This is a genomic window from Streptomyces sp. NPDC008092 (assembly GCF_042957285.1).
Lineage (GTDB): Bacteria > Actinomycetota > Actinomycetes > Streptomycetales > Streptomycetaceae > Streptomyces.
Map to the genome: position 1 here is coordinate 81,155 of NZ_JBIBHY010000016.1, position 57,671 is coordinate 138,825.

The following is a 57,671-nucleotide window of genomic DNA, read 5'->3' on the forward strand; positions in this document are numbered from 1 at the left end:
TCACCTCCCGGCTGACCGGCACCGGCATCGCCATGGGCACCCCGCACTACATGTCCCCGGAGCAGATCGGCGGCACCGAGGTCGACCGGCGCAGCGACCTGTACTCACTGGGCTGCGTGCTCTACGAGATCGCCACCGGGGCACCGCCGTTCGACCTCGACGACGCCTGGGCGATCCTCGTCGGCCACCGCGACACCCCGCCCGCCCCGCCGCGCAGCCACCGCCCCGAACTGCCCGGCTGGTTCGAGAAGGTCGTCCTCGACCTGCTGGCCAAACGACCGGACCAACGACCCTACGACGCCCGGGAACTGGGCCGCCGGATCACCTCCGGACGGACGACACCCACGTACGTCCCCACCGTCGTCACCGCGCAGCCCCCGCTCCGGCCCCCGGAACCGGCCGCCCGCGAGCCCCGGCTGCCGTCCTGGACCCGGGGCATGACCACCGGCCACAAGGCGACCGGCGCCGCCCTGCGCACCACCCCGCCCGACCCCGGTGCCGGACTCACCGGCGAGTGGATCGCCCGCCCGGCCACCGGCGTCGCGGAACCGCTCCCGGCGGTCCCCGTCCCCGTCCCCGTCCCCGCCCCCGCCCCGGAAGCCCTGGCCGCCCTCGCCGGCCGGCACAACGCCGGGCTCAGCCTGGGACGGCTCGGCCGCTGGGCCGAGGCCGGCGAGGTGCACCGCGCCGTCGCCGCCGAACGCACCCGCCTCCTCGGCCCCGACCACCCCGACACCCTCGCCAGCCGCTACGAGATCGCCTTCACCCTCAGCCGCACCGGCCGCGCCGCCGACGCGCTGCGCGAGTACACCGAGGTCGCCGCGGCCCGGGAGCACGCCCTGGGCGCCGACCATCCCGACACCCTCGCCGCCCGTCAGGAAACGGCCTACGTGCTGGGCCAGTTGGGCCGCCACTTCGACGCCCACCAGGTGTACACGGCCGTCCTCGCCGCCCGGCAGCGGCTGACCGGCCCCGACCATCCGGACACCCTGCGCTGCCGCCACAACCTCGCCTTCAACCTCAGCAGGCTGGGCCGCCTGGAGGACTCGTACCGGATGGCCCACGACGTGGCCGCGGCCCGCGCCCGGGTACTCGGCCCGCAGCACCCCGACACCCTGGTCACCCGCTACGAAGTCGCCTACGCATTAGGTCAGTTGGGGCGTTGGGAGGAGGCCCTGCAGACCTACCGCGAGGTCGCCGACGCGCGCGCCCGCGCCCTCGGCCCCGACCACCCCGACACCCTCGCCGCCCGCTACGAGGTCGGCATCAGCCTCGGCCGCCTGGGCCGCAGCGCCGACGCGCTCACCCTCTACCGCGCCCTGATCGACGACCGCACCCGCGTCCAGGGCCCCGCCCACCCCGAGACCCTGCGGGCCCGCCACGGCCTCGGCGTCAACCTCGGCCGCCTCGGCCGCTGGGAGGAGGCCCTCGCGGAATCACGCGACGTCTGCGCGATCCGCGAACGGGTCCTGGGCCCGGACCACCTCGACACCCTGGTCAGCCGCCGCGAGGTGGCGGTGAGCCTGGGCTGGCTGGGCCGCTGGCCGGACGCGCTCACCGAGTACGGCCGCGTCGCCGCCGCCCGGGAACGCGTCCTCGGCTCCGACCACCCCGACACCCTGGCCAGCCGCAACGACGAGGCCCACTGCCTGGAGCAGTTGGGGCGGGGCGCGGAGGCCGTGGAGCTGTACCGGAGGGTGGCGGTCCTGCGCCAACAGCGCGCATCAGGAGGGCGACTGTGAAGCGCCCCGTAAGGGGCAGCGCTCCGTAGGGGCGCGGGGAACTGCGCGACCAGCCCCCCACGGACCCGCACCCGAAAACCGGCCCTCCTCGCGGAGCGAACCGGCACGCCTCTTACCCACCTAGATCATCATGTGTTACGAAGAACCATGCCCGCTGCCACGGAACCCTCGCGCACCTACGACGCCATCATCGTCGGCGGCGGCCACAACGGCCTCGTCGCGGCCGCCTACCTCGCCCGGGCCGGCCGCTCCGTGCTGGTGCTGGAGCGGCTGGGCCGCACCGGCGGCGCCGCGGTCTCCACCCGCCCCTTCGCCGGTGTCGACGCGCGGCTGTCCCGCTACTCCTACCTGGTCAGCCTGCTGCCCAGGAAGATCGTCCGCGACCTCGGCCTGGACTTCCGCGTCCGCGGCCGCACCATCTCCTCGTACACGCCCGTGGAGCGCGACGGCCGGCCGACCGGGCTGCTGGTCGGCGGCGGCGAGCGGCGGATCCGCGAGGCGTTCGAGCGGCTCACCGGGGGCAAGGCGGAGTACCAGGCCTGGCAGCGGTTCTACGCCATGACCGGCCGGGTCGCCGAGCGCGTCTTCCCGACGCTCACCGAACCGCTGCCCGCACGCGAGGAACTGCGCCGCCGGATCGACGACGAGGCGGCCTGGCGGGCCCTGTTCGAGGAGCCGATCGGGGTCGCGATCGAGGAGAACTTCACGGACGACCTGGTGCGCGGGGTCGTCCTCACCGACGCGCTGATCGGCACCTTCGCCGACGCCCACGACCCCTCGCTGCGCCAGAACCGCTGCTTCCTCTACCACGTCATCGGCGGCGGCACCGGCGCCTGGGACGTGCCGGTCGGCGGCATGGGCGCCCTCACCGACGCGCTGGCCGCAGCCGCGCGCTCGGCGGGCGCGGTGCTCGCCACCGGGCACGAGGCGGTACGGATCGAGACGGACGGCCGGGCCGCCGAGGTCGCCTACCGCACCGCGGACGGCGAGGGCGTGGCCGCCGCCCGGCACGTCCTGGTGGGCGCCTCCCCGCAGGAACTCGCCACGCTCACCGGCGACCCGGCCCCGGAGCCCGCCGAGGGCGCCCAGCTCAAGGTGAACATGCTGCTCAAGCGGCTGCCCAGGCTGCGCGACACCGCCGTCGACCCACGCGAGGCGTTCTCCGGCACCTTCCACATCGCCGAGGGCTACGGGCAACTCGCCACCGCCCACGCCCAGGCGGCGGCCGGCCGGCTGCCCGCCGCCCCGCCCTCGGAGATCTACTGCCACTCCCTGACCGACCCCACCATCCTCGGCCGCGACCTGGCCGAACGCGGCTACCAGACGCTCACCCTCTTCGGACTGCACACCCCGGCCCGGCTCTTCGCCGCCGACAACGACGCCGTACGCGACGAACTCCTCAAGGCCACCCTCGCCCAGTTCGACGCCCACCTCGCCGAGCCGATCGCCGACTGCCTCGCCCTCGACGCCGACGGCCGCCCCTGCATCGAGGCGAAGACCCCCCTCGACCTCGAACGCGACCTGCGCCTCCCCGGCGGCAACATCTTCCACCGCGACCTCTCCTGGCCCTACGCCCAGGACGGCACCGGCCGCTGGGGGGTGGAGACCCGGCACGCCAACGTCCTGCTGTGCGGGGCGGGCGCGGTGCGCGGGGGAGGGGTGAGCGGGGTACCGGGCCACAACGCGGCGATGGCGGTGCTGGAACAGCAGGACGGCTGACCACGGTCCGCAGGCCGCCAAAGAATCTGACGGAGCATCAGAAAATGTCTTCCGTCGGCCGCACGACTGCGGCATCCTGCGCCCATGCAGACGGAGCTGAGCAAGACCCTGGGAGTCGAGCACGCCGTCTTCGGCTTCACGCCGTTCCCCGCCGTGGCCGCTGCCATCAGCCGGGCCGGCGGTTTCGGAGTGCTCGGCGCGGTCCGCTACACCGCCCCCGACGACCTCAAGCGCGACCTCGACTGGATCGAGGCGCATGTCGACGGGAAGCCGTACGGGCTCGACGTCGTGATGCCCGCCAAGAAGGTGGAAGGCGTCACCGAGGCCGACGTCGAGGCGATGATCCCGGAGGGGCACCGGCAGTTCGTCAGGGACACCCTCGCCAAGTACGGGGTGCCCGAGCTGGCCGACGGCGAGGCGTCCGGCTGGCGCATCACCGGGTGGATGGAACAGGTCGCCCGCACCCAGCTCGACGTCGCCTTCGACTACCCGATCCGGCTGCTCGCCAACGCCCTCGGCTCCCCGCCCGCCGACGTCGTCGACCGCGCCCACGACCAGGACGTCCTCGTCGCCGCGCTGGCCGGCAGTGCCCGGCACGCGATCAAGCACAGGGACGCGGGCATCGACATCGTCGTGGCCCAGGGCTACGAGGCAGGCGGCCACACCGGCGAGATCGCCACCATGGTGCTCACCCCCGAGGTCGTCGACGCCGTCGCCCCACTGCCCGTCCTGGCGGCGGGCGGCATCGGCAGCGGCCGGCAGGTGGCCGCCGCGCTCAGCCTCGGCGCCCAAGGAGTGTGGCTGGGCTCCATGTGGCTGACCGTCACGGAGGCGGACCTCTCCTCGCCCGCCGTGACCCGCAAACTCCTCGCCGCCGGCTCCGGCGACACCGTCCGCTCCCGCGCCCTGACCGGCAAACCGGCCCGCCAGCTGCGCACCGAGTGGACCGACGCCTGGGACGACGCGAACGGCCCCGGCACCCTCCCCATGCCCCTCCAGGGCCTGCTCGTCGCCGAGGCACTGACCCGCATCCAGAAGTACGAGGTCGAGCCCCTGCTCGGCACCCCCGTCGGCCAGATCGTCGGCCGCATGACCGCCGAACGCAGCGTCCAGGCCGTCTTCGACGACCTCACCCGGGGCTTCGAACAGGCCGTCGACCGCATCAACCGCATCGCCGGAAGGAGCGGCAAGTGACCAGCACGCCCCCCGCCGGATTCTGGGCCCAGGCCTCGAGCGATCCCGACCGCAAGGTGCTCGTCGCACCCGACGGCGAGGAATGGACCGCCGGCCGCCTGCACGCGGCCGTCAACCGACTCGTCCACGGACTCCGGGCCGCGGGCCTGGAACGCGGCGACGCCTTCGCGGTCGTCCTGCCCAACGGGCCCGAGTTCTTCACCGCCTACCTCGCCGCCAGCCAGGCCGGCCTCTACCTCGTCCCCGTCAACCACCACTTCGTCGGCCCGGAGATCGCCTGGATCGTCGCCGACTCCGGCGCCAAGGTGCTCATCGCCCACGAACGGTTCGCCGGCCCGGTCCGCCACGCCGCCGACGAGGCCGGCCTCCCCGCCACCCACCGGTACGCGGTCGGCGAGGTCGAGGGCTTCCGCCCGTACACCGAACTCCTCGACGGACAGCCGGAGTCGGCCCCGGCGGACCGCGAACTCGGCTGGGTCATGAACTACACCTCGGGTACGACCGGCCGCCCCCGCGGCATCCGCCGCCCGCTGCCCGGCAGACTCCCCGAGGAGGCCTACCTCGGCGGCTTCCTCGGCATCTTCGGCATCCGCCCCTTCGGCGACAACGTCCACCTGGTCTGCTCGCCGCTCTACCACACGGCCGTGCTCCAGTTCGCGGGCGCGTCCCTCCACATAGGCCACCGCCTGGTCCTCATGGACAAGTGGATCCCCGAGGAGATGCTCCGCCTGATCGACACACACAAGTGCACCCACACCCATATGGTCCCGACCCAGTTCCACCGCCTGCTCGCCCTCCCCGAGGATGTGCGCGCACGCCATGACGTCTCCTCCATGCGGCACGCCATCCACGGCGCCGCGCCCTGCCCGGACCACGTCAAGCGGGCCATGCTCGACTGGTGGGGTCCCAGCGTGGAGGAGTACTACGCGGCCAGCGAGGGCGGCGGCGCCTTCGCCACCGCCGAGGACTGGCTGAAGAAACCCGGTACGGTCGGCAAGGCCTGGCCCATCAGCGAACTCGCGGTCTTCGACGACGACGGCAACCGGCTCCCGCCCGGCGAACTCGGCACCGTCTACATGAAGATGAACACCGGCGGCTTCGCCTATCACAAGGACCAGGCCAAGACGGAGAAGAACCGCATCGGCGACTTCTTCACCGTCGGCGACCTCGGCTACCTCGACGAGGACGGCTACCTGTTCCTCCGCGACCGCAAGATCGACATGATCATCTCGGGCGGGGTCAACATCTACCCCGCCGAGATCGAGTCCGTGCTCCTCTCCCACCCCGCCGTCGCCGACGCCGCCGCCTTCGGCATCCCGCACGACGACTGGGGCGAGGAGGTCAAGGCCGTCGTCGAACCCGCCCCCGGACACGAACCCGGCCCGGACCTCGCCGCCGACCTGCTCGCCCACTGCGCCGGACAGCTCGCCGGCTACAAGTGCCCCAAGACCGTCGACTTCATCGCCGAGATGCCCCGCGACCCCAACGGCAAGCTGTACAAACGGCGGCTGCGGGACCCGTACTGGGAGGGACGCACCAGGCCGGTGTGACCGCCAGGGCCCCGGCGGCCCGGCGCGCGGTCAGGGGCGCGGACGCTGCCGGCCCTCCAGGAATCCGCCGAGCCCGGCCGCGTCGGTGCCGAGCTTGCGGTAGACACGGGACAGCAGCTGCCGCACACCCTGCTCGGTGAGGTGCAGCTCCTTGGCGACCACCCCCGCCGAGTGCCCCTGGACGGTCAGTTCGGCGGTCCGCAGCTCCGGCGCGGTCAACGTGTCCACCTGCGCGTAGCGCAACGGCAACGGCCGCAGCCCGGACGCCGACAGCTCCTCCCTGGCCCGGGCCGCGAGTCCCTCGGCTCCGCAGTGGACGGCCCCCTCCAGCCCCTGGTAGAGCCGGTCGGCGGCCTCCTGGAGCCGGCCGCCCAGGGACAGCGCCGCGCCGTGGCCGATCTGGGCGCGGGCGAGTTCGTAGGCGGCCGGCGACTGCTCCAGCCGGTCGACGGCCTGCGCGTACAGGTCGACCGCCGCCGGCCCGCAGGTCACCTCGGCGAGCGTGTGCAGGGCCTGCCCGACGGCCGATGCGGCACCGAACTCCCGGGCCCGGCGCACGGCTTCCTCGGCATGGGCCACCGCCTCCTCGGGCGCGGTGGGCGCGAGCGCGGTCGCGAGCCGCAGCTGCCACGGACACCAGGCCGGGTTCCGCCAGCCCCGCGCGTCCAGCCACTCCCCGACCGAGGCCAACAGCCCCGCCGCCTCGGCGTGCCGCCCCTCGGCGAGGAGCAGTTCGGCGTAGACGGTGCGGGGGTCGGGGTAGATCACGGCGTTGACCGGGGTCGCGCCGAAGTGGTGGTCGTCGGCGAAGACGCGCGCCTCGGCGACGCGCCCGCGGGCCAGCAGGGTCTTGATGAGAATGCTCACGCCGAACCACTGGGCGGCCACGACCCCGTCCACCTTGTCGGCGATCCGCAGCCCCTCCCGTACGGCGTTCTCGGCTTCGGCGAGGCTGCCGCGGCGGTAGCGGATGTACCCGGCGATGGTCTGGCCGAACGCCAGATGGGAGCCGTGCCAGCCCTTGGCCACGCATTCGGCGATCCCCTTGCTGAACAGCTCCTCGGCCCGCCGCGGCTGGTCGCCGTACATGAACACCAGGGCGACGGAAAGGGGTACTTCGAACCCCCGGTTCTCGTCGGTCCAGCTCATACCGCCGTCGAGGGCCTTGTCCGCGTACGCGAGGGAGGTCTCTCTCGGTTCGCCGCGCATGGCCGCGTCCCAGGCCCGCAGTCCCAGGATGTAGCGTTCCTCAAGACTGCGGCCGGGCAGTTGCTCGGCCAGGCGCGCCAGCGTCCGGGAGCGGGTGGGCGAGTCGTGGTCGTCCGGGCGCACCATGCTCCAGACGAACTGGTCGGCCTGCATGCGGAGTTTGACCCGTGGATTCGTGGCCTGCCGTGCCTCCTCGGCGGCCACGCTCACGGCCTCGGCCAGCTGATCGGTGTGGGCCATGGCCGTGGTCAGCCGGTACACGATGGAGGCGCGCAGATCGGGGTCGACGTGCGGCTGGGCAAGCGCCTGGCGGAGATGCCGCACCGTGGCCGTGGGCTCGATCAGGAAGGTGGCGCACGCGAGTTCGTGGAGGACCGCGGCACGGTCCTCGGGCAGGGGCGGTTCCTGCAGTGCCCGGGTGAGCAGCCGACGGGCCGCCTCGGTGGCTCCGGCCCGGAGGTACTCGCGAGCGGCCTCGCGCAGGCACGCGACGGTCTCGGGGCGGTCTTCGCAGGGGACTTCCAGCAGGTGCCGGGCGGCCTTGGTGGGGCCGTAACCCGCGGCGAGGACGGCCTGCGCCGCCGTGTTGTGCAGACCGGTCCGGAAGCCCGTGCGGATGGAGCGGTAGATCGTCGTGGCGATCAGCGGGTGCACGAATTCGAGTTCGCCCTCGTGGCCGTGCCCGTCCGCCAGGATCCGCGCCGCGCGCAGCTTCCCGGTCGCCTCGGCGACGGCCTCGTCACCGAGTACGGCGATGGCCGCGGCGAGCTCCGGCGAGAACGGCGAACCCAGTACGGCCGCGGTCTGCGCGAAGCGCACGGTCGTGGTGCCGAGCCGTTCCAGGCGCTCGATCAGCCCCGGACCCTTGATCGCGGCGGCCAGTTCCCGCATCGCGGGCAGGTCGTCGTCGGTGCCGCCCAGTTTCCGCTCCGCGAGCCCGATGGCCAGTTCCACCGCCTCGAAGGGGCTTCCGCCGGTGGCCGACCAGCATTCCTTGCAGAACCGGTCCCCGGCCGTCTCCCCGATCTCGTTCCTGACGATCCGCGCGACGCCCTCCGGGGTGAGCAGGGCCAGGTTGTGGGGGCGGTTCCCGTGATCTCCGACGAGCGTGCGGAACTCGCCCGCCTCGGGCGGCAGTTCGTCGGGACGGTAGCTGACGACGATCAGCAGGGGAAGGTCGTCGACCCGTGGTGCGAAGGAGGTGAGCCAGCTCAGGGACTCCGGGTCGGTCCAGTGGAGGTCGTCCAGGAGCACGACGACGGGGGCCTTCCTCACCGTGAGGCGGGTCATGACCCAGTCGAGACCCTCGCGGACCCCGACCGGGTCCGGCGCGGGGCCGGGTCCCGTCGCTTCGAGTCCGAGGACGGCGGCGACGGTGTCGTACCAGCTGCCCAGGAAGACGCGGAGTTCCGCCTCGTCCATCCTTGCCAGCGAGGGCTGCATCAACTGGCGCACCACGCGGAACGCCGAGCACTGTTCCGTCTCGCTGCCCCTGGCCGACAACACCGTGAACTTGTGTGCCAGCGCCCGGGCGCGGGCTTCTGTGACGAGTGCGGTCTTGCCCAGTCCGGCCGACCCGGAGAAGGCGAGCAGCCCCTTGCTCCGTGCTCGTGGCGCGACACCCGTGGTGCGCCGCAATTCCCGGAATGCCGCGTCCAGGGCCTGAAGTTCCCGTCGGCGTTCGATCAAGGTCTCTTGGTCCGTGATCGGTTGCCGCGGCTCCATCGCCATATGCCGTACCGCTTTCTTTCGTTCGGCCCGGGGAGAGCCGAGCGTACGCCTTGTCGCGGTGTGGGCAGGCCGGACTGAGTACTATCGGGTGAATCATGAACTGCAGAAGGGATAATGTCCTTCCTCCGGGTAGATGACCCTGATCGCCAACTCCCTCGGGCGCGGCTGCGGGAGCGCGTCAGGTGCTCCTACGGCACGGCGGGCACCGACGTCACGTCCGCGTACCGGGGCACGGTTCGGGACCAGTGGTAACACCCGCGGATCCAGCCGGTCATGCCCGCCACGTACGCGAGGCCGGCGGGACTCAGCTCCTTCTCGACCTGGGCGTGGAGCCTCTGGAACTCGCGGATCGCGCCGTTGATCTGCCGGATGGTCAGGACGACGGCGGCGGGCAGGGAGCACCGGTGTTCACGCTGGTGGGCCAGGGCCAGGTTGATCATCTCGCCCGCGCGCTGTTCCTTCGCCGCGGAGAACAGATCGGCTGTCCAGACCGCCGCGTCGGCCGAGAGCCGGCTGAGCCGCACCACGGCCGGATGGTGGAGTTCCGCGGGGGACAGCTCCTCCGGCGCCGCGGCCTCGTAGAGCGGGTAGAACGGCTCGACGCCTGCGGTCAGCGACCGTATGGAGGCGCAGTCCCCGGTGCGCAGGACGACGGGGTGGGCCTGGGCCACCGCCTCGTACAGCAGGCCGTGCACGTATTCCCGGCTCTTCCAGGCCCATCGTGCGGCCTGATCGGGGGTGCACCGTTCCCGGACCTGCCGGTACAGGTCGGTGAGGGCCGCTCCGAGCGGTGTGCTGGGCGCACGGCCGTCCCGCAGAACGTCGACGCTCTCGCACAGCATGGGTATGAGCCCGGCCGGGGAGTGCCGGCCGATGTCCTCCGCCCGGTCGTCGAAGACGAACTGATAGGCGATCTGGTGGGCCACGATGCGCAGGATCCCGGGGTCCACCGTGGGGCTGGTGAAGGACGCGAGCTGAGCGGGACGAGTGCGGACGATCATCGCCGCCACACCTGGTTCGGCGGTCAGCCCCCACGTGCTCAGCCAGGCGTCCACACTGTTCGAGGCCTCCCGTTCATGGGGATTGCGCCGGAACGGAAACGGCATGTGCAGGTGGGTGTCGATGAGGTCCTTGAGGCTGGCCGCCGTCTGCCGGTCCGGAACGCCGACCGCGGCTTCCTCATGCGTTGTCGACACTGTGGTCACCTGCCGATCGGGATTCCGGTGCCTGCCGGGTGCGGACCGCGCGGCGCGGGAGCGGAGCGCTGGACGACGAGGTCTGTGACAGGCCGTGCGCACGTGGTTCGCGGACCATGACCAGCGAGCGCGGCCCGAGTGTGATCGCGGGGCGCGGTGGCCGCGCGGCGTACCCGGGCAGATGGCGCAGGCGCAGCCGGCCGGCGATGGTCGCGAGCGCCACGGTGATCTCGACCATGGCGAACTCGTCGCCCAGGCATTTGCGGTTGCCCGCGGAGAACGGCATCATCGCGCGCCGCTGTGCGGCGGTGGGCCGTCCCGGCAGCCAGCGGTCGGGGTCGAAGCGCTCGGGGTCGGGGAAGGACGACAGATCGTGGTGGAGGAGGTAGGGGCTGTAGAGCACGGTGGCTCCGGCGGGCAGCCGGCAGCCGGCGAGTTCCGTCTCGCGGGTGGCGACGCGGGTGAAGAGCCAGCCGGGGGACGAGTGCCGCAGCGTCTCGGAGACGACGCACCGGGTCCGGACGAGGTCCGGCAGGTCGTCGGGGCGGGGCCGGCGGCCGCCGGGCAGGACGGCGTCGAGCTCGGCGTGCAGGCGCTGTTCGGCCTCGGGATGGCGGGCCAGCAGACTGAAGGCGGCGGCCAGGGACAGGGCCGAGGTCTCGGCGCCCGTGAGCAGCAGCGTGATCAGGTGGTCGTGGATCTCCTGGTCGGTGCGGGCGGGCGCCCCGCCGTCGCCGTGGGCGGACGCCAGCAGGGTGCCCAGGACGTCGTCGCGCGCCGTGCCCCGGCGGCGTTCGGCGATCACCGCGTCGATGACGGCGTGCAGCCGGGCGAGCGCCCGCCGGTAGCGGCGGTTGGCCGGGGTCGGGAGCCGGAACAGCGCGTCGATCGGCACGACCGTGCGGACGAAGAGGCCGCGGACCACGTCGGCGAGGCAGTCCCGCACCTGGGCGGCGGTCGGGTCGTCCAGCGAGTCGGAGAGCAGGACCCGGCTGATCACGCGGGTCGTGAGGGTCATCATCGCCTCGGTGACGGGAACCGGCCGGCCCGTCTGCCACCCCTCGCACACCGACTCGGCCTCCTCGGCGACGAGTTCCGTGTACGCGGCGGCGTGGGACGGCCGGAAGGCCGGCTGCAGCAGCCTGCGCCGGTCCCGGTGCGCGGACTGTTGGCAGGTGACCAGACCATCCCCCATCAGCTTGCCCAGCCTGTCGTACAACGGGCCCCCTTTGTCGAAAGTGTGCGGGTCCATGAGCACCTCGTGGGCCAGCTCCGGGTGGCACACCATCCAGGCGCGCCGGGGGCCCAGCCGTATCTCGACCAGATCCCCGTGCGCGGGCAAAGAATTGAGAAACGCCAGCGGGCGACGGTATAAGGCGATACCGTGACCGAGGAGTGGGAATATGCCGGGAGCAGTACCTGTCGTCCACGTTCGTTTTTGTTCGGGTGCTGCACCGTTCATGGAAACCTCCTGCCCAGTGTGAAACGTGAAATGAGCGAACCTGTTTCGAGGCTGACAGTCCGAGACAAGTCCTGCCCAGTTCAATCGTGCTCGGGTTTCCGGAAACCTTTCTCCAAAGGGGCGCACGGGGGCACGTTGAAGCAAAAAGCGCAGGGCGTGAACGCCTCTTGATGCATGGTGCATCGATGGTGATTCCTTTTGTCACTCCGGTGCGGTCCCGTCCCGTCTCGCTTGACCTGCCCGGGCGACGGGCCGAGGATCATGAGTCATGACGCAGGGACAGGGCAGCACGGTGGACGGGGTGCTGCGGCGCAGCGCCCGGCGCACCCCCGCACGGGTGGCGGTGCGGTACGGCGAGCGACGGTGGACGTACGAGGAACTCGACGACGCCGTCTCGCGCGCGGCGAGCGTCCTGCTCGGCCAGGGCCTCGGCCGTGGCGACCGGGTCGGCACCTACGGGCACAACTCCGACGCCTACCTGATCGCCTTCCTCGCCTGCGCCCGCGCCGGCCTGGTGCACGTCCCGGTCAACCAGAACCTGACCGGCGACGACCTCGCCTACATCGTCGGCCAGTCGGGAAGTTCGCTGGTCCTCACCGACCCCGGCCTCACCGGCCGGCTCCCCGACGGCGTACCGGCACTGCCGCTGCGGGACGCCGACGGCTCGCTGCTGGCCCGGCTCGCGGACGCGGCGCCCTACGACGGGCCCGAACCGCGCACCGAGGACCTGGTGCAGCTGCTGTACACCTCGGGGACCACGGCGCTGCCCAAGGGCGCGATGATGACCCACCGGGCGCTCGTGCACGAGTACCTGAGCGCGATCGCCGCCCTCGACCTGAGCGCCGGGGACCGCCCCGCACACGCGCTGCCGCTCTACCACTCCGCCCAGATGCACGTGTTCCTGCTGCCCTACCTGGCGGTGGGCGCGACCAACGTCATCCTCGACGGGCCGGACGGCGACACCCTCTTCGACCTCGTCGAGGCCGGCGACGTGGACAGCCTGTTCGCGCCGCCCACCGTGTGGATCGGACTCTCCAACCGGCCCGACTTCGCCACCCGCGACCTCGGCGGGCTGCGCAAGGCCTACTACGGGGCGTCGATCATGCCGGTGCCCGTCCTGGAGCGACTGCGCGAACGGCTGCCGAAACTCGCCCTGTTCAACTGCTTCGGGCAGAGCGAGATCGGGCCGCTGGCCACCGTGCTCGCCCCCGAGGAGCACAAGGGGCGGCTGGACTCCTGCGGCCGCACCGTCCTGTTCGTCGAGGCACGCGTGGTGGACGAGGACGGCGCGGACGTCCCCGACGGCACCCCCGGCGAGATCGTCTACCGCTCCCCGCAGCTGTGCGAGGGCTACTGGGACAAGCCCGAGGAGACCGAACAGGCCTTCCGGGACGGCTGGTTCCGCTCCGGCGACCTCGCGGTGCGCGACGCCGACGGCTACTACACGATCGTCGACCGGGTGAAGGACGTCATCAACTCCGGTGGCGTGCTGGTCGCCTCGCGGCAGGTCGAGGACGCCCTCTACACCCACGGGGCGGTCGCGGAGGCCGCCGTGATCGGGCTGCCCGACGAGCGGTGGATCGAGGCGGTCACCGCGGTCGTCGTACGACGCGGCGAGATCGACGAGGCCGGGCTGATCGCCCACGTGAAGGAGAAGCTGCCCGCCTTCAAGGCGCCCAAGCGGATCCTGTTCGTGGACGCGCTGCCCCGCAACGCCAGCGGAAAGATCCTGAAGCGGGAACTGCGGGAGCGGTTCGGTCCCGCCTCCTGACACCCTGGAGGCCGCATCCGACAGGACCCAAGAAGTCTGGTTCCATACCTTGCGCGGCTGCCGGCGCCACGTCCGCCGTTCACCGGTGGCGTGCACATAGCAGACATGCGCTGCTGCCTCCCCGTCCCCCTCGGCGCACTCGCGGGCATCCCCGGCCCCTGCGAGATGCTGCGCTCCGGCTTCCTCCTCGCACCCGCCCTGCTCCGCTCCGCCACCGCCCCCCGCCCCCGCCACCCCCGTTCCCTCGCCGCCGTCCACCTGGAACTGGTCACCCTCACCGAGGACCGCGCCGTCATCACCTGGCACACCGCCCTGCCCGGCACCGACGACGGCACCGGCCGGCCGCTGCCCGCCGTCACCGAGGGCGAGGTCGCCTACGGCACCCACCCGGCCCGCCTCAACCGCACCGCGGGCGAGGACCGGCCCACCGCGCACCACCACGTCGAACTCACCGGCCTGGAGCCGGGACAGACCTACTACTACCAGGCCCGTTCCCGGGGCGTGCCCGCCACGCCCACCGCGCTGCACCTGGTGCGCGGCAACGCGGCCGGCACCTCCCGCCACGGCCTCGGCACGCCCGGCGGCCCCTACTCCTTCACCACTCCGCAGCCCCCGCCCGGCCGCCACCTGTTCTCCCTCGCCCTCTGCAACGACCTGCACATCGGCGAGACCGTCGCCGGCCTCGTGGCCGGGGTCCCCTTCCTGCGCGGAGTGGCGCAGCGGACGGGACAGAACGCCTACCCCGAACTCATGAGCCGGGCCGTGGTGGACGAGGCCCGCCACCGCGGTGCCCAGCTGCTGCTGGCCGCCGGCGACATCTCCGCCGGCGGCGGACCGCGCGACCTGGCGGAGGCCGGACGGATCCTCGACGGCTTCGGCACCCGCCGCCGGGACTACTTCGTCGTCCGGGGCAACCACGACCGCGCCGCGGCCGAGGACGACGCCTTCCACCGGGAGTTCGGCGAACCCGGCGAACCCGGCTGGTTCGAGCACGACGTGGCCGGACTGCGGATCATCGGCCTCGACACCTACGACAAGCGAGGCAACGGCGGTGACGCGGGCGGCCTCGGCGCCGAGCAGCTCTCCTGGTTCCGGCGCCGGCTGCGGGCCCACCGGGAACAGCCCACCGTCGTCTTCGGCCACCACCCGCTGACCGTCCGGGAGGCCCTCTTCCCGGTGAGCCCGGCGCAGCGCCTCGGCCGCCGCCAGGCCCGCGCGATCCTCCGGGCCTACGCCACCGCCCCGGGTGTGTTCCTCCACCATGTGGGCCACACCCACCGCAACAAGCGCACCCATGTGCCTCTCGCTCCACAGGTGACCCAGCAGGAGGTCGGAGCCGTCAAGGAGTACCCCGGCGGCTTCTTCCTGCTGCGGATCCACAGCGGCGGCTACGCGCTCAACTTCTTCCGGGCCCGCGCCACCGAGGCCCTGGAGTGGAACGAGCGCAGCCGCCGGCAGGCCGGGGGACTGTGGCCGTACCACGCACTCGGCCGGACCGTCGCCGACCGCAACAGTGTGGCCGCCCGCGACCTCTCCGGCATCGGCCGCCCCGTGCCGCCGTCCGCCCGGTCCCGTTCGCCCCAAGGGATGACCGCCGTCCCGAACCCCCGCCTGGATGTGGCCTAGAAGAACGGCACGTCCGTAGCGTGGGGACATGTCGACCCTGTGGGAACTCATGCAGGACTGCATCCCTGGCGACCACGCCCGTCAGGTCACCTCCCGCTACTACCTCGACGAAGCCATGAGCTCGTCGCGGGCACCGGACCGGGTGGTCGACCTCGGGTGCGGGCGGGGCACGTCGGCCGAGCTGTTCCGCAAGCACGACTCCGGCGTCCGCTGGGTGGGAGTCGACATCCGCGATTCGCCGGAGGCCGCCCAGCGCAGGCCCGGGGGCGACAGCGTGGTGTACTTCGACGGCGTCAACCTGCCGTTCCGCTCCGACGCGGTACCCCTCGTCTACTCCCACCAGGTCTTCGAACACGTCGCCCGGCCCAGGGAACTGCTCGCGGAGGTGAGCAGAGTGCTGCGCCCGGGCGGGCTGTTCATCGGCAGCACCTCCCAGTTCGAGCCCTACCACTCCTTCAGCCTGTGGAACTACACGCCCTACGGGTTCCGGGTGCTGGTCGAGGAGGCCGGGCTCGCCCTGGAGGAGATCCGGCCCTCGCTCGACGGCGTGACGCTGATCATGCGCACCTACCACGGCTCGCGGAAGAAGGAGTACGGCCGCTTCTGGCAGACCGAGTCGCCGCTCAACACGGAGATCGACGCCTGGGCCCGCAGGAGCAAACGGGAGACGGCCCTGGTGAACCTCCGCAAGCTCACGTTCTGCGGCCAGTTCGCGTTCCGGGTGAGCAAGCCGGGCCCGCCCGCCTGACGTCGCCGGCCGGCCGCCGAAATCCGTTGCGGCAGCGCGCCGCCGTCCCCGAAGATCTGCGCCATGCCCACTTTCACCGCAGCGGACGGGACCCGCCTCGCCTACCACGTCAGGGGGGAGGGCGAGCCTCTCGTCGTGCTGCCGGGCGGCCCCATGCGGGCCTCCGGCTACCTCGGGGACCTCGGCGGGCTGACCGCCCACCGCCGGCTGGTCCTCCTCGACCTGCGCGGAACCGGCGACTCCGCCCTGCCAGCCGACCCGGCGTCGTACCGGTGCGACCGACTCGTCGACGACGTGGAGATGTTGCGGGCCCACATGGGGCTCGACCACATGGACGTACTGGCGCACTCGGCCGGCGCGAGCCTGGCCGTCCTGTACGCGGCGGCGCATCCGCGGCGGGTGCGGCGGCTCGCGCTGATCACCGGCAACCCCTCGGCCCTGGGCCTGCAGGCCACCCCCGAGGACCGGCTGGCGGCGGCCCGGCTGCGGGCGGGCGAGCCCTGGTTCGAGGGGGCGTTCCCCGCGCTGGAGGCGTGGCTGGCCGGTTCCGGGGAGTTCGATGAGGTGTTCATGCCCTTCTTCCACGGCCGCTGGGACGCCGCCGCCCAGGCCCATGTCGCGGCCACCGAGCAGCAGACCAACTTCGAGGCGGGCGACCGCTACTTCGCCGAGGGCGCCTTCACCCCGGACGCCACCCGGGCCGCCCTGCGCTCTCTGACCGCCCCCGTCCTGGTGTACGCCGGAGAACTGGACGGCGGGCCCAGCCCCGCCCTGGCCCGGCGAGCCGCCGAGGCCTTCCCGGTCGCCGAGACGGTCGTGCAGCCCGGCGCCGGTCACTACCCCTGGCTCGACGACCCCGAGTGGTTCGTCCGCCGTGCCGTCGCCTTCCTGGACGCCTGAGCCGCACCGGGATCCCGGGGCCCGAACGCCGTCAGGAAGCGGTCGCGGAACCGGTTCATCGCCCAGATCGGCGCGTCGGGGGCGGGCTTGAGGCCCGGGGTCCAGCCCCAGCCGGCGACCCGGTCCAGGACCGCCGGGTCGTGGGCGACGATCGTGACCGGGACGTCCCGGCGCGGACTGCCCGCGACCACCTCCGGGCGGGGCTGGTGGTCGCCGAGGAAGACCAGGACCGTGTTCGGGCGGGCGTGGCGTCGCATGAACCCGAACAGGCTGCGCAGCGAGTACTCGATCGAGGCGCGGTACTCGGTCCGCACGCTGTCCGTGTCCTTCCAGACCTCCGCCGGGTCCTTGCCCGCCTGCCGGATCGGCCCGAAGACCGAGCCGTCGCCGAGGTCCTTCCAGTCGATCATGCGGGGGAGGGGCGCCCAGGGCTGGTGGCTGGAGGCGAGGACGATCTCCGCCATCAGCGGGCGCCGGTTCCGCCTCCCGTACTCCAGGCGGTCGAAGGCCTCCAGCGTGAACTGGTCGGGGACGGGCGTCCAGCTGAAGTACGGGCCGCGGTAGCCGAGATGCGTGGAGTCGTAGGCGCGGTCGAGACCGAAGAACCGGGCCTCCGGCCAGGTACGGCGGACGCCCGGGACGACACCGACCGTGCGCCATGCGCCGGTCCTGCGGAAGTACTGGTTGAGGGTCGTCCGGTCACCGGAGACCAGATTGCGGTATCGCTGCTGGTTGTTGATCCACAGTCCGGACAGCAGCGTGGCATGGCACATCCAGCTGCCCGCCCCGAGCACCGGGGCGCGCAGCCAGCCGCTGCGCGCCCCGAAACCGGCCGCCTTGAGGGAGGCGGTGCCCTCCCGGAGGACCGCGCCGACCTGCCGCGCCATCGCCGGGTCCTCGATCGCCGTACGGCCGTAGCTCTCGACGAACGTGAGCAGCACGTCCTTGCCGCGCAGGCCCGTCAGCAGCCGGTCCGGCGGAGTGTTCCCGAAGGCGTCGGCGGAGGCCTCCGCCGCGAAGACCCGCGCGTCCGCAAGACCGGCGCGGAACGCCCGCACCCGGTCGTCCACCAGCTGGGCGTCGAGCGTGGCGGCGACCGGCGCGCCGCCGGCCTGGAGACCGAAGGTGGCACAGGTGACCCAGGCGACGGCCAGCACCAGCACGACACGGCCCGCGGACCGGCGACGGCGCGCCATCCGCTCGGCGACCCGCACCAGGGCGAGAACGGTCACGGCCGGTACGGCCACGGCCAGGAGTACGCCCCCGGCAATCGCGAGCACCTCACTGGTGCGGCCGAAAGACTCCCGCACGTAGTCCGCCGCGTCGTCCAGCAGGACCCAGTCGAGCACCAGGTCGAACGGCCGTTGCAGCACCGAGTAGAAGCCCATGTCCAGGCACTTCACCAGCGCCAGCAGCCCCACCGCCGCGCCCGCCGGCACCGCCGTGACGCGCCGTGCCCGCCGCGGCAGGATCAGCAGCACCGCCGCGAGCACGATCCCCTCGGCCGGGAGGCGCAGGAACGCCGCCGGCGTGAGCAGGTCCAGCCGGTCGGGCAGCAGCAGCGCGGCCAGGAGCAGGAGGGCACAGACGGCGGTCGTTCCCACCGTGACGCCGCGGGCGGTGCGTGGACGCCTGCGCCACCGGCCCCCCTCCGTGCCGGGATCCGCCGGTGCGGGCGAGGTCTCCGGCGGCCGGGCAGGCGTGGGGTGCGACACCGGAGGTCCTTCCGTGCGGCGGCCGTGACACTGTGCGCATGATCGACTTCAGATCGTGCGCACAGAGTACGGCCCGCGGACCGCCCCGCGGCGGTGGCACACCCGCACGGTCTACCGGTCGGCGGCCACCGCCACCTCACGCGCCCACCGGTAGTCCGCCTTGCCGCTCGGCGACCGCTGGATGGCGTCGGCGATCACGAGTTGACGGGGCACCTTGTACCCGGCCAGCCGGGTGCGGCAGTGGGTCTGGATGTCCGTGAGGGAGGGCGGCTGGGCGCCCGCGCGCAGCTGCACCACGGCCGCCACATGGTTGCCCCAGGTGGCGTCGGGCACTCCGGCGACGAGCGCGTCGTACACGTCCGGGTGCGATTTCAGGGCCTGTTCGACCTCCTCCGGGTACACCTTCTCGCCCCCGGTGTTGATGCACTGCGAGCCCCGGCCCAGCACGGTGACGACACCGTCCTCGTCGACCGTCGCCATGTCGCCGAGGAGCACCCACCTCCGGCCGTCCTTCTCGAAGAACGTCTCGGCGGTTTTCACCGGGTCGTTGTAGTAGCCGAGCGGCACGTGCCCGCTCTGCGCGACCCGGCCGATCTCACCCGCCGTCACCGGCTCGTGGGTCGCCGGATCGACCACCTCGGTACGGGAGTTGACGCGGACCCGGAAGCCGCTGCCGGCCCCGGAGCTGTCGGTCGCGGTGCCGTTGAAACCGGACTCGGAGGACCCGAAGTTGTTCAGCAGCATGGCGTTCGGGACGAGTTCGCTGAACTGCCGGCGCACGGTCTCGGAGAGGATCGCACCCGAGGACGAGACACTGAACAGGGCGGAGCAGTCGGTGCCCTTCAGCGGCCCGTTGAGCGCGTCCACCAGCGGCCGCAGCATCGCGTCGCCGACCAGCGACATGCTGGTGACCTTCTCCTTCTCGACGGTCCGCAGCACTTCCTCGGGCACGAACTTGCGGTGGATCACCACCCGTTGCCCGAAGTTGAAGCCGATGAAGGTGGTGAGGGTGGACGTGCCGTGCATCAGCGGAGGGGTGGGGAAGAAGGTGATGCCCGTGCCGCCCGCCGCGACGCGCTCGGCCAGCTCCTCCGGCCGCTTCACCGGCTCCCCGGTCGGTGCGCCACCGCCCAGCCCCGCGAAGAACAGATCCTCCTGACGCCACATCACGCCCTTGGGCATGCCGGTCGTCCCGCCGGTGTAGATGATGAACTGGTCGTCCGCCGAGCGGGCGGGGAACCCCCGCCCGGGCGCCCCGGCGGCCTCGGCCTCCGCGAAGGCGAGGGCCTTGAGGCCCGCGTCCACCGGCACGCCCACCCGCACCAGGTGCCGCAGCCTCGGTGCCCGGGGCAGGGCCGCCGCCACCCGGTCGTCGAACTCCGCGTCGAAGACCAGCGCGACGAGATCCGCGTCCCGGTAGAGGTAGACCAGCTCCTCCTCGACATAGCGGTAGTTCACGTTGACCGGTACGACCCGCGCCTTCAGGCAGCCGAGCACCGTCTGGAGGTACTCGACCCCGTTGTAGAGGTGGAGGCCGAGATGCTCGCCCGGCCGGATCCCGCTGTCGATCAGATGGTGGCCGATGCGGTTGGCGGCGGCGTCCAGCTCCGCGTAGGTCAGCCGGCGTTCCGCACCCGTGCCGGGGTGGTCGATGTAGACGAGTGCCTCGCGGTCCGCGGCCACGTCCACGACCGACTCGAACAGATCGGCAAGGTTGTACTCCACCGCTCCTCCTGACCCCGGCGACCGTGACGAAGAAAGGCGCACCTGTCCGTTCGCCGGTCATCAGAGCAAAGGGCGCGGCAAGTGTGAAGGGTTCACGCGAAGAAATCTGACTGCCTGTCAGAAAACCCTTGAAGTGCCTCCCCGGCTACTGCAACCTGTTCTCGTTCTGATGGAGGGGGGACGATCCCCTCCGGAGGGGAGACGGTCCATGGCTGGGACGGAACACCTCACCGTGCGGCGCGAGGGCGCCACACTCGTGCTCACGCTCAACAGGCCCGAGGCGAAGAACGCGCTCTCGATCGCGATGCTCGTCGGCCTGTACGACGGCTGGATCGAGGCCGACGAGGACGACGACGTCCGCTCGATCGTCCTCACCGGGGCGGGAGGTGCCTTCTGCGCCGGGATGGACCTCAAGGCCCTGGCCGGTCAGGGCATGGCGGGTGAACACCTGCGCGACCGGCTGAAGGCCGACCCCGACCTGCACTGGAAGGCGATGCTCCGCCATCATCGCCCGCGCAAACCGGTGATCGCCGCGGTCGAGGGGTACTGCGTCGCGGGCGGCACGGAGATCCTCCAGGGGACCGACATCCGGGTGGCGGGCGAGTCCGCGACGTTCGGGCTCTTCGAGGTCCGCAGGGGGCTCTTCCCGATCGGTGGCTCCACGGTGCGGCTCCAGCGGCAGATTCCGCGCACGCACGCCCTGGAGATGCTGCTCACCGGGCGGCCGTACAGCGCCCGCGAGGCCGCGGACATCGGGCTCGTCGGGCACGTCGTCCCGGACGGCGGCGCGCTCGACAAGGCGCTGGAGATCGCCGGGCAGATCAACGCGTGCGGGCCGTTGGCGGTCGAGGCGGTCAAGGCGTCGGTGTACGAGACGGCCGAGCTGACCGAAACCGACGGGCTGGCCGCGGAGCTGAAGCGGGGGTGGCCGATCTTCGACACGGCCGATGCGAAGGAGGGGGCCCGTGCCTTTGCGGAGAAGCGAGCGCCTGTCTACAAGCGCGAGTGATGCCTGGGGCGCACCGGACGCTGCGGGCCGTACGCGGCTGGTCGCGCAGTTCCCCGCGCCCCCGAAAGAAGGGGCGTCACTCGCACCGACCCTCAAGGAGGCAAGCCCCCGATGCCCGAAGTCCTCAAAGCCCCTCTCGTCGTCGAGTTCCCCTTCACCCGGTCCCTCGGGCCCGTCCAGAGCGCCTTTCTCACCGGACTGCGGGAACGTCTCGTCCTCGGTGTGAAGACCGGCGACGGCCGGGTCCTCGTCCCGCCCGTCGAGTACGACCCCGTCACCGCCGAGGAGATCCGCGACCTGGTGCACGTGGCCACCACTGGCACGGTCACCACCTGGGCCTGGAACCACGAACCCCGTCGCGGGCAGCCCCTCGGTACGCCCTTCGCCTGGGTCCTGGTCCGGCTCGACGGCACCGACACCGCCCTGCTGCACGCCCTCGACGCCCCCGGCCCCGACGCTGTCCGCACCGGGATGCGGGTCCGGATCCGCTGGGCCGAGGAGCGCTCCGGCGCCATCACCGACATCGCCTGCTTCGAGCCGTACGACGGCGAGGACACCTTCGTCACCGTCCACGCGGGCGAGTTCGAGGACCCCGTGCACGGGATCATCGCGCACGCCCGCCTCGACTACACCTACTCGCCCGGCCGCGCCCAGTCCGCCTTCATCGAGGCCCTCGCGTCCCGGCGGACCTTCGGCGAGCGCTGCCCCTCCTGCCGGAAGGTGTACGTCCCGCCGAGGGGTGCCTGCCCCACATGTGGGGTGGCCACATCGGAACAGGTCGAGGTGGGGCCCGGCGGCACGGTCACCACCTTCTGCATCGTCAACATCAAGGCGAAGAACCTCGACATCGAGGTGCCGTACGTCTACGCCCACATCGCCCTCGACGGCGCCGGCCTCGCCCTGCACGGCCGGATCGGCGGGATCCCCTACGACCAGGTGCGGATGGGGCTCAGGGTCGAACCGGTGTGGACCGACGGGGCCCGCTTCCCCGACCACTACCGGCCCACCGGTGAGCCCGACGCGGACTACGAGACGTACAAGGAGCTGCTGTGATGCGTGACATAGCACTGGTCGCCTTCGCGCAGACCGACCACCGCCGCACCAGCGACGACCTCTCCGAGGTCGAGATGCTCATGCCGGTGCTGCACGACGTGCTCGGGCAGACCGGCCTGAAGACCGCCGACATCGGCTTCACCTGCTCCGGTTCCAGCGACTACCTGGCCGGCCGCGCCTTCTCCTTCACCCTCGCCCTCGACGGCGTCGGCGCCTGGCCGCCGATCTCCGAGTCGCACGTGGAGATGGACGGCGCCTGGGCCCTGTACGAGGCCTGGACCAAGCTCCTCACCGGGGACGCGGACACCGCGCTCGTCTACTCGTACGGCAAGTCCTCACCCGGCTCCGTCCGGGACGTCCTGACCCGGCAGCTCGACCCCTACTACGTGGCTCCCCTGTGGCCGGACTCCGTCGCCCTCGCCGCCCTCCAGGCCCGGGCCCTCATCGACGCGGGCGAGACCGACGAGCCCGCACTGGCCGCCGTCGGCGCCCGGAGCCGGGCGGACGCGGAAGCCAACTCCCATGCCCAGCTGAGGGGTTCGGTGGCGCAGGGGGACTACGTCGTACGGCCGCTGCGCACCGGCGACTGCCCGCCCATCGGCGACGGCGCCGCCGCCGTGATCCTCGCGGCGGGGGAGCGGGCCCGGGAGCTGTGCGCCAGGCCCGCCTGGATCCGGGGCATCGACCACCGCATCGAGGCGCACGGCCTGGGCGTCCGCGACCTGACCGACTCGCCGTCCGCACGGCTCGCCGCCGAGAAGGCCGGTGCCTTCGAACGCCCGGTGGACACCGCCGAGCTGCACGCGCCGTTCAGCTCCCAGGAGGTCGTGCTGCGCAAGGCGCTGCGGCTCGGCGACGACGTGCGCGTCAACCCGTCCGGCGGGGCCCTCGCGGCCAACCCGATCATGGCCGCCGGGCTGATCCGCATCGGTGAGGCCGCCGCCCGCATCCACCGCGGCGAGTCCGACCGCGCCCTCGCCCACGCCACCTCCGGGCCCTGCCTGCAGCAGAACCTGGTGGCCGTACTCGAAGGGGATCCGCGATGAGCAAGGAGCCCGTGGCCGTCGTAGGGATCGGCCAGACCAAACACGTGGCGGCCCGGCGGGACGTGTCGATCGCCGGGCTGGTCCGGGAGGCCGCGCGACGCGCCCTCGACGACGCCGGGCTGGACTGGGCGGACATCGACGCCGTCGTCATCGGCAAGGCGCCCGACTTCTTCGAGGGCGTGATGATGCCCGAGCTGTACCTGGCGGACGCACTGGGGGCGGTCGGCAAACCCATGTTGCGGGTCCACACGGCGGGGTCGGTGGGCGGCTCGACCGCGCTCGTCGCGGCCAACCTGGTCGCCGCCCGGGTCCACTCCACCGTGCTGACCATCGCCTTCGAAAAACAGTCCGAGTCCAACGCCATGTGGGGGCTGTCCCTGCCCATCCCCTTCCAGCAGCCGCTGCTGGCGGGCGCGGGCGGCTTCTTCGCCCCCCATGTGCGGGCCTACATGCGGCGCAGCGGCGCCCCGGACACCGTCGGCTCGCTGGTCGCCTACAAGGACCGGCGCAACGCGCTCAAGAACCCCTACGCCCACCTGCACGAGCACGACATCACCCTGGAGAAGGTCCAGGCGTCCCCCATGTTGTGGGACCCCATCCGCTACTCGGAGACCTGCCCCTCCTCCGACGGCGCCTGCGCCATGGTCCTCACCGACCGCGCCGGAGCCGCCCGTTCCGCGAAGCCGCCGGCCTGGATGCTCGGCGGGGCCATGCGCAGCGAGCCCACCCTGTTCGCCGGCAAGGACGCGGTGTCGCCGCAGGCCGGCAAGGACTGCGCCGCCGACGTCTACCGGCAGGCGGGGATCGCCGACCCGCGCCGGGACATCGACGCCGTCGAGATGTACGTGCCGTTCTCCTGGTACGAGCCCATGTGGCTGGAGAACCTCGGCTTCGCCGACGAGGGCGAGGGCTGGAAACTCACCGAATCGGGGGTCACGGAACTCGACGGTGACCTCCCCGTCAACATGTCGGGCGGTGTCCTCTCCACCAATCCGATCGGCGCCTCCGGGATGATCCGGTTCGCCGAGGCCGCCCTCCAGGTGCGCGGCCAGGCCGGAGAACACCAGGTGGACGGCGCCCGGAAGGTGCTCGGGCACGCCTACGGCGGCGGCTCCCAGTTCTTCTCCATGTGGCTCGTCGGCGCCACGGCCCCCGACAACTGAAAGGACCCGTTCACGTGGCCTGTTGAGTGCCGGAACCGAAAGCTAGGCTGGCCGCGGACGACGAATTCGGGAGGAGCACGGACGTGGCCGAGAGCACCATCCAGCAGCAGCCGGTACTGGGCTGGGAGAAGCCGGAGCTGGACCTCAGCGGGGCCGATTGGCAGTCCAGCAGCCGGGGCCTGGGGGATGTCCAGATCGCCTTTGTCGAGGGATTCATCGCGATGCGCAACAGCGGCAGCCCGCAGAGCCCTTCCCTGATCTTCACCCCCGCCGAATGGGGTGCCTTCGTGTCGGGGGCCCGGGAGGGCGAGTTCGACCTCACCTGAGCGCCCTCCCCCCGGCTCTGCCGCTGTGGCAGAGAGGCGAACCGGGGGGTGTTCCGCAAGGATTTCCGGACACGTGACCAGCAGCGCCCATCCGGGGCCGCCGCCTGAGACAGGCTGGCCCCGGACGGGGAAGGTCGTATTCCGGAGGTGAGGAACGATGAGCGCTGCGCCGGTCATCGCCGCGGCGGACGGTTCGGACGACAGCCTGCGCGCCCTGGACTGGGCCGTACAGGCGGCCCGGAAACGGGACGCACCGCTGCGGGTGGTCCATGTCCGCCAGTACGCCGCCTGGGGGCAGCCCGACGTCCTGGTCGCCGGGGAACCGGACGAGGGGGGCGACCCCGTCCTCGACGAGATCCGGGACCGGCTGCGCACCGGCGCCGTCGGGCTGACCGTCGAGTACGTCGCCCTGGAGGGCGCCCCGAGCGCGCTGCTGCCCGAACTGGGCTCCGACGCCCAGCTGCTGGTGCTCGGCTCCCGGGGCCGCGGCGGCTTCGCCAGCCTGCTGCTCGGCTCCAACGGCATGGCCGCCGCCCGCGACGCCGCGTGCCCGGTGGTCGTCGTACCCCGGCCGGGGCGCGAGGTGCACGCGGAGCTGCCGGCCGAGCCCGGTCCGCGGGTCGTCGTCGGCCTGGACGTGGACAGCCCCGACGACGCCACCCTCGCCTTCGCCTTCGCGGAGGCCGTCCGGCGCGGCGCCCGGCTCCAGGTGATCGCCGCCTACCCGTGGCCGGTGCAGAGCTGGTTCGCGGCCGGGGAGATCGTCCCGCCGGCCGTCGACCAGGACGAGGTCGAAGACGAGACCCGCACCCTCGCCGAGGGCTTCCTCGCCCCGTACCTCAAGGACCGCCCGAACCTGCGGACCGAGGTCCTCGCGCTGCCCGGCGACGCGGCCGGCCTGCTGGTGTCCGCCTCGAAGGACGCCGCCCTGGTCGTCGTCGGCCGCCACCGGCGGCGGCTGCTCGCCCCGGCCCGCATGATGGGCTCGGTCACCCACGCCGTGCTGCTGCACGCGGCCGCCCCGATCGCGGTCGTCCCGCCGTCGCCGCAGGAGTGATGTCAAGTCCCTTCGCCCAGTTACCGTCAGTAGGGAGCGGATCACCGTCGTCGGGCGTACGCTGAGCTGCCTGCAAGCCACGGTGCGCGCTCGCTCCCCGCGCTCGCGCATCACCGTGGCGGGGGGTGGTCATGGGACAGCGGGTCCTGCGGAACCGACGGACGCTCTACGAGCGCGACACCGAACTCGCGGCCGTCGACGAGGCGTTGGCCGAGCTCACCGGCCTCGGCGCGGACGGCGCGGCACCGGGCGACCGGCCGCTCGGCGCGCTGCTCGCTTTCGCCGGGCGCGCGGGCATAGGCAAGACCACCCTGCTCGCCGAGGTCCGCCGCCGCGCCGCCGCCCAGGGCTGCACCGTGCTCTCCGCGCGCGGCGGCGAGCAGGAACAGCGCGTCGCCTTCCACGTCGCCCGCCAGCTCCTGCAACCCCGCCTCGCCGGCGCACCGGAGGCCGAACTCCGTGCCTCGCTGGGCAGTTGGTACGACATCGTCGGCCCTGCCCTCGGCCTGTGCGCCCCGACCGAGGGTGCCCCGCCCGACCAGCAGGGCCTGCGGGACGGCCTCGACTGGGTCCTTACCCACCTCGCCGTGCGCCAGGCCCCGGTGGTCCTCGTCCTCGACGACGCCCACTGGGCCGACCCCGAATCCCTCGGCTGGCTCGCCGCGTTCGCACCGCGCGCCGAGCAACTCCCGCTGCTCGTCGTCGTCGCCTACCGGCCCGACGAACTCCCCGAGCACGCCGACGCGTTCCGCGGCCTGCCCGGACGGGCCGGCGGCCGCCCGCACGGCCTCGAACCGCTCAGCGCCGACGCCGTGGCCGGCCTGGTCCGCGAGAGCCTCGGCGACCACGCCGACGACACCTTCTGCCACGAGTGCTGGGCCGTCACCGCAGGCAACCCCTTCGAGGCCGTCGAACTGACCGCCAAGGTCTCCGACCGGGGCCTCGACCCCACCGAGGCCGGCGCGCCCCTCCTGCGCGACCTCGCCGCCGCCGTCAAGGGCAGCGGGCTGATCGCCCGCCTCGAACGCCTGGGCCCCTCCGCGGTCCGGTTCGCCTGGGCCTGCGCCGTCCTCGGCACCGAGATCCATCCGGCGCTCGCCGCCGCCGTCGCGGGCCTCGGCCACGAGGAGGCCGCCGACGCCGCCGACGCCCTGCGCGGCGCCCGCGTCCTCACCGGCGCCGAGACCCTGGAGTTCGTCCACCCGCTGATCGCCACCGCCGTCTACCGGGCCATCCCGCCCGCCACCCGGGTCGCCCTGCACGGCCAGGCCGCCTGGTGCGTGACCGACGACGGCCAGGGCGCCACCGCCGCCGCCCGGCACCTCCTGGAGACCCACCCCGAGGGCGACACCTGGGTGGTCCGGCAGCTGCGCGCCGCGGCCGGCGAGACCCTCCGGGCCGGCGCCCCGGACACGGCCCGCGCCTACCTCGCCCGCGCCCTGCGCGAACCCCCGCCCGCGAAGGAACGCGCCGCCGTCCTCCACGAGCTGGGCAGCGCCTCCCTCCTCACCGAACCCGCCACCACCGTCAACCACCTGCGCGCGGCCCTCCAGGAGCCCATCGCCGAGCCCGCCCTGCGCCACCACATCGTCTACCGCCTCTCCCAGGTCCTCGCCCACAGCGACCGCCTCGCCGAGGCCTCCGAGACCCTCGCCCGCGAGATCCACGTCACCGGCGACGCCCGCGTCCGGCTCCGCATGCTCTCCGAACAGTTCATGTGGGACGCCTTCCGCGCCGACGAACCCGACCACCCCTCCCGCTCCCGCCGCCTGACCCGGCTCGCCGACCGGCTCCGCGGCCGCGACCTCACCGAGCGGTACGTCATCGGACTGCGCACCTGGGACGCCGTCCAGCGCGGCGAACCCGCCGACATCGCCCTCCACCACGCCGAGCGCGCCCTGGCCGGCGGCCTCGGCTGGGCGGAGGCCGACCGCGGGTTCGAGGTCCCCGTCCTCGTCGCCCTCGCCTTCATGTACGCCGACCGGCCCGACCGCACGGAGGAGCTCTTCGCCGCGGGGATCGCCGACTTCGAACGCCAGGGCTGGCGCGGCGCCCACCTCTCCTTCGCCTACACCCTCCTCGGCTACGTCCGCTACCGCCGCGGCCGCCTCGCCGAGGCAGAGGAGCACGCCCGCTCCGGCCTGCGCCTCGCCGAACGCGTCGGCCCCGGCACCCCGGCCCACTGGTACGCCGTCGGCATCCTCGTCCAGACCCTGCTGGCCCGCGGCCGCACCGACGAGGCCATCCGCCTCGCCGAGGACCACGCCTTCCGAGAACCCTTCCCGGCGGCCGTGGTCTTCCCCGACGCCCAGACGGTCTACGGCGAACTGCTGCTCGCCCGCGGCCTCACCAAGGACGCGGCCGCCGAGCTCTCCGCGGCCGGCCGCCGCCTCGAACCCCGCGGCATCCGCAACCCCTCGTGGTGCCCCTGGCAGCTCCACCTGGCCCGCGCCGAAGCCGCCGACGCCCCAGAACGCGCCCTCACCACGGCCCTCGCCGCCCTGACCCGCGCCCGCCGCTTCGGCGCCCCGTCCGCGATCGGCCAGGCCCTGCGCACCGCGGCAGAGGTCTCCTCGGGCGAGGCCCGCCTGGCGTACCTGCGCGAGTCGGTCTCCTACCTGGAGCGCTCCCCGGCGGCCTACGAGCTCGCCTGCGCGCTGGTCGCCCTCGGGACGGAACTCCGGGACGCCGGGCTGCTTCGCAGGGGTCTGGACACCGCCGTGCAGTGCGCAGCGGACGCCTTGGCAGTACAGGCCCGTGCAGAGCTGGCCGTAGCGACGGAGCAGAGCGAGGGCGTAACCCCCTAGGGGCGCGGGGAACTGCGCGACAAGCCACGACGGCGCCGCACCTGCCGAACGACCCCCGCCCACCACGGCGAACACCGCCGCCCGGCACGGCACCGCCGAACACCACCGCCGCGGCGGACCAAGGGCGCCGGCTGAGCAAGGGATCGGCCGAGCTGGGGACCGGCGGGGCTAGGGGTCGGCCGAGCTGGGGACCGGCGGGGCTAGGGGTCGGCCGAGCGGGGGACCGGCCGGGTCAGAAGTCGGCCGAGCAGGGGGTCGGCGGAGCAAGAGGGCGGCTTGTTCGAAGGTCGGCCGACCCGCATCCCGTACTGATCCCCGCCCCACAACCCGGGCCCCGTACCATGGACCGCATGTCGTTCCTCCGTCGCCGCAGCGCCACTCCCGCCGGCCCCGACTTCGACGTTCTGGCCATGGACCCGGGTGACTGGCCCGGCAACCTCGGTGCCGGGCTGCTGCCCGCCCCCGACGGCACCTGCCAGGGCGTCTTCCTGCGCTACGACCTCTTCGGCGGCCGCGGCCCCGCGATGATCATCGGCAACCTCCCCGAGGGCTCCCCGGCCCGCGAGGTGGAGGAGGACGAGATCCCCTTCGAGGTCGGCCAGCTCCTCCTCGCACTGGAGAACGACGAGGACGTCACCGTCGTCGGCACCGAGGACATGCCGGTGCTGCAGGGTGACAACCTGCTGATCGTGCGGCGCCTCAAGCTCTCCGAGAGCCGGATCTCCTGCGTCCAGTTCGACCGCAGCGACGGCGTCCTGGTGACCATCGCGGCCTGGGACCGTCCGATCACCGACGACCTGTACGCCCTGCTGAAGCCGCTCCCGGCGGAGCTTTTCCAGCAGGGCTGAGGCCGCCTACTTTCCGTGGCCGCGGCCGTGGTGCCGCCCGGTCTTCGCGGCCGGCACCGCGTCGACGTCTGCCGCACGGACGAACTCGACCCGGTGGCCGTACTGGATCTCGTAGTACAGGTCCTTGCCGACCACGACCTTGTGCGAGTCGGTGGCGAAGGTGACGGCGTAGTAGTACTCGCCCGGCACCTCGCCGCCGGCCACGTACTTCTGGCCCGCCGGGATCGTGTACGGCAGCGGTGAGATCGACTGGGCCGGTACCCCGGAGGGGTACGCGGAGGCCTCCGGATAGGCGCGGCCGTACACCGGGATGCTGGTCAGGCCCGCCTTCGGCGTGATCACCAGCCCCGTCGCGGCAACCGCCGTCGGGGCGGCCGCCGGGTTCTTGAACCAGGCCTTCTGCCCGAGGTACCAGATCGCCGTCCAGTCCCCCCAGGTGTCCGCCACCGTGTACTGCTGGCCGGTGGCCGCCCGTGAGGAGAGGTCGTTCACGTCGGTCGTGGGCGTCGTGCCCATGCCGATGTCCTTGATCAGGGCCGAGTTCTCGTCGTGGTCGGAGTACAGCCGTACCTCGCTGGACCCGTGCGCGGCGCAGGGCTGGCCCTTGGTGACGCAGCCGGTGTAGGCAGGCTGGTTCGTGGCGTAGTCGGGCAGGATCGTGACCACACCGCCCGTCACCACCCGGTGCTTCCCGCGCTTGTGCTTGAAGGGGTGGTCGAGCAGCTCGAAGTAGTGCCGCCAGTCCCAGTAGGGGCCGGGGTCGGTGTGCATCCCCGGGATCGTGGACGTGGTCGGGCCGGGCACGGTGTCGTGGCCGAGGATGTGCTGCCGGTCGAGCGGGATGCCGTACTGCTCGGACAGGTACTTCACCAGCCGGGCCGACGACCGGTACATCGCCTCCGTGTACCAGGCGTCCGGCGAGGCCAGGAAGCCCTCGTGCTCGATGCCGATCGACTTCGCGTTGATGTACCAGTTGCCCGCGTGCCAGGCCACGTCCTTCGCCTTGACGTGCTGGGCGATCAGACCGTCGGTGGAGCGGATGGTGTAGTTCCAGGACACGTAGGTCGGGTCCTGGACCAGCTTGATGGTGGTGTCCCAGGAGCCCTCGGTGTCATGGACGACGATGTACTTGATGCTCTGCGAGGCCGGCCGGTCGCCGAGGTCGTGGTTGCCGTAGTCGTTGTCCCCGAACTGCGCGTAGGGCGCGGGGATCCACTCGCACGACACCGTTGCCGGGCATTCCGTGTCGTCGTCCGCCGCCGTGGTGCGCAGCCCGGTCAGCTTCAGTTGCGCGGTGTCGGCCCGCAGCTCCGGCTGGGCGGCGAGGGCGACGAACTGCCCGGCGTCGGTGGTGCGCTCCTCGCCCGTGTGGAGGACGTCGTACACGTCGTTGGCGTAGGCCGCCGCGGTCGCCGTGTCGTCGGCGCCGGAGAAGCGGGCGATCGCGCCGTACCAGCTCGCCGGATCGGCGCTGAGCGGCTGCTGCAGGTCCTGCTGGGCGGCCGCGAGCAGGGCGGCACCGCCGGCCACGTTGGCCGCCGCGTCGGTGCGCAGCCGCTCGGCCGGGATGCCGGTCAGGGCGGCGGCCTTCGGCAGGGTCCTGAGGCGGGCCGGGAGCGCGGCGTTCTGCGGGACCTGCACGGCGGGGTGGAGGGCCGGGCGGGCGCTGTCGCCGCGGGCGTCCTCGGTGCCGTCGGCGAAGTGCTCGGTGGCCGTCGCCAGCGCGGTGTGCGCGTCGGTGAGGTGCATCGGGCCGTAGCCGCCGGTCACGCTGGGAGCGCCGTCGTGCGTGTCCCAGCGGGACTGGAGGTAGGAGACGGCGAGCAGCACGCTCTGCGGCACGTGGTACTCGGTGGCGGCGGACGCGAACGCCCGCTGGAGCAGTCCGGCGGACGACTCGCTCGTGTCCGGGGGCGGTGCCGCGCCCAGCAGCGGCAGCAGCAGGGCCGCGGCGGCGACGGCCCCGGCCGTCCTGCGCGTACGTCTGCCGCGGTGCGGGGGTGCGGGCTCGGTGACGGGTCCTCGCAATGCAGCCTCCTGGGGCGATGGGGCGCGACGGGGCGTGCGGGGCTGAGCGTGGCTCAGTGGTACCGGCTTGCCGACGATCCGTCAATCATGCCCAGAGAGGCAGGAATTCCGATGTCATCCGATGATCGTGGGAGTTTCGCGGTGACGCCCCGCAGGCCTGCGGGGCGTCAGTGGCGTACACCAGTGGGCGACCGCGGCACCGCTGGGAAAACCCCCGGACATGCGAGGATCCGCGGTGCGCCGTTGCCCTGGGCGCACCGCGGATCCTCGTCCCCGTCAGCGAGTGCCGACCGCCGCGCGTACGGCCCGGCGGGCCAGCTGGCAGTCGTCGTGCAGCCGCCGGAGCAGCAGCCGCTGTTCCTCGCCGGTCGGCGCGGCGCCCGGGTGGGCCGTACCCGGTGCCGCCGGGGTCGCGTCGTGCATCGAACGCTGCACGGCGGTCTCGTAGGTCCGGATCTCCCGGGTGAGGACCAGCATCAGGTTCACCAGGAAGGCGTCCCGCGACGCGAGTCCGCCCGACTGGGCGATCTGGCTGATCTGACGGCGTGCCACCGGGGCGTCGCCGAGGACCGACCAGAGCGTGGCCAGGTCGTACCCCGGCAGGTACCAGCCCGCGTGCTCCCAGTCCACCAGCACTGGACCGGCCGGGGACAGCAGGATGTTCGAGAGCAGGGCGTCGCCGTGGCAGAACTGGCCCATCCCCTGACGGCCCGCCGCGACCGCGATGCCGTGCAGCAGCTTCTGCAGGTCACCCATGTCCCGGTCGGTGAGCAGACCCAGTTCGTGGTAGCGGGCGATCCGGGCCGGGTAGTCCACCGGTGCGTCGAAGGTGCCCGCCGGGGGCCGCCACGCGTTCAGCCGGCAGATCGCGCCCAGCGCGGCCCGGATGTCCGCCCGGGGCGGGGCCTCCGCCGGGTGGCGGTGGACCGCCGCAACCCGGCCGGGCATCCGCTCGATCACCAGCGTGCAGTTGTCCGGGTCCGCCGCGATCAGTCTCGGCACCCGGACCGGCGGCCGGTGCCGGACGAACGAGCGGTATGCGGCTATTTCGTGGCGGGTCCGCTCCGCCCAGGCGGGGGAGTGGTCCAGCAGACACTTCGCCACGGCCGTGCTGCGCCCCGTCGTCCCGACGAGGATCACGGACCGGCCGGTGCGGCGCAGCACCTGCACCGGAGCGAACTCCGGGCAGATCCGGTGCACCGACGCGATCGCGGTGCGCAGCTGCGCACCCTGGGGGCCGGACAGGTCGAGTCTGCCGCTGAGGGGCTGGGTGCCGAGTCCGGTGACGCGCCGTTGCCGGCCCACCACCGGTACTGCGGCCCCCGGACGCGCGGGGTCGAGATACGGTCCGCCGCCCGCCGGGCGGGGGCGCAGCGACCGGGGCGGAGCGGACACGGAGGACGATGCTGCGTACATGGGCGATACAGATCCCTTCGTGTACCTGCGGTGCCTGTCTGAGAAGTCCTGTGAGGGGTTCTCGCGCCCAACCCGTCCCGGCCGCCCGGGCACACCCTGGGGAGTGGGCCCGTCGAGTGGCGACCGGGTCGGGGTGGCGCGTTCCTACCTGACACCCGTTGCCCAGTGGCACACCATCTGGCGCACCCTGGCGAACCGTGGCGAATAGTCGCCCGGCAACCGGCACCGGGCTACTGTCAACTCAGCCGAGAACCTGGGGGCTTGACGTGACCGGAGAACCCAACACCCGCCTCTCGGACCTGTTCGGCCTGGCCGGCTGGTCCAAGGGCGAACTCGCGAGGCTGGTCAACCGGCAGGCGGCGGCCATGGGCCACCCCCAGCTGGCGACCGACACCTCCCGGGTGCGGCGGTGGATCGACACGGGAGAGATCCCGCGCGATCCGGTGCCGCGGGTGCTGGCGGCTCTGTTCACCGAGCGTCTCGGCCGTGTCGTGACCATCGAGGACCTCGGTCTGGTACGGCACGGGCGTACGGGAAAACGGCCGGACGACGGGAACGTGGAACATCCCGACGGCATGCCGTGGGCGCCCGAACGAACCGCCGCGGTCCTCACCGAATTCACGGGAATGGACCTCATGCTCAACCGACGCGGCTTGGTGGGTGCGGGTGCCGCGCTCACCGCGGGATCCGTACTCAGCAGCGCCATGTACGAGTGGCTGCACACCGACCCCACACTCAAGGCCGACGCCCCCGTCCTCGACGATCCTCTGCACGCCGACCCCGCCGGGTTCGACCGCTACGAGGCCGCCCCCATCGGGTCCGAGGAGATGGAGGAACTGGAGCGCTCCGTCGAGGTGTTCCGCGCCTGGGACGCGGCCCGCGGCGGCGGCCTGCAGCGCAAGGCAGTGGTGGGACAGCTCAACGAGGTGGGCGGCATGCTCGCCTACCGCCACCCCGAACACCTCCAGCGGCGCCTGTGGGGCGTCGCCGCCAACCTCGCCGTCCTCGCGGGCTGGATGTCGCACGACGTCGGCCTGGAGCCCACGGCCCAGAAGTACTTCGTCATCGCCGCCCACGCGGCCCGTGAGGGCGGCGACCGGCCGCGTGCCGGGGAGGCGCTCTCCAGAGCGGCTCGCCAGATGGTGCACCTCGGCCGGCCCGACGACGCACTGGACCTGATGAAGCTCGCCAAGTCCGGCTCGGGCGACGAGGTGCTGCCGCGCACCCGGGCGATGCTCCACACCATCGAGGCCTGGGCACAGGCCTCGATGGGCAAGGGCCAGGCGATGCGCCGCACCCTCGGCCAGGCGGAGGACCTCTTCGTCTCCGACCGGGGCGACGTGCCGCCGCCGAGCTGGATGCAGATGTTCCGGGAGGAGGACCTGTACGGCATGCAGGCCCTCGCCTACCGCACGCTGGCCGAGCACGACCCGGCCGCGGCCGTGCACGCCCAGCACTACGCGGAGAAGGCCCTGGCCCTCAGGATCGACGGCCGCCAGCGGTCGAAGATCTTCGACTTCCTCTCCATGGCCTCCGCCTGCTTCATCGCGGACGACCCCGAGCAGGCGGACCGGTATGCCCGGCTGGCCCTGATGTCGATGGGATCCAACTCCTCCCACCGCACCTGGGACCGGCTGCGCCAGATGTACCGGCTCACCGCCGAGTACGCCGGCTACCCGAGGATCCAGGAACTGCGGGAGGAGATCAAGCTGGCCCTGCCCAGGGCCAGGAGCAAGGGGAACCACAACAGCGCACAGGCATAGGGGTCCTGTGCGCTCGACACGAGCCGGCTGATCCCAGCCGGGCGGCAGCCGCTGCGCTGCCCCTATTCACCCACCTTGGCGACGAGCACGCAGGCCTCGTCCTCGCGCTCGCTCTCGCCGAACTCCTCGACCACGGCCCTGACACAGTCCTGGGCGGTGCGTGCCGCCCCGAACCGGGGGGCCAGGCCGAGGAGCGCGCCCAGAGAGTCCGCTCCGCTGTGCCCGGGCACCAATCCGTCGGTGTGCAGCAGGAGCAGGTCGCCCGGCTCCAGGGTCACTTCGGCCTGCCCGTAACCGGCTCCCGACGTGACTCCGAGCAGCACGCCCTCCGGCGCGCTGAGCGCGCGCCCCGTCCCGCCGCGGAACAGCAGTGGGGCGGGGTGTCCTGCCTGTGCCCAGCTCAGGGTGCGGGTGGCCGGGCGGTAGCGGCAGCAGACCGCGCTGCCCAGCGCGGGTTGCACGGTGGCGTCGAGTAACCGGTTCAGCAGGGACATCAGCTGCCCCGGTCCGGTGCCGGTCATCGCCATGCCGCGTACGGCGCCCAGCAGCATCGTCATGCCGGAGGCGACGGCGACGCCGTGTCCGGTGAGGTCGCCGACGCTCAGCAGGGTGTCGCCGTCGGGCAGTTCCAGCGCGTCGTACCAGTCGCCGCCCAGCAGGGTTCCGGCCCCGGAGGGCAGATGGCGGGCGGCGACGTCGAGGGTGCCCGGCCCCCGGCACGGCAGCCGCAGGGCGCCGCGTCCGGGCGGCAGCACGGCCTCCTGGAGTTCCACGGCGAGCCGCTGTTCGGTCTCGGCCCGCCGGCGGTGCCGCTGCATCGTGTCCCGGGTCTCGCGCACGGTCCGCTGGCTGAGCCGCAGTTCGCTGACGTCCCGGAGCACGGCCCACATCGAGGCGGTGCTGCCGTCGCCGTCGAGGACCGGTTCGCCCATCATGTGGACGGTCCGCACGTTCCCGTCGGGCCGCTGGACGCGGAACTCGCCGTCGATCGGCTTGGCGTCGACCAGGCAGTCGGTGACCATCGCGGTCAGCCGGGGCCGGTCCTCGTCCAGCACCAGGGCGGGCATTTCGTCGAGGGTGAGCGCGGCCGCGGCCGGGTCGCGGCCGAGGATCCGGTAGAGCTCGCCGGACCAACTGGCCTCGTCCGTCAGGAGGTTCCACTCCGCGCTGCCGACCCGGCTGAGCAGCGATCCCGGGGCGGGCGGGGCGGGGCGGGCGGGCGCCGCCCCGACACCGGCCGGCAGGGGTGCCGGTCCGTCCCGCAGTTGGGCCAAGTGCTCGTCCAGGTCGTTGAGCTGATGGAGCGCCAGATCGTACAGGGCCCGCTGCCAGCGCTCCTCGGAGTCCGATCCCGAGCTCCGGTTGTCCCGGCGCACCGCGTCCACGTCGCCCTTGAGCCGCCGCGTCTGCGATATCAACGCCTCGACCGAGCCGCGCCCGGGCGGCTGGGCGGCGGGGCGGTCCGCGGAGACATGGGACGGCATGACGCACTCCGATGCGGGGACTGAACGGCCAAGGCGGACGGTGGGACCGGTTACGACTGTTGCACAGCCTGCGACGCCCCGTAAGGGATTTGACAACACACGATACGGTGGTGCTTCTGGCATATGCCAGAGTCTTCATGGGCTGGTCGACGCCCATGAAAGGTGTACGCGAGCGGTGGCACAAGTCGTAGTGGGGCTACGTGATTCGGCGGACTTCGCTAGCTCTCCGTGTCGCGCTCGGGCGGTTGTTCGACGCCTCTGTATGCACAGTGTCGCGGTCTCGGCCAACCGCGGCAACTCTGTCCGGATTTCGCGTCATGCAAGGGGCCTTCCCGGAGTCCTACAGGCATGGACATCACTTTCGAGCAACCCGCCCGCGCCCGGCTGATCACCGCCGAGGACGAGGAGGTCCCGGTGCCCGCCACGCTCCGGTACACCTCCGGTGATCCCCTGGCCGTCTTCGTCGACTTCCCGGCCGAGGTCACCCTCGGCGGCGAGGAGGTCACCTGGACCTTCGCCCGCTCGCTGCTGGACCAGGGGCTCGGTGCCCCGGCCGGGCGCGGTGACGTCCACATCTGGCCCTGCGGCCCGGGGCGTACGGCGGTGGAGTTCCACTCGCCGCACGGTCTTGCCCTGCTCCAGTTCGACACCCAGGCGCTGTTCCGGTTCCTGCAGCGCACCCACGAGGTGGTGGCCCCGGGCCAGGAGGACGTCGAGGCGGTCGTGGAACGGGGCCTGAGCACGCTGTTCGGGGGCGTGTGAGGCGTACGGGGCGCTACCGACCCGACTTTGACTTCTGTTCACTCCCGCCTCACCGATCCGGCCTGGAGCCTGCCGACCGCCCCGTGCACCCTGTCGCGCGGTGTGCCGCACGGGCGCACCGGTGACGAGGACGGGGCGAATGACACCGATCAGCCGAAGAGGCTTCGTGGGACTGGGCGCTTCCGTGGCGGCGGGCATGACGGTAGGCGCCGCCGGCCCACGGACCGCGGCCGCGGCCACGGCCCAGAGCACGGCGACCGGCACGATCTCGGACGTCAGGCACGTGGTGATCCTCATGCAGGAGAACCGCAGCTTCGACCACTACTTCGGGCGCCTCAAGGGCGTCCGCGGCTTCGCCGACCGCAGCGGCATCACCCTCAGCGGCGGCTATCCGGTCTTCAACCAGCCGAACGGCACGGGCCGCCAGTACCCGTGGAAACTCAGCGCCACCCCGGACGCCGGCGGCAAGGACGGCGAGACCCTCGCCCAGTGCAACGGCGACCTCCCGCACTCCTGGTCCTCCCAGCACTCCGCGTGGAACAAGGGCCGCCTCGACAACTGGGTCGCGGGCGTCGGCAACGTCCGCTCCCTCGGCTACCTGGACCGCGCCGACATCCCCTTCCACTACGCGCTCGCCGACAACTACACGATCTGCGACGCCTACTTCTGCTCCACCCTCAGCGCCACCGGCCCCAACCGCACCTACCTGTGGAGCGGCAAGGTCGACGCGTCCAGCTACGACGGCGGCGACGAGTCCGGCCTGACCTGGCAGAACTACGCCGAGGCCCTGCAGAGCGCCGGAGTGACCTGGAAGGTCTACCAGAACGCCCAGGACAACTACGGGGACAACGGCTGCGCCTACTTCAAGAACTTCACGAACGCCGGAGCCGGCAACCCGCTCCACGACCGGGGCATGTCCTCCGTCCCGGCGGTGACCGGCTCCACCCCCGACGACATCGCCGCCGCCATCAAGGCCGACGTGGTCGCCGGTACCCTGCCGCAGGTCTCCTGGGTGGTCGCCAACCAGGCGTTCTCCGAGCACCCCTACGCCCCGCCCGGCGACGGCGCCCACTTCGTCAACCTGGTCTACCAGGCACTCGCCGCCGACGCGGACGTCTTCGACTCCACCGTCCTGTTCCTCAACTACGACGAGAACGACGGCTACTTCGACCACGTCCCGCCGCCGGCCCCGCCCGCCGGCACGGCCGGTGAGTTCCTGAACGGCGTGCCGTACGGCTTCGGCTTCCGGGTCCCGATGATCGTCGTCTCGCCCTGGACCCGCGGCGGCTGGGTCTCCTCCGAGGTCTTCGAGCACACCTCGGTGCTGCGCTTCCTGGAGACCTGGACGGCGGCCCTCGGCAAGCCCGCGAGCTGCCCCAACATCAGCGCCTGGCGGCGCGCCGTGAGCGGCGACCTGACCGGCGTCTTCGACTTCGCCAACCCGGCTTACGGCGCCGTGGCCCTGCCCGCCACCGGCGTCATCGGCTACTCCACCTGCGGCCCGCTGCCCAACCCGGTGCCCACCACCAACGCCCTGCCCGCCCAGGAGACCGGCACCCGTCCGGCCCGTGCGCTGCCCTACCAGCCGAACGGCTATCTGGACCACCTGGAGTTCGGGGCGAGCGGCAGCATCCGCGCCTGGTTCACCATGGCCAACCAGGGCACCCCGGCCACCCGTTCGGCCCACTTCTCCATCCACCCGAACGCCTACCGGGACACCGCCCCCTGGCAGTACACGGTCGCCGCCGGCTCCACCGCCTCCGACTACTTCAACATCGGCACCGGATACGGCGCGGGCAAGTACGACATCACCATGGCCGGCCCCAACCGCTTCCTGCGCCGCTTCCAGGGCGACGCCACCAAGGCCGGCAAGTCGGCCGAGGTGAGCACTCGTTACGCCGTCGAGTCCGGCAGCGGCAGGCTCGCTATCTGGTTCAAGATGGCCAACACCGGCTCCACGCCGGTGAAGTTCACGATCACCTCGAACAACTACCGCACCGACGGCCCCTGGACGTACACGGTCGCCGCCGGATCCGCCACCGAGGACTACTTCAACGCCGTCGCCTACCAGGGCGGCTGGTACGACTTCACGATCACGGTGGACTCCGACGCGACCTGGTCGCGCCGGTTCACCGGCCATCTGGAGACGGGCGCCGCCTCCGTCAGCGGCTGAGGTCCGCGTACAGGTCCGGGCGCGGGGCGAGCTCCACGGTCGTACGGCCGCCGCTCTCCAGCGCCCGGACCCCGGCCTCGGCCACCGCCGAGGAGGCGTAGCCGTCCCAGGCGCCCGGTCCGGTGACCCGGCCCTGCCGGGTGGCGTCCACCCAGGCCTGCACCTCGCGGTCGTAGGCGTCGGCGAACCGCACCAGGTAGTCCTGGGCCACCTCCTCGCGGGCGCCGCCGGCCGAGGTGACCAGCATGGTGCGGTCCTCGCCGATCCGGGCGCTGCCGTTCTCGCACACGGCCTCGCAGCGGACCTGGTAGCCGAAGCCGCAGTTGACGAAGACCTCGACGTCGACGAGGGCGCCGCCGTCGGTCTCGAAGAGGACCAGCTGCGGGTCGAGCAGGCCCTCGGGGGCGCCCGAGGAGGGCCGGGGCCGCAGCACGGTCACCGCGGTCAGCTCCTGGCCGAGCAGCCAGCGGGCCGCGTCGATCTCGTGCGACACCGAGCTGTTGATCAGCATGGCGCTGGTGAAGCCGGGCGGCGAGGAGACGTTGCGGTGGGTGCAGTGCAGCATCAGCGGCCGGCCCAGGCTGCCGCCGTCCAGCAGGGACTTCAGGTGCCCGTACTCGGCGTCGTAGCGGCGCATGAACCCGATCTGCGCCAGCCTGCGGCCGAGCCTGGCCTCCGCCTCCACCACCCGGAGCGCACCGGTGGAGTCCGGCACCATGGGCTTCTCGCACAGCACCGGGAGCCCGCGCGCGAAGGACGCGAGCAGCGGTTCCTCGTGCGCCGGGCCGGGGGAGGCGATCAGCACGGCGTCGACACCCGGGGCGGCCAGTGCGGCCAGCGGATCCGCGTGCACGGTGACGTCGTCGAGACCGGCCGCCGCCTCCTTGGCGCGGTCGAGATCGGGGTCGGCGACCGCGGCCACCCGCGCACCGCTCACCACCTGGTCCAGCCGTCGTATGTGGTCGGCCCCCATGTGTCCGGCACCCAGCACCGCGACGCCCAGCAACTCAGCCACGCCCACACACTCCCTCTCGGCCGACGATCACGCTCCGAGCCTACGTCGGCCGGGGGAGGGGCCCGTCAGTAGCGCAGCACGCCGGCGATGCCGCTCTCGTCGTCCAGAGTGCCGTCCGGCACGAAGCGGACGTCGGCGCCGGTCTCCAGGCACTGCTCGACGATCTCGTCCACGATGTCGTCGCGGGCGTCCAGGTCACCGCTCACGGCCGGGATCAGGTGGTCGCCGTCGTCGCGGACCGTGGTGCGGTAGTTCTCCTCGACGGCGAGCAGCCGTACCCGGCCCTCGCGGGCGTTCTGCCAGACCTCGTCGACACCGGCCGCGAAGGTCTTGTGGCCGCGCGCGGATTCGAGCTCCCGGGTCACCGACGCGGTGCTGCGGCGCGACTCCGCCTGCAGAAGCGGGGTGATCGCCTGCCACACCGCCTCCGGGCCGGCGTGCGTGAGCCCGCCGTGCTGCACGGGGATGCTGTGCCGGGCGACGTTGCCGAGCTCCTCCCACAGGGAGAGGGCGGCCTGCTCGCCGGTGACGTAGAGCGGCCGCGGATCGTCGCGCAGCAGCGCGGCCATCGCCGTGTTCGCCTCCCGCAGGAAGTGCTTGGTGTCCTCGTCGCGGAAGGTGCTCGGCATGTCGCCGATCTGCTCCCGGCGCTCGGCGTCGAAGTTCTCCTGGCTGCGGTTGAGCGGGAAGCCGCCGGCCCGGCTCTCGGTGACCCGGTCGACGCCGCCGTTCCACAGGGTGACGCGGTCGGCCGAGATCGACAGCACCCAGAACGGCCGCTCGGCGGCGTGCGCCGAGACCAGGTTGCGGGTCAGGAAGGTGTCCGAGAGCACCACGCGCTCGGGCACGCTGCGGGCCAGCGACCACACCTGGTGCTCACCCGGCGCGGCGAAGATGACCAGGCCGTCCTCGGTGTAGGTCAGGTCGACCTCGGCGAGAGCCTGTTCGAGCTGCCTGACGACATCGGACCGGCGGTCCCGGGTCACCGCGGGATCGGACTCCAGCTGCTTCTTCGCCTCGGCCACGACGTTGCGCAGCCGGACGGAGTCCTGGGCGTTGTCGGGCTCACGACGGTGTGTCGGCGTCAGCACGGAGACAGCGGGATAGGGGCGCGGGCGGCGCAGCTCGGCAAGGGTCGAAGGACTGAGTGCGTGCTCCATATCAGCACCATAGGACCGATTCGCCGTTGCGGCATTTGGGGTAATTCTCCGGCGCCCCGGGATCAGGGGTGCGCCGTAACCGTGTTGAGGCCCGGCGGCCGGTGACGGCGGGCCGGGCGGCCGGTTACCGTACCCGGCAGTAACCGGATCACGCCTCGGGAGGCCCCGTATGCCGCAGTTCGAAGTCGACGGAGCGGCGCTGACGTACGACGACGAGGGTCCCCGCGACGGGAGCGCGGTGCCCCTGGTGTTCATCCACGGCTGGACCGCGAACCGGCACCGCTGGGACCACCAGGTGGCGCACTTCGCCGGCGCCCGCCGGGTCGTCCGGCTCGACCTGCGCGGTCACGGCGAGAGCACCGGGGCCGGGGTGAAGACGGTCGCCGAACTGGCCGGGGACGTGGTCGCGCTCCTCGACCACCTGGAGGTGGACCGTTTCGTCCCCGTCGGCCACTCCATGGGCGGCATGATCTCCCAGACCCTCGCGCTGGCCCACCCCGAGCGGGTCGAGCGGATGGTCCTGGTCAACTCCATCGGGCGGATGACGTACAGCCGCGGCCGCGGGCTCCTGATGGCGGCCTCGACCCTGGTGCCGTTCAAGCTGTTCGTCGCCGCCAACATCCAGCGCGCCTTCGCCCCCGGCTACCCGCGCGAGCAGATACGCGAGTACGTCCGCGCGTCCGCCGGCACCCCGCGCGAGGTCGTCATGACGCTGTACGGCGCCATGCGGGCCTTCGACGTCCTCGACCGGGCCGGCGAGATCACCGCGCCCACCCTGATGGTGCACGGCTACCACGACATCCAGCTGCCGGTGGGGCAGATGCTGCGGATGGCCAAGGCCTACCCGGACGCCGAGGTCCGGATCATCGACGCGGGCCACGAGCTGCCGGTGGAGCGGCCGGCCGAGCTGACGGCGGTGCTGGACCGGTTCCTGACCCCGGCCGCGTAGCGCGAACGCACGACAGCACCAGGTGACCGGCGCCCGGCGAAAGCCGCGGCGCCGACCCGTTTGGGGAACTTTTTGCGCTTGGCCTGTTCGGGGCGGGCCGGGCCCGGCGTGGGGCGGGATCGCGGGCCTCGCACGGGCAAAACGCGTCCGAAAGTGGGGGCGGGGTACTCCGTTCGTGTTACGGCCAGGTTGACCGGCCGAGGTCCCGGGCGCACGCTCGTCATATAGGTGCTGAATACAAGTGGTTCGCTCGGGCAATTGCCTGCGCCACGGAACCGCAGGTGGCGCGCATCGCCCGGCTGACCGGCAGCAGGAGGTAGCACATGTGTGGCATCACCGGCTGGGTCTCCTTCGACCGTGACCTCACCACCGAGCAGCGCGCATTGGATGCAATGACGGAGACCATGGCCTGCCGCGGTCCCGACGACCGGGGCACCTGGAGCGAGGGCCCCGTCGCCCTGGGGCACCGCCGGCTCGCGATCATCGACCTGCCCGGCGGCCGCCAGCCGATGACCGTCCGCACCCCGGACGGCACCGTCGCGATGGTCTACTCCGGCGAGGCCTACAACTTCACCGAGCTGCGCCGCGAACTCGCCGCCCGCGGGCACGTGTTCACCACCGACTCGGACACCGAGGTCGTACTCCGCGGCTATGTGGAGTGGGGCGACACCGTCGCCGAGCGGCTCAACGGCATGTACGCCTTCGCCGTCTGGGACGGCCGCCACGAGAAGCTCGTGATGATCCGGGACCGCATGGGCATCAAGCCCTTCTACATGTACCCGACCCCGGACGGCGTGCTGTTCGGCTCCGAACCCAAGGCGATCCTGGCCAACCCGCTGGTCCGCCCCCGGGTCGGCCTGGACGGGCTGCGCGAGCTGTTCACCATGGTGAAGACCCCCGGGCACGCCGTGTGGGAGGGCATGCGCGAGGTGGAGCCCGGCACCGTCGTCACCGTCGACCGCGACGGCCTGCGCACCCGCGCCTACTGGCGGCTGGAGACCCGCCCGCACCCCGACGACCGGGACACCACCGTCGCCACCGTCCGCGAACTCCTCGACGACATCGTGCGCCGCCAGCTGGTCGCCGACGTGCCCCGCTGCACCCTGCTCTCCGGCGGCCTCGACTCCTCCGCCATGACCGCCCTCGCGGCCCGGCAGCTCGCCGCGCAGGGCGAGAAGGTCCGCAGCTTCGCCGTCGACTTCGTCGGCCGGACCGACAACTTCGTCGCCGACGAACTGCGCTCCACCCCCGACACGCCCTTCGTGCACGACGTGGCCCGCCTGGCCCGCACCGACCACCAGGACATCGTCCTCGACGTGGCCAGCCTCGCCGACCCCGCGGTCCGCGAGCGGGTGATCCGGGCCCGCGACCTGCCGGCCGGGTTCGGCGACATGGACACCTCGCTCCTGCTGCTGTTCCGGGCCGTCCGGGACCAGTCCACCGTCGCGCTGTCCGGCGAGTCCGCCGACGAGGTGTTCGGCGGCTACCTGCAGTTCTTCGACGAAGAAGCCCGCACCGCCGACACCTTCCCCTGGCTCGTCCGGTTCGCCCGGGACTTCGGCGACGACGCCGGCGTCCTGCGCCCGGACCTCGTCAAGTCCCTCGACCTGGAGCACTACGTCGCCGACGCCTACCACTCCGCCGTCACCGGCATCGAACGCCTGGACGGCGAGAGCGACTTCGAGTACCGGATGCGGCGCATGAGCCACCTGCACCTCACCCGCTTCGTCCGCATCCTGCTCGACCGCAAGGACCGGACGAGCATGGCCGTCGGCCTGGAGGTCCGGGTGCCGTTCTGCGACCACCGGCTCGTCGAGTACGTCTACAACGCGCCCTGGGCCCTCAAGTCCTTCGACGGCCGCGAGAAGACCCTGCTCCGGGAGGCCACCCGGGACGTCCTCCCGCAGTCCGTGTACGACCGGGTGAAGAGCCCCTACCCCTCCACCCAGGACCCGGAGTACGGCCGCGCCCTCCAGGACCAGGTCAGGGACCTGGTGGCCCGGCCCGACCACCGGGTCTTCGAACTCGTCGACCGCGACAGGGCCGGCCGGGCGGCCCACCGGGCCGAACTGAGCACCCAGGCCGACCGGCGCGGCCTGGAACGCACCCTGGACCTGGCCCACTGGATCGACCTCTACGACCCCGAGCTGTCCCTCTCCTGAGCCCTGAGCCCTGAGCCCTGAGCCCTGAGCCCTGAGCCCGGCGCTCGGGGCCCGGCGTCCGGGGCCTCAGCCCGACGAGTCGGTGACGGAGCCGCCGTCACCGTCCGCCGGGCAGGAACTGCCGTCGGGCGGCAGCGTGCCGTACAGCAGGAAGTCGTCGACCTTGCCGTGCACGCACGCCGACGACGTGTACCCGGTGTGGCCGTCGCCCCTGTTGTCCAGCACCACGGCGGACGGACCGAGCCGCTTCGCCGTCTCGACCGTCCAGCTGTACGGCGTCGCCGGGTCACCGCGGGTGCCCACCAGGAGCAGCGGCGCGGAGGGCACATCCTTGACCTTCTCGCGGATGAAGTCCGTACCGCGCGGCCGGCCGTAGCACAGCAGCACCTGCGTCAGCCGGAACCGGCCGAACACCGGGGACGCCTGCTGGTACTCCTTGTCCAGCCTGGCGATGTCCTCGGTGAGCCGCCGGGCGCTCGGCCGGTCCGGGTCGTCGGCGCAGTTGATCGCCATCAGCGCGGCCGACAGGTTGTCCACGGGGATGTCCGCGCTGTCCACGAGCCCGCCGCCCGGCCGGTGCCCGTGCGGCAGCGCGTAGCCGCCGGACGCGACGTTCTGCACCCCCCGGGTGTCCCCGTCCTCGATCAGTGCGGCCAGCGCCCGCTCCAGCAGCGGCCACAGCTCCCTGCCGTAGAGCCCCTGCCCGAGGGCGTCGACCAGGTCCTGGCCGGTGAACGCGCCGCCGAAGTCGGAGGGCACCGGGTCCTCGTCGAGGGAGCGCACCAGCTTCACGACCGCCTCGCCGGCCTTGCGCCGGTCCTGCCCGAACGGGCACCCCAGGTCGGAGACGCACCAGTCCAGGAAGTCGTCCAGCGCCGTCTGCTGCCCCCGGGCCCCGGCCACCCCCTGCTCGGCCAGCGACTCGGTCAGCGTGTCCACCCCGTCCAGCGCCATCCGGCCCACGTTGTGCGGGAACTGCGCCGCGTACACCGCGCCGAGCCTGGTGCCGTAGGAGAAACCCAGGTAGTTCAGCTTCGCGTCGCCGAGCGCCTGGCGGATGACGTCCAGGTCCCGGGAGGCGTTCACGGTACCCATGTGGGACAGCACGGGCCCGGAGTTCCTGGTGCACCGCAGCGTGAGCTGCTTCAGCTCCTTCATCAGGGCCTGCGGACGGGCGGCGTCGGGCGGCTCGTCGGTGCTCGTGCCGTCCGGGGCGGCGCCGGTGCCGGCGCCGCAGGTGACGGGGGAGGAGCGGCCGACCCCGCGCGGGTCGAAGCCGACCACGTCGTAGCCGTTGGTCAGCCCCATGAACTCCTTGGCGTCCTGGCCGAGCTGGCTGACGCCCGAGCCGCCCGGGCCGCCGAAGTTCAGCAGCACCGAGCCCCGTGACTTCCCGGTCGCCCGGTAGCGGGACAGCGCCAGGTCGAGGGTGCCTCCGGCCGGCCGTGCGTAGTCGAGGGGGACGGTGACCCTGCCGCACTGCATGTCCCTGGGCAGCTCCACGTCCTTGCACGCCGTCCACCGGACCTGCTGCCGGTAGAACGGGGTCAGGTCAGGCTGCCGGCCGCCCGCCGTCGTCCCGGCCGGGGTCGCCGGCAGCCCCGCGCCCAGCAGCGCCAGCGCCACGGCACCGGCGTCGGCGCAGCGCCGCAGCGCGGGCCGGGTACGGGGCACGGCAGGCATCGAGGGCCTCCAGGGACGCTCCGTGGCGGACCGGACACAGGGCTTTCGCCCACCATAAGCGGGCTCCGCGGGGCCCGCCTCCGGGCGAGCGGGGCGGACAAGGGGGCCGTAGCCTGCGCGCGATCACCCCTTTCGATGCCCTTGCATACTTTTGCTGTCGGTTCGAGTTCAGTGTCACTCGATGGGGTGAAATGTGAATAAGCCATAACTCACATGGTTCGTCTGCGTTTTAACCGTTGCGGGCGAGCGCCCGCATTCATGTCTGGAAGGCAGGGAACCTATGAAACGGGTTACCCGAAACGGTGTGATCGCCGTCGCCGCCGCCTCAGGTGCGATGGCCGTGGCGGTTCCGGCCTGGGCCGACGCGGGCGCGGACGGTACCGCGGCCGGTTCGCCCGGGGTGGTCTCCGGCAACGGTATCCAGCTGCCGGTCAACCTCCCGGTGAACGTGTGCGGGAACACCGTGAACGTGGTGGGGCTCCTCAACCCGGCAGCCGGCAACACCTGCGCGAACGAGGGCGGCGGCGACGCCACCGACGGCGCGCCCGGCGGCTCGGTCACGTCCGGTGGCGCGTCCGCGCAGGGCACCGAGGAGGGCTCGCCCGGGGTGGTCTCCGGCAACGGCATCCAGCTGCCGGTCGACCTCCCGGTGAACGTCAGCGGCAACAGCGTCGACGTGGTCGGCGTCCTGAACCCGGCCATCGGCAACACCTCGGTGAACACCTCCGGCGACCACCCGAGCCCGCCGGAGACCAGCACCCCGAAGCCGCCCGTCGTCGAGCCGCCGGCCCCGCCGAAGGCCCACCACGAGCCCAAGGCGCACGACCCCGCCGCGCCGCCGGCCCGGGCGACCCTCGCGCACACCGGCACGGACCTCACCGGCGCCGCCGCGGCGGGCAGCGCGGCGCTGCTGCTCGCCGGGACCGCCCTGCACCGGCGCTTCAGCCCGGGCCGGACGCGCTGACGCCCGGCGTGATACCGGAGCGGGCGACGCACCGCGCATCGGCAGGCCCCACCGGACCCGACCGGTGGGGCCTCCGCCGTACGCACGGGTCGCCGCACGCCGCACGCCGACCGGCACACCGTTAGACCGCCGGACCGCCGGACCGGACACGGCACGCGGCACGTCAACGGCTTGATCCGTCGTGGCGCGGCACCCGGTGATCCGGAAGGATGCTGCGGGCGCGCGGCGCCGGTCGCCGTGCGGTCGGACCCCGTCACGGAATGGAGCGCATCGATGACCTCTCCGGCCCCCCAGGACCTCGTCGTCACCCGGGCCACCCCCGACGACTGGCCGCTGATCGTCGGCTGGGCGGCCGACGAGGGCTGGAACCCGGGACTGGCGGACACCGCCGCCTTCTTCGCCCAGGACCCCGACGGGTTCTTCGTCGGCCGCATCGACGGTGAACCGGTGTCGGCCGTCTCCGTCGTCAACCACGGCTCCGACTACGCCTTCCTGGGCTGGTACCTGGTCCGCCCCGACCTGCGCGGCCAGGGCCACGGCCTCACCACCTGGAAGACCGCACTCGCCCACGCCGGCGAGCGCACCGTCGGCCTGGACGGCGTGGTGGCCCAGCAGGACAACTACCGCCAGTCCGGCTTCGAACTCGCCTACCGCACCGCCCGGTTCGTGGGCGAGGCCCCCGCCGCCGAGACCCCGGCCGGTGTCCGGCGGGCCCGCGCCACCGACCTGGCCGCCGTCACGGCGTACGACAGCGCCTGCGGCCCGGCCGACCGGCCGCGCTTCGTGGCCGCGTGGCTGAACACCACCGGGCACACGGCGCTCGTCCGCCACGACGGCGACCGCCTCACCGGTTACGGCGTGATCCGCCCGGGCCGCGACACCCTGCGCATCGGCCCCCTCTTCGCCGACACCGCCGAGGACGCCCGCGCCCTGTTCACCGCCCTCAACGCCGAGGCTGCGGGCAACCGGGTCGCCATCGACGTACCCGAGATCAGCACGGCGGGCGTCGCCCTCGCCGAGGCGGCCGGCTTCGCCCCCTCGTTCGAGACCGCCCGGATGTACACCGGCCCGGTCCGCGACCACGCCCGCGAGCGGATCTACGGGGTCACGACGCTCGAACTGGGCTGACCGGCCGGCCCGGACGTCCGGCGGCCACGGGAAATGGCGTTGCCCGCGTCGCGCCCGGATGGTGGAGTGCGCGTATGGATCACCAGACTGTGCTCGCCCTGTACGACCGCGACATGCGCGAGGGCGCCCGGCCCGACGGGCCCGGCGCCCGGATCGAGCGCGTGGGCGAGGTGGTGCGCCAGGTGGCGGACGCCGGGGGATGGAACGGCGTCCTCTGGTCGGACCTGGACGCGTCGACCGCGGACCGTGCGATCGCCGAGCAGGTCGGCTTCTTCGCCGCCCACGGGCAGGAGTTCGAGTGGAAGGTCTACGGCCACGACCGGCCGTCGGACCTCGGTGACCGGCTGACGGCGGCCGGGTTCACGCCGGAGCCGCAGGAGACCCTGATGGTCGGCGAGGTCGCCCGGCTCAGCCTCGACGCGGACCTGCCGGACGGCGTACGCGTGGTGACCGCCACGGACCGGGCGGGCATCGAGCTCATGGTGGACGTGCACGAGAAGGCCTTCGGCACGGACGGTTCGCCGCTCCGGAACCGGCTGCTGGCACGGCTCGCCGAGCAGCCGGACAGCATGGTCGCGATGATCGCGCTCGCCGGGGACGAGCCGGTCAGCGCCGCCCGGGTCGAGCTGGTACCGGGCACGAGGTTCGCCGGACTGTGGGGCGGCGGCACCGTGGAGGGATGGCGCGGGCGTGGCATGTACCGTGCCCTGGTCGCCCGGCGGGCCCGGGTCGCCGCCGCGCACGGTTGCCGCTACCTGCAGGTGGACGCGTTGCCCACGAGCCGGCCGATCCTCGAACGGCTGGGGTTCCACGCCCTCACCACGACCACGCCGTATCTCTCTCCTGCGTAGGCGCGACAGTTCTCCCGGGTAGGAGCGGCAGGAGAAACCGCCGGCGCCCGGTCGGCCGACCGCCGGGCACGCCCGCGCGGCGGGACCGCACCGCTCGATGCCGTCCCGCCGCGCCCGAGGTGCGCTCAGGTCACCGGCGTGCCTTGCTGCGGTCCAGGGCCGCGATCCCCAGCGCCGCCAGGGCGATCTGGATGAACCACTCGATCCAGTCGGGGCCCTTGGTGTCGGCCACGCCGAAGCCCGCCGCGAGCGCCGAACCCAGCAGCGCCGCGACGATGCCGACGACGATGGTCCACAGGATGCCGACGTGCTGGCGGCCGGGGACGACCAGGCGCCCCAGCACACCGATGATGAGTCCGATGACGATGGCGCTGATGATGCCCGAGATCTCCATGTCCGCCCCTCTTCGTCTGTACCCCGCTGCTGTCCAATCTGCCCGCTGAATCCGGAGGCAGTCCCGTCGGGTTGTTACAGCGGTTTTCTGTTCACCGACCCGACATGCCATGTACCTTTCAATGAGTCGACGCGTGTAGAAATCTCAAGCACGTTCTACGCGCGCAGAGTTGGCGCCCGCACCGCCTCTACCCCACCCCCTCACGGAGGTTCGCCGGATGCTTGGATCCAGCAGATCCCGCCACAGACTCACCACCGCCCTGGCCGGGTTCGGACTGCTCGTCACGGGAGCCGCCCTCCAGGTCGGCACCGCGGCCGCCCCCGCCCACGCGGCCACCACCTACCGCGTCCTGTTCGACGACGGCCACGCCGAGGAGGCCGGCAACGCGGACTGGATCATCTCCACCAGCAAGCCCGACCCGCTCGCCCAGGACTCCTCCCCGTCCTCGGAGACCGACTGGACCGGCGCGCTCTCCTCGTGGGGCGTCGCCCTCCAGAAGACCGGCAGCTACAGCATGAAGACCGCGACCAGCGCGCTCACCTACGGCGGTTCGTCGACGACCGACCTGTCGAACTTCGACGCCCTGGTCCTCCCCGAGCCCAACACGCTGTTCACGACCGCCGAGAAGACCGCGATCATGAACTTCGTGAACAACGGCGGCGGTCTCTTCATGATCTCCGACCACACCGGCGCCGACCGCAACAGCGACGGTGAGGACGCCGTCGAGATCCTCAACGACCTGATGACGAACAACAGCGTCGACTCGACGGACCCGTTCGGCTTCTCGATCGACTCCCTCGACATCAGCTCCGGCTACCCGGCGGCCATCAGCGACAGCAGCAACGCGGTGCTGAACGGCTCCTTCGGCACCGTCACCAAGAGCCTGATCGCCGACGGCACCACCGCCACCCTCAAGCCCTCCGACAACTCCAACGTCAAGGGCCTGGTGTACCGCAGCGGTTACTCCGGCAACACCGGCGCGTTCTTCGCCACCAGCACCTTCGGCAGCGGCCGGGTCGCCTTCTGGGGCGACAGCTCCCCGATCGACGACGGCACCGGCCAGTCCGGCAACACGCTGTACGACGGCTGGAACGACACCGGCGCCACCAACGCCGCCCTCGCCCTCAACGCCACCGCCTGGCTCACCGGCGCGAGCAGCGGCAGCAGCGGAGGCGGTGGCGGGGGTGGCGGCGGCACCTGCACGTCCGCCCAGCTCCTCGGCAACCCCGGATTCGAGTCCGGCAACACCACCTGGACCGCCAGCAGCGGGGTCATCACCAACTCCAGCAGCGAGGCGGCCCGCACCGGCTCCTACAAGGCCTGGCTCGACGGCTACGGGTCCGCCCACACCGACACGCTGTCCCAGTCGGTGACCATCCCGTCCGGCTGCTCCGCGACGCTCAGCTTCTACCTGCACATAGACACCGCGGAGACCACCACCAGCACCGCCTACGACAAGCTGACGGTCACCGCCGGATCCACCACCCTGGCCACGTACTCCAACCTCAACGCGGCCTCCGGATACGTCCTCAAGAGCTTCGACGTCTCCTCCCTGGCCGGCACCACGGCCACCATCAAGTTCTCCGGTGTCGAGGGCTCGACCCTCCAGACGTCCTTCGTCGTCGACGACACCGCGCTCAACGTGAGCTGAGCGGGACGGACGGTTCCGGCAGGCCCGCCGGAACCGTCCGCTCCACGGCGTTCCAGCCGGAGACCCGCACCTGGGGCGCCGAGCCGTGCAGGTCGGCGGTCCGGTAGGTGGCCGTCAGGGTCGCCGACTCACCCGGCCACAGGCCGACCTCGTTGTCCGACCAGCGCACCGGCAGCACCGGCCTGCCGTTCGCGTCGACCAGATGGACGTCCGTCAGCAGGGACGGGGTCTTCCCGGTGCCCGTGTTGCGGACGGTGACCGTGGTGGTCGACGTGCCGTCGGCGGCCGTGGTCGACGCCGTCGCGGTGACCGGGACCTGGGCCATCGAGGAGAGCCCGGTCAGGTCGGCGTAGCTCGTCGTCGGCGTGTGCCACCAGTCCGTCTTCGCCCAGTCGAGGGCGTCGGCCTTGGTGGAGAGCCAGTAGACGTTGCGGCTCACCTCCCTGCCGTCCGCGTCGGTCAGGACCAGCCGCGCCAGGTAGGTGGAGGCCAGCCCGCTCACCGACGCCGGCAGGGTGAGCGCGGTGCTGTGCGCGCCGTCGCCGTTGACCGAGACGCCGGTGACGGCCTGGTCGTACTTCTGGGTGCCGTCGGGGTTGAAGAGGGTGACCCGTGCGGTGAGCCCGGAGACCGGCGTGTGCCGGTTGTTCACCACGGCCACCGAGCGGTCGTCGTAGGAGTACTGGACGTGCAGCGGCTCGTTGGCCTTCTTCGCGCCGAAGTAGGCGCCGCCCTGGTCGAGGTAACGGTCCATCAGCTGCCAGTGCAGGGACGTCCAGCCGCTGTTGAACATCCAGTACACGACCCCGGTGGACGGCTTCGAGGCGTCGGTCTGGTTGCGTCCGTACGCCTCGTACTGGGCGCGGACGTTCTCGTACTGGGCGAGCTGGGCCTTCCTGACGTAGTCGGTGAGGCTCTTCGGGGCGCCGTAGCGGCCGGTGAGGGCGGCGTCGTAGACCTTCAGGGTGCCGAAGGTCGCGGACGGCGAGCGGTGGTACTGCTTGGCGTCCGGGTTCTTCCAGAGGGTGTCGAGTTCGGCCGGGGTCATCATCCGGCGCAGGGTGTCGAGGGTGGGGATGTCCGGGCCTGCGCTGGTCTCCGAGTTGAAGCCGGTGGCGCCGCCCTCGCGCTTGGCGTACCAGTAGCCCGGCGGGACCCAGTCGTAGGGGCCGGTCATCTTCATGCCCGAACTGCCCAGCTGGGGAGCCGACTTGTCCGAGGCGGCGGGGACCACCGGGACGGCCCAGTCGGCGGCGGTCAGGGCGTCCAGGTAGTTCTTCTCGATCTTCGCGTCGGGCGCGGCGTCGCTGCCGATCAGGAAGGAGACCACGCTCGGGTGGTCACGCAGCCGGGCGGCCTCGGCGGCCATCGAGGCCTGGGCGACCTGGTAGTCGGCGGCGGTCCACTTCTCGCCGCTCTCACCGGGGTTGGTCTGCCCCTCCCACTTGTCGCAGCACTCCCAGCCGGGCAGGGTGAGGACGCCGAGGCGGTCGGCGAGGCCGAAGAACTCGTCGGGCTCGATGTGGCCTTCCAGCCGGATGGCGTTCAGACCAAGGTCGAGGGCGTACTTGAGGCGGTCCTCGGCATAGGTGCGGTCCCAGCGCAGGAACTCGTCCGGTGACCAGCCGCCGCCCTTGATCAGCAGCCGGCGGCCGTTGACCGAGTACTGGCGGGCGCCGTCGGAGTTCAGCGGGGCCCGGACGTCCCGGATGCCGAAGGTCTCGTGCGCGGTGTCCGACGCCGTGCCGCCGACCGAGGCGGTGAGGTCGACGTCGTAGAGCGGCTGGCCGCCCATCCCCGCAGGCCACCACACCTTCGGGGAGGTCAGGTGCAGCCCCGGGGTGTCGGCGGGTGTGAAGGTGACGGTCCTGGTCTGGTGGGCCGCGAGCTCGACCGACCTGGTGAGGGTCACCCCGGCGACGGTGCCGGAGACCTCGGTGGTGACCGGCGCGTCCGAGTCGTTGCGGGCCTGCGCCTTCACCGTCAGGTCCGCCGTCGCGAGGGACGGCACCGCGAGCTGCGTCACCACGTGCGCGTCGCGCAGCGCGACCGGGCCGCCGCGCCGGACCAGGACGTCACGGACGATGCCCATGTTCTGGTCGGGCGGCGGCTGGAGCCAGTCGAGCCAGCCCATGGTGAGGTTCTTGTTGGGGTTGTTGGGCTGGATCCGGAAGGCGACCGTGTTGGTGCCCTCCTTCACCAGCGAGGTGACGTCCAGCTCGTGGCGGGTGTAGGCGCCGGTGACGTCGGCGGCGGTGGCGACCTGACGGCCGTTCACGTACACGTCGGCCGCCGAGATCACCCCGCTGAAGTCCAGGTAGGTGCGGTGCGAGGGGTCCGCGACCGTGAAGTCGCTGCGGTACCACCAGGGGACCTGGAACGGCGACTTGGGGATCTTCTGGAGGTTGGTGGAGACGAACGGGTCGTCGTAGACGCCGTCGGCGAGCAGGGCGGCGAGGACCGTGGAGCGGGGCCCCGCCGGATACCAGCCCTGCGTCGGGTAGCCGGGGGAGGAGACCGCCGCGGCGGAGTCGCCGACGTCGGCCGTCGAGCGGATCGCGTAGCCCGACAGGGGGGTCTCGGACCCGGCGGCGGACGGCACCCGGGTGATCCGGGCGGGCCCGTGGGCCGGGTCGCGGGCCCCGGCCCAGGCACTGGTGTTCAGTGAGCAGAGCAGTCCCAGGGCCACGGCGGCCGTGGCGAGGCGGTGTCCGGGGGCACGGCGAGGGAACACGGTGGTCTCCAGGCTCGTAAAGTTAGGAAACTTTACTAACCCGGCTCAAGCTAGGGTGCCGCGGAGGCCGTGTCAATCACCGTGGGTTCCGCGCGAGTTGGTGCCGCCGCGGTCAGGACGCGCTCGACCGGCGCTCGAACACCAGGTCACGGGCGGTGCCGAGGGCCGTGGCCACCGCGCCGAGCAGCACCGCGTCCTCGCCGAGCCGGCTGGGCGCCAGCTTCGGGCGCAGCGGTGTGAGGGTGCGCAGGTGCTCCCGCACGGGGCGCAGCAGCAGGTCGACGCTGTGGCCGACACCGCCGCCGAGCACCACCAGGTCGGGGTCGAGGACGGCCGCGGCCGCCGCCACCGTGTGCGCGATCCGCTCGCCCTCGAGACGTACCGCCTCCACGGCGGCCGGATCGCCCTGGCGGGCCGCGTCGAACACGGACTTCGCGGTGAGCTGCCCGGTCATCCCCAGCCGCCGTGCGGTTTCGACGACGGCCACCCCCGACACCGCGTCCTCCAGCCGCTCCGGCCCCCGCTGCTGCCCCGGCCAGGGCAGGAAGCCGATCTCCCCGGCGAGCCCGTGGGCCCCGGTGAACAGCCGTCCCTCGCTGACCACGCCCATCCCGAGGCCGGTGCCGATCATGATGTACGCGAAGAGCCGGCTGCCCGCCCCGACGCCGTACGTGTACTCGCCGAGGGCCGCCAGGTTGGCGTCGTTGTGCACCTCCAGCGGGACGCCCAGCTCCTCGCGCATCCGGTCGAACAGGCCCGCGCGCCCCCAGCCCGGCAGGTGCATCGCGTACCGCACCCGCCGCTGCCGCTCGTCGTACACGCCCGGCGTGCCCACCACCGCGTGCACCACCTCGGCCGGGTCCACCCCCGAGTTGGCGACCACCTGCCGGGCCGTCGTGACCAGCAGGTCGGCCATCGCGCCCGAACCCCGGGCCCGGTTGCGCACGTCGGAGCGGGCGACCAGGGTGCCGTCGAGGTCGGCGACCGCCACCCGCAGCCAGCCCCGGCCCACGTCGATGCCGAGCGCGTAGCCCGCCGCGGGGTCGGGCGCGTACAGGACGGCGGTGCGGCCGCGCTCCGGGGCGTGGGTGCCGACCTCGTGGACGAGCCCCGCCGACTCCAGCGCGGCCAGCGCGCTGGACACCGTCGGCTTCGACAGGCCCGTCTCGCGGGCCAGTTGGGCGCGGGAGGCGGAGCCGAGCAGGCGCAGCCGGTCCAGCAGCAGCCGCTCGTTGGCGCTGCGCAGGCGCTGCCGGCTCCAGGGCTGCTCCTGCTCCTCTACGACGTCGCTGGCGGCCATCACACCATTCTCACCGATTCCCGACGCATACTTGACGCATCTAGTAAGGCTCCTTAACTTTATCGGCCATCCCGCCGAGTCGGCCCCCGCCCGTCGTACGCGCCCCGCCCGCCTCCCCCTGTCTCGCTCAGGAGCCCCCATGTCTGCTGGTCCCGGTAGTCCCGTCGTCCCGGACAGTGCCCCGCCGGACGGCGGTTTCGTCCGCCGCGTCGGCCTGTTCCAGGCCACCGCCATCAACATGAGCCAGATGTGCGGCATCGGTCCGTTCGTGACCATCCCGCTCATGGTCGCCGCGTTCGGCGGCCCGCAGGCCGTCATCGGCTTCGTCGCGGGCGCGGTGCTCGCGCTCTGCGACGGCCTCGTCTGGGCCGAACTCGGTGCCGCGATGCCCGGCTCCGGCGGCAGTTACGTCTACCTGCGCCAGGCCTTCCAGTACCGCACCGGACGCCTGATGCCGTTCCTGTTCGTGTGGACGGCGATGCTCTTCATCCCGCTGATCATGTCCACGGGCGTGGTCGGCTTCGTCCAGTACCTGGGCTACCTCGCCCCGGGCCTCGGCCAGACCTCCGGCGACCTCATCGGTCTCGGCGTCATCGCCCTGGTGGTGCTCCTGCTCTGGCGCGGCATCGAGCACATCGCGAAGATCACCGCCGTGATGTGGACGGTGATGATCGCCTCGGTGCTGCTGGTGATCGTGGCCGCGGCGAGCGACTTCAGCCCGCACCTGGCCTTCACCTACCCGGCCCACGCCTTCGACCTGACCAGCGACCACTTCTGGCTGGGCTTCGCCGCGGGCCTGACCATCGGCATCTACGACTACCTCGGCTACAACACGACCGCCTACATGGGCGCCGAGATCAAGGATCCCGGCCGCGTCCTGCCGCGCTCCATCCTCTTCTCCATCCTCGGCATCATGGCGATCTACCTGCTGCTCCAGATCGGCACGCTCGGCGTCGTCGACTGGCACCGCATGACGAACCCGGACGACATCGCCTCTACTTCCGTGGCCTCGGCGGTCCTTGAGAAGACCTGGGGCAAGGGCGCCGCCGACACGGTGACCGTGCTGATCCTGATCACGGCCTTCGCCTCGGTCTTCACCGGCCTGCTCGGCGGCTCCCGGGTGCCCTACGACGCCGCCCGCGACCGGGTCTTCTTCCGCCCCTACGAGAAGCTGCACCCCAAGCACCGCTTCCCGATGCTGGGCCTCGCGACCATGGGCGTGATCACCGCGATCGGCTTCCTGATCGGCCGGCACACCGACCTGGCGACCCTGATCCAGCTGCTCACCACCGTGATGGTGATCGTCCAGGCGCTGGCCCAGATCGTGGCGCTCACGGTGCTGCGCCGCCGGCAGCCGACGCTGAAGCGGCCGTACCGCATGTGGCTGTACCCGCTGCCGAGCATCGTCGCGTTCGCCGGCTGGTGCGTGATCTACGGCTACGCCGACCGGAACTCCCCGGGCCGCCACCCCATCGAGTGGTCGCTGGCCTGGCTCGCCCTCGGCTGCGTGGCGTTCCTGGTCTGGGCGCGGCTGGAGAAGGTGTGGCCGTTCGGGGTGAAGGAGGTCAGCGAGGAGTATCTGGCGCCGGAGGAGCCCGTCGTGGTGTAGTGTCACCACCACACGTCAGCCTCACCCGGCGGCCAACTGCCGCCGGGTGAGGCTTTTTTCATGACCGAACCCACTGCCGCGGACGTCGTCGTCCGCCCTGCCGTCCCCCAGGACCGCCCCGTCGTCGACCGTCTGTGGCTGATGTTCCGCCACGACCTGTCCGAGTTCGGGGGACTCCTGCCGAGGCCCGACGGCTCGTTCCGCGACGAGCGCGTCGAGGACGCGTTCTCCGCACCCGGCTGGGCGCCCTACCTCTTCGTCCGGGGCGGGCACCCGGCCGGCTTCGCGTTCGTGCGGGCGCTGGACGCTCCCGTGCGGGTGCTCAACAGCTTCTTCGTGGTGCGCGGTGCCCGGCGGACGGGCATCGGGCTGGCTGCCGTCCGCGGTGTCCTCGCCCGTCATCCGGGGCGCTGGGAGATCGCGTTCCAGTACGAGAACCCGGGCGCCGTCGCCTTCTGGCGGCGGGTCGCGGCCGAGACCGCGGGCGACGCCTGGACGGAGCGGCCCCGGCCGGTGCCGGGCATGCCGGAGCTGCCGCCGGACGTGTGGATCTCCTTCGACACGGCTCCCTGAACCGCGTCGAACGGGTGGCCGACATTGACATGCAAGTAATTGCCTGCATAACGTTGGGTGTGCGATCAGAGGACGACAGTGGGATGGACCAGGTCTTCAAGGCGCTGGCCGACGACACCCGCAGGCGGCTGCTGGACCGGCTGCACGAGCAGAACGGCCAGACGCTGGGCGAGCTGTGCGAGCGCATCGCGATGACCCGGCAGTCGGTGACCCAGCACCTGGCCGTCCTGGAGGCCGCCAACCTGATCAGCACCGTGCGGCGGGGGCGGGAGAAG

Annotated in this window: 42 protein-coding genes (2 of these 42 running past the window's edge); 28 read left to right on the plus strand and 14 right to left on the minus strand. The window is 72.4% G+C overall.

Annotation, left to right across the window (positions count from 1 at the left end; genetic code table 11):
- The 4 genes from ACFZB3_RS39915 to ACFZB3_RS39930 all read left to right on the plus strand — a co-directional run.
- Positions 1–1,742: the 3' portion of a tetratricopeptide repeat protein gene (locus ACFZB3_RS39915; protein ID WP_391385737.1), read on the plus strand. Its footprint begins 511 nt before the window's first position; 1,742 of the gene's 2,253 nt are visible here — the last part of the coding sequence; its start codon lies beyond the left edge, outside the window; it ends in the stop codon at positions 1,740–1,742.
- A 147-nt stretch (positions 1,743–1,889) separates the two neighbouring features.
- On the plus strand, positions 1,890–3,461 hold the full coding sequence (locus ACFZB3_RS39920; protein WP_391385740.1) for an FAD-dependent oxidoreductase: 1,572 nt from the start codon (positions 1,890–1,892) through the stop codon (positions 3,459–3,461).
- Between the two features lie 84 nt (positions 3,462–3,545).
- Positions 3,546–4,655, plus strand: coding sequence for a nitronate monooxygenase (locus ACFZB3_RS39925; RefSeq protein ID WP_391385743.1), 1,110 nt, complete (start codon positions 3,546–3,548; stop codon positions 4,653–4,655).
- Complete coding sequence (locus ACFZB3_RS39930; protein WP_391385746.1) at positions 4,652–6,205, plus strand: AMP-binding protein; 1,554 nt, start codon at positions 4,652–4,654, stop codon at positions 6,203–6,205. Before ACFZB3_RS39925 ends, ACFZB3_RS39930 begins: the two co-directional genes overlap by 4 nt.
- Positions 6,206–6,235: 30 nt before the next feature.
- Here ACFZB3_RS39930 and ACFZB3_RS39935 read toward each other — a convergent pair whose 3' ends face one another.
- The 3 genes from ACFZB3_RS39935 to ACFZB3_RS39945 all read right to left on the minus strand — a co-directional run bounded on the left by ACFZB3_RS39935 (position 6,236) and on the right by ACFZB3_RS39945 (position 11,803).
- Positions 6,236–9,103: an AAA family ATPase gene (locus ACFZB3_RS39935; RefSeq protein ID WP_391385749.1), complete on the minus strand. Its 2,868-nt coding sequence runs from the start codon at positions 9,101–9,103 to the stop codon at positions 6,236–6,238.
- A 230-nt stretch (positions 9,104–9,333) separates the two neighbouring features.
- Positions 9,334–10,341 carry a (-)-alpha-amorphene synthase gene (locus ACFZB3_RS39940; protein WP_391385752.1) on the minus strand — a complete coding sequence of 336 codons (1,008 nt, stop codon included), beginning with the start codon at positions 10,339–10,341 and terminating at the stop codon, positions 9,334–9,336.
- Entirely contained in the window at positions 10,325–11,803 is a 1,479-nt protein-coding gene (locus ACFZB3_RS39945; protein WP_391385755.1) for a cytochrome P450, read from the minus strand. Before ACFZB3_RS39945 ends, ACFZB3_RS39940 begins: the two co-directional genes overlap by 17 nt.
- A gap of 268 nt (positions 11,804–12,071) precedes the next feature.
- Between ACFZB3_RS39945 and ACFZB3_RS39950 the strand changes: the two genes are divergently transcribed.
- The 4 genes from ACFZB3_RS39950 to ACFZB3_RS39965 all read left to right on the plus strand — a co-directional run bounded on the left by ACFZB3_RS39950 (position 12,072) and on the right by ACFZB3_RS39965 (position 16,848).
- Positions 12,072–13,574, plus strand: a complete 1,503-nt coding sequence (locus tag ACFZB3_RS39950) for a fatty acyl-CoA synthetase (protein ID WP_391385758.1) — start codon at positions 12,072–12,074, stop codon at positions 13,572–13,574.
- A 90-nt stretch (positions 13,575–13,664) separates the two neighbouring features.
- The gene (locus tag ACFZB3_RS39955; RefSeq protein ID WP_391385761.1) at positions 13,665–15,200 is read left to right on the plus strand and encodes a fibronectin type III domain-containing protein; all 1,536 of its coding nucleotides are present in this window, start codon (positions 13,665–13,667) and stop codon (positions 15,198–15,200) included.
- 28 nt (positions 15,201–15,228) lie between these two features.
- Entirely contained in the window at positions 15,229–15,948 is a 720-nt protein-coding gene (locus tag ACFZB3_RS39960) for a methyltransferase domain-containing protein (protein ID WP_391385763.1), read from the plus strand.
- A gap of 63 nt (positions 15,949–16,011) precedes the next feature.
- Entirely contained in the window at positions 16,012–16,848 is an 837-nt protein-coding gene (locus ACFZB3_RS39965; RefSeq protein ID WP_391385766.1) for an alpha/beta fold hydrolase, read from the plus strand.
- Here ACFZB3_RS39965 and ACFZB3_RS39970 read toward each other — a convergent pair.
- A complete protein-coding gene (locus ACFZB3_RS39970) occupies positions 16,785–18,452 on the minus strand; it encodes a sulfatase (protein ID WP_391385769.1) in 1,668 nt (555 codons plus the stop codon). The genes ACFZB3_RS39965 and ACFZB3_RS39970 overlap by 64 nt on opposite strands.
- A 222-nt stretch (positions 18,453–18,674) precedes the next feature.
- Positions 18,675–20,288 (minus strand): AMP-binding protein, encoded by a 1,614-nt coding sequence (locus ACFZB3_RS39975; RefSeq protein WP_391385772.1) that lies wholly within the window; start codon positions 20,286–20,288, stop codon positions 18,675–18,677.
- A gap of 208 nt (positions 20,289–20,496) precedes the next feature.
- Between ACFZB3_RS39975 and ACFZB3_RS39980 the strand changes: the two genes are divergently transcribed.
- The 8 genes from ACFZB3_RS39980 to ACFZB3_RS40015 all read left to right on the plus strand — a co-directional run bounded on the left by ACFZB3_RS39980 (position 20,497) and on the right by ACFZB3_RS40015 (position 29,597).
- The gene (locus tag ACFZB3_RS39980; protein WP_391385775.1) at positions 20,497–21,297 is read left to right on the plus strand and encodes a crotonase/enoyl-CoA hydratase family protein; all 801 of its coding nucleotides are present in this window, start codon (positions 20,497–20,499) and stop codon (positions 21,295–21,297) included.
- A gap of 111 nt (positions 21,298–21,408) precedes the next feature.
- A complete protein-coding gene (locus tag ACFZB3_RS39985; protein ID WP_391385778.1) occupies positions 21,409–22,350 on the plus strand; it encodes an OB-fold domain-containing protein in 942 nt (313 codons plus the stop codon).
- On the plus strand, positions 22,350–23,396 hold the full coding sequence (locus ACFZB3_RS39990) for a thiolase domain-containing protein (RefSeq protein WP_391385781.1): 1,047 nt from the start codon (positions 22,350–22,352) through the stop codon (positions 23,394–23,396). Before ACFZB3_RS39985 ends, ACFZB3_RS39990 begins: the two co-directional genes overlap by 1 nt.
- Positions 23,393–24,559, plus strand: a complete 1,167-nt coding sequence (locus tag ACFZB3_RS39995) for a thiolase domain-containing protein (RefSeq protein WP_391385784.1) — start codon at positions 23,393–23,395, stop codon at positions 24,557–24,559. The genes ACFZB3_RS39990 and ACFZB3_RS39995 overlap by 4 nt, the downstream gene beginning before the upstream one ends.
- Positions 24,560–24,642: 83 nt before the next feature.
- Positions 24,643–24,885, plus strand: a complete 243-nt coding sequence (locus ACFZB3_RS40000; protein WP_351960985.1) for a DUF397 domain-containing protein — start codon at positions 24,643–24,645, stop codon at positions 24,883–24,885.
- 157 nt (positions 24,886–25,042) lie between these two features.
- Positions 25,043–25,942: a universal stress protein gene (locus ACFZB3_RS40005; RefSeq protein ID WP_391385787.1), complete on the plus strand. Its 900-nt coding sequence runs from the start codon at positions 25,043–25,045 to the stop codon at positions 25,940–25,942.
- 131 nt (positions 25,943–26,073) lie between these two features.
- On the plus strand, positions 26,074–28,749 hold the full coding sequence (locus ACFZB3_RS40010) for an AAA family ATPase (protein ID WP_391385789.1): 2,676 nt from the start codon (positions 26,074–26,076) through the stop codon (positions 28,747–28,749).
- 350 nt (positions 28,750–29,099) lie between these two features.
- A complete protein-coding gene (locus ACFZB3_RS40015) occupies positions 29,100–29,597 on the plus strand; it encodes a hypothetical protein (RefSeq protein ID WP_217551936.1) in 498 nt (165 codons plus the stop codon).
- Positions 29,598–29,603: 6 nt separating this feature from the next.
- Here ACFZB3_RS40015 and ACFZB3_RS40020 read toward each other — a convergent pair whose 3' ends face one another.
- A complete protein-coding gene (locus ACFZB3_RS40020) occupies positions 29,604–31,625 on the minus strand; it encodes an N-acetylmuramoyl-L-alanine amidase (protein WP_391385793.1) in 2,022 nt (673 codons plus the stop codon).
- A gap of 276 nt (positions 31,626–31,901) precedes the next feature.
- Entirely contained in the window at positions 31,902–33,041 is a 1,140-nt protein-coding gene (locus tag ACFZB3_RS40025) for a phosphotransferase (protein WP_391385796.1), read from the minus strand.
- A 266-nt stretch (positions 33,042–33,307) separates the two neighbouring features.
- On the opposite strand from ACFZB3_RS40025, the gene ACFZB3_RS40030 reads away from it, so the two are divergent.
- A complete protein-coding gene (locus tag ACFZB3_RS40030) occupies positions 33,308–34,804 on the plus strand; it encodes a hypothetical protein (RefSeq protein ID WP_391385798.1) in 1,497 nt (498 codons plus the stop codon).
- Between the two features lie 62 nt (positions 34,805–34,866).
- Here ACFZB3_RS40030 and ACFZB3_RS40035 read toward each other — a convergent pair whose 3' ends face one another.
- A complete protein-coding gene (locus ACFZB3_RS40035) occupies positions 34,867–36,288 on the minus strand; it encodes a SpoIIE family protein phosphatase (protein ID WP_391385800.1) in 1,422 nt (473 codons plus the stop codon).
- A 348-nt stretch (positions 36,289–36,636) separates the two neighbouring features.
- Between ACFZB3_RS40035 and ACFZB3_RS40040 the strand changes: the two genes are divergently transcribed.
- A complete protein-coding gene (locus tag ACFZB3_RS40040; RefSeq protein WP_391385803.1) occupies positions 36,637–37,050 on the plus strand; it encodes an SsgA family sporulation/cell division regulator in 414 nt (137 codons plus the stop codon).
- 139 nt (positions 37,051–37,189) lie between these two features.
- The gene (locus ACFZB3_RS40045) at positions 37,190–39,223 is read left to right on the plus strand and encodes a phosphocholine-specific phospholipase C (protein ID WP_391385806.1); all 2,034 of its coding nucleotides are present in this window, start codon (positions 37,190–37,192) and stop codon (positions 39,221–39,223) included.
- On the opposite strand, the gene ACFZB3_RS40050 is transcribed toward ACFZB3_RS40045, so the two are convergent.
- The gene (locus ACFZB3_RS40050) at positions 39,213–40,238 is read right to left on the minus strand and encodes a Gfo/Idh/MocA family oxidoreductase (protein ID WP_391385810.1); all 1,026 of its coding nucleotides are present in this window, start codon (positions 40,236–40,238) and stop codon (positions 39,213–39,215) included. The genes ACFZB3_RS40045 and ACFZB3_RS40050 overlap by 11 nt on opposite strands.
- Positions 40,239–40,303: 65 nt before the next feature.
- Positions 40,304–41,398, minus strand: a complete 1,095-nt coding sequence (locus ACFZB3_RS40055; protein ID WP_391385812.1) for a chemotaxis protein — start codon at positions 41,396–41,398, stop codon at positions 40,304–40,306.
- 169 nt (positions 41,399–41,567) lie between these two features.
- On the opposite strand from ACFZB3_RS40055, the gene ACFZB3_RS40060 reads away from it, so the two are divergent.
- Together ACFZB3_RS40060 and asnB are read left to right on the plus strand one after the other, a co-directional pair.
- Positions 41,568–42,347 carry an alpha/beta fold hydrolase gene (locus tag ACFZB3_RS40060; RefSeq protein WP_391385815.1) on the plus strand — a complete coding sequence of 260 codons (780 nt, stop codon included), beginning with the start codon at positions 41,568–41,570 and terminating at the stop codon, positions 42,345–42,347.
- A 323-nt stretch (positions 42,348–42,670) separates the two neighbouring features.
- Entirely contained in the window at positions 42,671–44,509 is a 1,839-nt protein-coding gene (gene asnB / locus ACFZB3_RS40065) for an asparagine synthase (glutamine-hydrolyzing) (RefSeq protein WP_391385818.1), read from the plus strand.
- A gap of 66 nt (positions 44,510–44,575) precedes the next feature.
- Here asnB and ACFZB3_RS40070 read toward each other — a convergent pair whose 3' ends face one another.
- Positions 44,576–46,192 (minus strand): alpha/beta fold hydrolase, encoded by a 1,617-nt coding sequence (locus tag ACFZB3_RS40070; protein ID WP_391385821.1) that lies wholly within the window; start codon positions 46,190–46,192, stop codon positions 44,576–44,578.
- 280 nt (positions 46,193–46,472) lie between these two features.
- Here ACFZB3_RS40070 and ACFZB3_RS40075 point away from each other — a divergent pair, with 280 nt between their 5' ends.
- The 3 genes from ACFZB3_RS40075 to ACFZB3_RS40085 all read left to right on the plus strand — a co-directional run bounded on the left by ACFZB3_RS40075 (position 46,473) and on the right by ACFZB3_RS40085 (position 49,135).
- Positions 46,473–47,156 (plus strand): chaplin family protein, encoded by a 684-nt coding sequence (locus ACFZB3_RS40075; protein ID WP_391385824.1) that lies wholly within the window; start codon positions 46,473–46,475, stop codon positions 47,154–47,156.
- 273 nt (positions 47,157–47,429) lie between these two features.
- Positions 47,430–48,284: a GNAT family N-acetyltransferase gene (locus ACFZB3_RS40080; RefSeq protein ID WP_391385826.1), complete on the plus strand. Its 855-nt coding sequence runs from the start codon at positions 47,430–47,432 to the stop codon at positions 48,282–48,284.
- A gap of 74 nt (positions 48,285–48,358) precedes the next feature.
- Positions 48,359–49,135: a GNAT family N-acetyltransferase gene (locus ACFZB3_RS40085; protein WP_391385829.1), complete on the plus strand. Its 777-nt coding sequence runs from the start codon at positions 48,359–48,361 to the stop codon at positions 49,133–49,135.
- A gap of 130 nt (positions 49,136–49,265) precedes the next feature.
- Here the strand turns inward: ACFZB3_RS40085 and ACFZB3_RS40090 are convergent, their stop codons facing one another.
- Positions 49,266–49,529 (minus strand): GlsB/YeaQ/YmgE family stress response membrane protein, encoded by a 264-nt coding sequence (locus ACFZB3_RS40090; protein ID WP_391385832.1) that lies wholly within the window; start codon positions 49,527–49,529, stop codon positions 49,266–49,268.
- A 217-nt stretch (positions 49,530–49,746) separates the two neighbouring features.
- Here ACFZB3_RS40090 and ACFZB3_RS40095 point away from each other — a divergent pair, with 217 nt between their 5' ends.
- On the plus strand, positions 49,747–51,180 hold the full coding sequence (locus ACFZB3_RS40095) for a hydrolase (protein ID WP_391385835.1): 1,434 nt from the start codon (positions 49,747–49,749) through the stop codon (positions 51,178–51,180).
- Here ACFZB3_RS40095 and ACFZB3_RS40100 read toward each other — a convergent pair.
- Positions 51,167–53,914, minus strand: a complete 2,748-nt coding sequence (locus tag ACFZB3_RS40100; RefSeq protein WP_391385837.1) for a sugar-binding domain-containing protein — start codon at positions 53,912–53,914, stop codon at positions 51,167–51,169. The two genes, ACFZB3_RS40095 and ACFZB3_RS40100, sit on opposite strands and share 14 nt — an antisense overlap.
- 112 nt (positions 53,915–54,026) lie before the next feature.
- Entirely contained in the window at positions 54,027–55,214 is a 1,188-nt protein-coding gene (locus ACFZB3_RS40105) for an ROK family protein (RefSeq protein ID WP_391385840.1), read from the minus strand.
- A 139-nt stretch (positions 55,215–55,353) separates the two neighbouring features.
- Here ACFZB3_RS40105 and ACFZB3_RS40110 point away from each other — a divergent pair, with 139 nt between their 5' ends.
- From ACFZB3_RS40110 to ACFZB3_RS40120, 3 genes are all read left to right on the plus strand, one after another.
- On the plus strand, positions 55,354–56,823 hold the full coding sequence (locus tag ACFZB3_RS40110) for an amino acid permease (protein WP_391385843.1): 1,470 nt from the start codon (positions 55,354–55,356) through the stop codon (positions 56,821–56,823).
- 60 nt (positions 56,824–56,883) lie between these two features.
- Complete coding sequence (locus tag ACFZB3_RS40115) at positions 56,884–57,396, plus strand: GNAT family N-acetyltransferase (RefSeq protein ID WP_391385846.1); 513 nt, start codon at positions 56,884–56,886, stop codon at positions 57,394–57,396.
- An 83-nt stretch (positions 57,397–57,479) separates the two neighbouring features.
- On the plus strand, positions 57,480–57,671 hold the 5' end (the start) of the coding sequence (locus tag ACFZB3_RS40120; protein ID WP_391385849.1) for a metalloregulator ArsR/SmtB family transcription factor. 576 nt of this gene lie beyond the right edge of the window; only the first 192 of its 768 coding nucleotides appear in the window; it begins with the start codon at positions 57,480–57,482; the stop codon falls past the right edge of the window.

Excerpts from the sequence above, each read along its gene's own strand:
- ACFZB3_RS39920 (WP_391385740.1), top strand. The coding sequence starts at position 1,890 with ATGCCCGCTGCCACGGAACCCTCGCGCACCTACGACGCCATCATCGTC.
- ACFZB3_RS39925 (WP_391385743.1), top strand. The coding sequence starts at position 3,546 with ATGCAGACGGAGCTGAGCAAGACCCTGGGAGTCGAGCACGCCGTCTTC.
- ACFZB3_RS39945 (WP_391385755.1), bottom strand. The coding sequence starts at position 11,803 with ATGAACGGTGCAGCACCCGAACAAAAACGAACGTGGACGACAGGTACT.
- ACFZB3_RS39950 (WP_391385758.1), top strand. The coding sequence starts at position 12,072 with ATGACGCAGGGACAGGGCAGCACGGTGGACGGGGTGCTGCGGCGCAGC.
- ACFZB3_RS39960 (WP_391385763.1), top strand. The coding sequence starts at position 15,229 with ATGTCGACCCTGTGGGAACTCATGCAGGACTGCATCCCTGGCGACCAC.
- ACFZB3_RS39965 (WP_391385766.1), top strand. The coding sequence starts at position 16,012 with ATGCCCACTTTCACCGCAGCGGACGGGACCCGCCTCGCCTACCACGTC.
- ACFZB3_RS39980 (WP_391385775.1), top strand. The coding sequence starts at position 20,497 with ATGGCTGGGACGGAACACCTCACCGTGCGGCGCGAGGGCGCCACACTC.
- ACFZB3_RS39985 (WP_391385778.1), top strand. The coding sequence starts at position 21,409 with ATGCCCGAAGTCCTCAAAGCCCCTCTCGTCGTCGAGTTCCCCTTCACC.
- ACFZB3_RS39990 (WP_391385781.1), top strand. The coding sequence starts at position 22,350 with ATGCGTGACATAGCACTGGTCGCCTTCGCGCAGACCGACCACCGCCGC.
- ACFZB3_RS39995 (WP_391385784.1), top strand. The coding sequence starts at position 23,393 with ATGAGCAAGGAGCCCGTGGCCGTCGTAGGGATCGGCCAGACCAAACAC.
- ACFZB3_RS40005 (WP_391385787.1), top strand. The coding sequence starts at position 25,043 with ATGAGCGCTGCGCCGGTCATCGCCGCGGCGGACGGTTCGGACGACAGC.
- ACFZB3_RS40010 (WP_391385789.1), top strand. The coding sequence starts at position 26,074 with ATGGGACAGCGGGTCCTGCGGAACCGACGGACGCTCTACGAGCGCGAC.
- ACFZB3_RS40015 (WP_217551936.1), top strand. The coding sequence starts at position 29,100 with ATGTCGTTCCTCCGTCGCCGCAGCGCCACTCCCGCCGGCCCCGACTTC.
- ACFZB3_RS40025 (WP_391385796.1), bottom strand. The coding sequence starts at position 33,041 with ATGTACGCAGCATCGTCCTCCGTGTCCGCTCCGCCCCGGTCGCTGCGC.
- ACFZB3_RS40035 (WP_391385800.1), bottom strand. The coding sequence starts at position 36,288 with ATGCCGTCCCATGTCTCCGCGGACCGCCCCGCCGCCCAGCCGCCCGGG.
- ACFZB3_RS40040 (WP_391385803.1), top strand. The coding sequence starts at position 36,637 with ATGGACATCACTTTCGAGCAACCCGCCCGCGCCCGGCTGATCACCGCC.
- ACFZB3_RS40045 (WP_391385806.1), top strand. The coding sequence starts at position 37,190 with ATGACACCGATCAGCCGAAGAGGCTTCGTGGGACTGGGCGCTTCCGTG.
- ACFZB3_RS40055 (WP_391385812.1), bottom strand. The coding sequence starts at position 41,398 with ATGGAGCACGCACTCAGTCCTTCGACCCTTGCCGAGCTGCGCCGCCCG.
- ACFZB3_RS40060 (WP_391385815.1), top strand. The coding sequence starts at position 41,568 with ATGCCGCAGTTCGAAGTCGACGGAGCGGCGCTGACGTACGACGACGAG.
- asnB (WP_391385818.1), top strand. The coding sequence starts at position 42,671 with ATGTGTGGCATCACCGGCTGGGTCTCCTTCGACCGTGACCTCACCACC.
- ACFZB3_RS40070 (WP_391385821.1), bottom strand. The coding sequence starts at position 46,192 with ATGCCTGCCGTGCCCCGTACCCGGCCCGCGCTGCGGCGCTGCGCCGAC.
- ACFZB3_RS40075 (WP_391385824.1), top strand. The coding sequence starts at position 46,473 with ATGAAACGGGTTACCCGAAACGGTGTGATCGCCGTCGCCGCCGCCTCA.
- ACFZB3_RS40080 (WP_391385826.1), top strand. The coding sequence starts at position 47,430 with ATGACCTCTCCGGCCCCCCAGGACCTCGTCGTCACCCGGGCCACCCCC.
- ACFZB3_RS40085 (WP_391385829.1), top strand. The coding sequence starts at position 48,359 with ATGGATCACCAGACTGTGCTCGCCCTGTACGACCGCGACATGCGCGAG.
- ACFZB3_RS40090 (WP_391385832.1), bottom strand. The coding sequence starts at position 49,529 with ATGGAGATCTCGGGCATCATCAGCGCCATCGTCATCGGACTCATCATC.
- ACFZB3_RS40095 (WP_391385835.1), top strand. The coding sequence starts at position 49,747 with ATGCTTGGATCCAGCAGATCCCGCCACAGACTCACCACCGCCCTGGCC.
- ACFZB3_RS40105 (WP_391385840.1), bottom strand. The coding sequence starts at position 55,214 with ATGGCCGCCAGCGACGTCGTAGAGGAGCAGGAGCAGCCCTGGAGCCGG.
- ACFZB3_RS40110 (WP_391385843.1), top strand. The coding sequence starts at position 55,354 with ATGTCTGCTGGTCCCGGTAGTCCCGTCGTCCCGGACAGTGCCCCGCCG.
- ACFZB3_RS40115 (WP_391385846.1), top strand. The coding sequence starts at position 56,884 with ATGACCGAACCCACTGCCGCGGACGTCGTCGTCCGCCCTGCCGTCCCC.